Source organism: Acidimangrovimonas sediminis (genome assembly GCF_002871005.1).
Taxonomy (GTDB): Bacteria; Pseudomonadota; Alphaproteobacteria; order Rhodobacterales; family Rhodobacteraceae; genus Acidimangrovimonas; species Acidimangrovimonas sediminis.
The window spans coordinates 1-55802 of record NZ_PHSN01000006.1 but is presented as its reverse complement, the minus strand read 5'-3'; the positions used below and the strand labels follow the sequence as shown (position 1 = coordinate 55802).

Here is a 55802-nt window from a genome sequence, read left to right as displayed (position 1 = left end):
TGTCCGAAGAACGAGTTCTACGAATACAAGGCCTCGGCCGAGATGCTGTCAGAGATGGGCTGCATGATGGAACACCTCGGCTGCGTCGGCACCCAAGCGGTGGGCGATTGCAACATCCGGCCGTGGAACGGCACCGGGTCCTGTACCTCGGGCGGCTATCCCTGCATCGCCTGTACCGCGCCCGAGTTCGAGGAACCGCGCCATCCCTTCACCGAAACGCCCAAGATCGCGGGCATCCCGGTGGGGCTGCCGTCGGACATGCCAAAGGCATGGTTCATGGCGCTCGCCTCCCTCTCAAAGGCCGCGACGCCGAAACGGATCGCGACAAACGCGATCGCCGACCGGGTCGAGGTGACACCGACCCTGCGCAAGCCGAAAGGCCGGACATGAGCGAAGCGCGGCTGGTGGTCGGTCCGTTCAACCGGGTCGAGGGCGATCTGGAGGTGCATCTCGACGTGACCGAGGGGCAGGTTGCCAGCGCCCGCGTCACCGCCCCGCTGTTTCGCGGGTTCGAACAGATGCTTGAAGGCAAGGACCCGCGCGACGCCCTGACGGTGACGCCGCGGATCTGCGGGATCTGCTCGATCAGCCAGTCGGCGGCCGCGGCCCGCGCTCTGGGTGCGGCGGCGGGAATGGAGCCCACCCCGCAGGGCGCCGCCATGGCCGCCTTGATCCACGCGGTGGAGAACGCGTCGGACCACCTGATCCACTTCAACCTGTTCTTCATGCCCGATTTCACCCGCCCCGCCTATGCCGGCCAGCCCTGGCACAGGCGGGTGGTCGACCGCTTCACTGCCGGTCAGGGCGGCGCCGTGCGGGCCGCGGTCGAGGCGCGGGCACAGCTGATGCACATCCTCGGGCTGATGGCTGGAAAGTGGCCCCATACGTTGGCGATCCAGCCGGGCGGGGTGACCCTTGCCCCCGGCCCGCGCGAGAAGGTGCGGATCGAGATCACCCTTCGCGCCTTCCGCCGCTATCTCGAGACAACCGTCTTCGGCGGAAAGCTTGAGGATTTTGCCGGGATCGAGACGGTTTCGTCGCTCATGCGCTGGGACCGCGGCGATGCGGGCCTGTTCATCGAGATCGCGCAGGCGCTGGATCTGGATCGGCTTGGCCGCGGGTCCGGTCGCTACCTCAGCTTCGGGGCGTATCCGTTGGCCGAAGGGCATGGCTTTGCCCCGGGGCTGTGGGAAGGCGGCCCGGTGCCGTTCGATCCGTCGGCGATCGTCGAGGATCTGAGCCATGCCTGGATGCTGGGCCCCGCCGCCCACCCCTCGACGGGAGAGACCCGCCCGGACGCGGCGATGCGGTCCGAGGCCTATTCCTGGTGCAAGGCGCCACGGCTTGCTGGGCGGCCGGTCGAGGTGGGCGCGCTGGCGCGGCAGGTGGTCGATGGCCACCCGCTTGCCCAGGCGCTCGCCGGTGGCGGAGTTCTTGCCCGGGTGGCGGGGCGGCTTCTGGAACTGGCACGGACGCAGGTGTTGATGGAGCATCTTTGCGCCGCAATAGAGACGAATGCGCGGTTCATGTCCGGCCCCGTCGGACGGATCGAAAACGGCCATGGCGCAGGCCTGGTCGAGGCCGCGCGCGGGGCGCTTGGTCATTGGCTGCGCGTCGAGAAGGGGCGGATCGCGGGATATCAGATCATCGCGCCGACCACCTGGAACTTTTCCCCGCGCGACGCGGCGGGTATTCCCGGCCCGCTGGAGGCCGCGCTGGTCGGCGCGCCGGTTGGCGAGGGCGAGGCCAGCCCGGTCGCGGTACAGCATATCGTGCGGTCCTTCGATCCCTGCATGGTCTGCACGGTGCATTGAGGAAGAGCCGGGGGTCAGCCCCCCGGACCCCCGGAGTATTTTCGCCAAGATGAAGCAGGACGGTGTTCAGATCAGGGTGCGCGGGCAGGTGCAGGGCGTGGGGTTCCGCCCCTTCGTCTGGCGTCTGGCGCAGGCGCGGGGCTTGCGGGGCGAGGTGCTGAACGACCCGGAAGGTGTTCTGATCCGGCTTTGCGGTGCTATCGGGGACCTTGCCGACGCCCTGCGCGCCGAGGCGCCGCCGTTGGCGCGGGTCGACGCGGTGGAGGTTTCGCGCTGGGTGTTCGACGTCGTGCCCGAGGAATTCACCATCGTGGCGTCGCGGGGCCATGGCGCCGAGACACGGGTGACGCCGGACGCGGCGACCTGCCCGGACTGCCTGGCCGAGATCCGGGGGCAGGGGCGGCGGCGGGGCTATGCCTTCACCAATTGCACGCATTGCGGACCGCGGTTCAGCATCCTGCGCGGGCTGCCTTACGACCGGGCGCAGACCACGATGGCGCCGTTCGACATGTGTCCCGCCTGCCGCGCGGAATACGACAATCCGGCGGATCGCCGGTTCCATGCCCAGCCGATCGCCTGCCCCGATTGCGGGCCGCGCCTCTGGCTGGAGGTCGGCGGGGAGGAGCGGTCGCCCGAGGATGCGGGGGAGATCCTGCGCGCGGGCGGGATCGTCGCGGTGAAGGGGCTGGGCGGGTTTCACCTTGCCTGCGATGCGACCGACGCGGGGGCGGTGGCGCGGCTGCGCGCAAGAAAGCGGCGGCCGACGAAACCTTTCGCTCTCATGGCCGATCTTGAGCGGATCATGCTCTATTCCAGCGCGACTCCGGCGGAAGAGGCACTCTTGCGGGACCCTTCCGCACCCATCGTTCTGCTACCGCGGGCGGGTCGGGCACTGCCGGAGGGTGTGGCGCCGGGGCAGGAGATGCTGGGCTGGATGCTGCCCTACACGCCGTTGCACCATCTGCTGATCGACTGGGCCGGGGGGCCGCTGGTGATGACCTCGGGCAATCTGTCGGGGGAGCCGCAGGTGATCGGCAACGAAGAGGCGCGCGTCAAGCTTTTCGCTTTTGCCGACGGGTTCCTCATGCATGACCGGGAGATCGCCCGGCGGTTGGACGACAGCGTGATGCGGGCCGATCCGCCGATGGTGTTGCGGCATGCGCGCGGCCGGGTGCCGGGCACGCTGGCCCTGCCCGACGGGTTCGAACGCGCGCCGCAGGTTCTGGCGCTGGGCGGCCAGATGAAGGGCGCGATCTGCCTTGTGAAGAACGGGCAGGCGCTGCTGTCGCACCATCTTGGCGATCTGGACGATCTGCTTTGCCTCGAGGAGTTCCATAAGGCGGTTGCCGACTACCGGGCGTTGTTCGATCACCGTGCGGAGCGGATCGCCGTGGATGCGCATCCGGGGTACCGCGCGACGCAGGCGGGGCAGGCGATGGGGGGGCCGGTGGTCGAGGTGTTCCACCATCATGCGCATCTGGCGGCCTGCCTGGCCGAGAATGGCTGGCCCCGGGCGGGTGGCAAGGTGGCGGGGATCGTTCTGGATGGGACCGGCCTTGGGCCGGATGGCACGGTCTGGGGCGGTGAGCTTCTGCTGGGAGGCTACGTTTCAGCTGAAAGAGTGACGCATCTGCGCCCCGTACCGCTGCCCGGAGGCGACCGGGCGTCGCGCGAGCCCTGGCGCAATCTGCTGGCGCAACTGGATGTGGCGGGGCTGAGTGATCTGGCCGATCTAATCATGGCGGACAAGCCGCGCGCTGTCCTGCGGCGGGCGATCGCGGCGGGGGTGAATGCGCCGCTGTCCTCCTCGGCCGGGCGGCTGTTCGATGCCTTCGCGGCGGCGCTGGGGTTCGATGGCGCGCAAAGCTACGAGGGCGAGGCGGGGATGTGGCTTGAGTCGCTCGCCGGTCGCGCGGGGGAGGCGCCAGCCTATCCTTTTGCGAAGACGAAAGAGGGCCTCGACCCCGCGCCGATGTGGCGTGCCTGGGCCGAGGATCGGGGGCGGGGCACGCCCCGCGAGGTGATGGCGCGGCGTTTCCATGCCGGGCTGGCGCAGGCCTTCGCCGCGCCGGCACGGGCCCTGGTGGCGGACGGGGCGGCAGGGGCTGTGGCGCTTTCGGGCGGGTGTTTCCAGAACGCGCTGCTGCACCGGATGACCGTCGCCGCGCTGGACGGGATCCCGGTTCTGACGCATCGCGCGGTGCCCGCGAACGACGGCGGCCTCGCCCTCGGGCAGGCCGTTATCGCCGCGGCGCAGCGGGAAAGCGACTGACCGGAAGCTTGCCGGGGAAGGACAGCCGCTTACCACCGCCGGGGCGCGACAGGCGATTGCGCTTCCTGGTTAAGGCATTGTAAAAAAATGATTTAAGCAAGAGATTACGGCGCTGTCCCCCGACCGTGCTTTTCCTTCGATTTCGCCTCACGCCCCTGCGACATCTGGTCACCACCGCGCCGAGGGTGGCTGCATCGCGCAGGCGCCGGGACTTGAGGGGAGGGACCTTTGTCACAGATCGAAACCTTCTACGACGTGATGCGCCGGCAGGGGATCACCCGCCGCAGCTTCATGAAGTACTGCTCGCTCACCGCCTCGGCGCTGGGTCTCGGGCCCGCCTTCGTGCCGAAGATCGCCCATGCGATGGAAACCAAGCCGCGCACCCCGGTGATCTGGGTCCACGGCCTCGAATGCACCTGCTGTTCCGAAAGCTTTATCCGCTCGGCCCACCCGCTGGCCAAGGACGTCGTGCTGTCGATGATCTCGCTCGATTACGACGACACGCTGATGGCGGCGGCGGGAACACAGGCCGAGGCCGCCCTTCAGGACACGATCGACAAGTACAAGGGCAACTACATCCTCGCGGTCGAGGGCAACCCGCCGCTGAATGAGGACGGGATGTTCTGCATCGTCGGCGGCAAGCCCTTTGTCGACCAGCTGAAACACGCGGCCGAACATGCCAAGGCGATCATCAGTTGGGGCGCCTGTGCCTCTTACGGCTGCGTGCAGGCGGCGGCGCCGAACCCGACGCGGGCCACGCCGGTGCACAAGGTCATCACCGACAAGCCGATCATCAAGGTGCCCGGCTGCCCGCCGATCGCCGAGGTCATGACCGGCGTCATCACCTACATGCTCACCTTCGACCGTCTGCCGACGCTTGACCGTCAGGGCCGGCCCGAGATGTTCTATTCCCAGCGCATCCACGACAAATGCTACCGCCGACCGCATTTCGACGCCGGCCAGTTCGTCGAGCATTGGGACGACGAGAACGCGCGCAAGGGCTATTGCCTCTACAAGATGGGCTGCAAGGGGCCGACCACCTACAACGCCTGTTCGACCATCCGATGGAACGACGGCGTGAGCTTTCCAATCCAGTCGGGCCATGGCTGCATCGGCTGTTCCGAGGACGGGTTCTGGGATCAAGGCTCGTTTTACGACCGGCTCACCAACATCAAGCAATTCGGGATCGAGGCGAATGCCGACGTTATCGGCGGCACGGCGGCTCTGGCCGTCGGCGGCGCGGTGGCGGCGCATGCCGCGGTCTCTGCCCTGAAACGCGCCCAACAGAAGAACGACGCCCGCAAGGCCGCGGCCAAGACCCAGTCTTCCAAGACCCGGTCTTCGGTCGACAAGAACGAGGACGCCTGATCCATGACCCAGCAAACCCCGAACGGCTTTACCCTAGACACCTCGGGCAAGCGCATCGTCGTCGATCCGGTGACACGGATCGAGGGCCACATGCGCTGCGAGGTCAACGTCGACGACCAGGGCATCATCCGCAACGCGGTCTCGACCGGCACGATGTGGCGGGGCCTCGAGGTGATCCTGAAGGGCCGCGACCCGCGCGACGCCTGGGCCTTTACCGAGCGGATCTGCGGCGTCTGCACCGGCACCCATGCGCTGACCTCGTGCCGCGCGGTCGAGGATGCGCTGGGGATCGAGATCCCCGACAACGCCAACTCGATCCGCAACATGATGCAGTTGGCGTTGCAGATCCACGACCATGTGGTGCATTTCTACCACCTGCACGCGCTGGATTGGGTCAACCCGATCAACGCGCTCAAGGCCGATCCCAAGGCCACCAGCGAGCTGCAGCAGAAAGTCAGCCCCAGCCACCCGATGTCCAGCCCCGGATATTTCCGCGACGTGCAGAACCGGCTGAAGAAGTTCGTCGACTCGGGGCAGCTGGGCCTGTTCAAGAACGGCTACTGGGACAACCCGGCGTACCTGCTGCCGCCCGAGGCCGACCTGATGGCCACAACGCATTACCTCGAGGCGCTGGACCTGCAGAAGGAGATCGTGAAGATCCACACGATCTTTGGCGGCAAGAACCCGCATCCCAACTGGCTTGTCGGCGGGGTGCCCTGCGCGATCAACATCGACGGCGTGGGCGCGGTCGGCGCGATCAACATGGAGCGTCTGAACTACGTCAGCCGCATCATCGAACAGACCCATGAGTTCGTGAAGAACGTCTATGTGCCGGACGTGATCGCCATCGGCGGGATCTACAAGAACTGGCTCTATGGCGGCGGATTGTCGAGCCAGGCGGTGCTGGCCTACGGCTGCATCCCCGAGCGCGCCAACGACTGGACGCCGGCCAACCTGCATCTGCCGCAGGGCGCGATCATCAACGGCAACCTCAACGAGGTGCACCCGGTCAACCTGCGCGATCCCGAGGAGGTGCAGGAATTCGTCGACCATTCTTGGTACACCTACGGCCAGCCCGGCAAGGGCCTGCACCCATGGGACGGGGTGACCGAGGCCAAGTACGAACTGGGTCCCAACGCCAAGGGCACCCGCACCAATATCGTCGAGCTGGACGAGAGCGCCAAATATTCCTGGATCAAGGCCCCGCGCTGGAAGGGCCACGCGATGGAGGTGGGCCCGCTGGCCCGCTACATCGTGGGATATGCTGGCGGGCACGAGGATATCAAGTCCCAGGTCGATGGCCTTCTGGGCACGATGAACCTGCCGTTCGACGCGATCTTCTCGACGCTGGGGCGCACTGCGGCCCGGGCCCTCGAGGCGGAGTATTGTTCGCGCCTGCAGCGGCACTTCTTCGACAAGCTGATCGCCAACATCAAGAACGGCGACCTTTCCACCGCGAATGTCGCGAAATGGGATCCGTCAACCTGGCCGAAGGAGGCCAGGGGCGTCGGCCATTCCGAGGCGCCGCGCGGTGCGCTGGGTCACTGGATCAAGATCAAGGACGGCCGGATCGAGAACTACCAATGCGTCGTGCCGACCACCTGGAACGGCTCGCCCCGCGACACGCAGGGCAATATCGGCGCCTTCGAGGCCTCGCTGATGAACACCAAGATGGAACGCCCCGAAGAGCCGGTCGAGATCCTGCGGACGTTGCACAGCTTCGACCCCTGCCTTGCCTGCTCGACACACGTGATGTCGGCCGACGGCGAGGAACTGACGCGGGTCAAGGTTCGCTGAGGGAGGGAGGACCCGATGAAGACACCTGCATATTTCGCATTGTTCGTAACGATTGCGGCGCCCGCGAAGGCGCATTCGGGGCCTGGTCCGGCCCCGGGCTTCGGGGCCGGCGTGGGTCATCCGCTGACCGGCCCCGATCACCCGTCGGGGCGCTAGGGCCATGAGGGATGCGACCTATACCCCCGGCCCCACGGAAGATGAGCCCGACAAGGCCAAGCTGACCGGCGATATCACCGAGAGCGATTTCAAGCACGTCAGCCGCAACACCTCGGTCTATGTCTACGAGGCGCCGGTGCGTCTCTGGCACTGGACCAACGCGGCGATGATCCTGATCCTGATCGTGACGGGCTATTTCATCGGCTCGCCGCCGCCCACCATGCAGATCGGCGAAGCGTATCAGCAGTTCGTCTTCGGCTACATCCGCTTCGCCCATTTCGCCGCAGCGATGGTGCTGACGGTGGGCTTCTTCGGCCGGATCTACTGGGCTTTCGCCGGCAACCACCACGCCCGCCAGATGTTCTACATCCCCTTCCTCCAGAGCGCCTTCTGGGAGGAACTGTTATACGAATTCCGCTGGTACCTGTTCCTTGAGAAGAAGCCGCGCAAATACGTGGGACACAACCCGCTGGCACAGCTTGCGATGTTCTTCTTCATGACGGTGGGGCTGACCTTCATGCTGGTCACGGGCTGGGCGCTCTATGCTCAGGGTGCGGGCGAAGGCTCGATCCCCGACGATCTGTTCGGCTGGCTGCTCGCATGGGTTGGCAACAGCCAGATCCTGCACACGCTGCATCACCTCGGCATGTGGGCGATCATCATCTTCATGATCATTCATATCTACGCCGCGATCCGAGAGGACATCATGTCCCGGCAATCCATGGTCTCGACCATGATCTCGGGCCACAGGACCTTCCGCGACGACGATTGATCCATCCTCTGGGGGGCTGTCATCGGGCGGGCGCGATCAGGGTCGCGCCCGTCTTCTTTTTCGCGGGCACTGCCTGGTGGAGGGTGGTGGTGGTCGTCAGGTTTTCATTTGCGTTGACTTTCGGTCGGATTCTTTCCGCGTCGATCCCGTCGATATAACTCAGATCTCCTGGAAATATCATTGTTTTCATTATGTTGAGTAACATCTTTTGCGGAAGTCGATTTTCCTGAATGTCCCCCGCTGCAAACCCTATTGTCGCTTTCAAAACGCCGGTGAGAGCGTCGCGACCACTGGTTTCAAGGGAGGAGTCGAATGCCAGATCCGCGCCCCGAACGGGTTCTCGTGCTTGGAATCGGCAACGTGCTGTGGGCCGACGAAGGTTTTGGCGTGCGCTGTGTCGAAGCACTGGCCGAACGCTGGGCGCTGCCCGCGAATGTGCGGCTGCTCGACGGTGGCACGCAGGGGCTCTACCTGCTGCCGTTCCTTGAGGAGGCGGACGCACTGATCGTCTTCGACGCCGTCGATTTCGGATTGGCGCCCGGCGCGCTCCTGACGCTGCGCGACGGCGATGTGCCGCAGTTTCTGGGCGCCAAGAAGATGAGCCTGCACCAGACCGGATTCCAGGACGTTCTCGCCACCGCCGCGCTCATGGGCTACTGCCCCGAACGCCTTACCCTGATCGGCTGCCAGCCGGTGGAGCTGGAGGATTACGGCGGCGGACTGCGGCCCCTGGTGGCCGAGCGGATCGCCCCGGCGATCGACACTGCGCTTGCCGAACTTGCCCGTTGGGGCATCGAGGCCCTTCCCGGCGCGACCCATTGCGAAGGCAGTGCCGACCCGTCGCTTTCGCGCGCCGCATACGAGGAGGGGCGACCGTCGGATGCCGAGGCCTGCCGCTCGGGCGATCCGCGCTACTTTCCGGATGCGGAGCAGGTCTGATGTGCATGGGCATTCCCGCACAGCTGTCTTCCGTCGATGGCATCCGCGGCGAGGCGGCGGATGGCGCGCTCGTCGACCTCTCGCTCACGCCGGAGGCCCGCCCCGGCGACTGGGTGCTGGTCTTCCTCGGCGCCGCGCGCGAGGTGCTCGACCCCGGCGAGGCGGCGAAGATCCTGGCCGCGCTGCGGGGGCTGCAGGCGCTGTTGGCGGGGGGCGACCCCGGCGACGCCTTCGCCGATCTCGAGGCGCGCAGCCCCGGCCTTCCCCCCCATCTTCAGGCCGCACTCGATGCTGGCCGGACCCAGGCCTGAAAGGACACCATGCACGATCACGCGCCCCCCTCGCCCGACGCCGCGCCCGCCGCCTCGATCAGCACGGCCCCCGCGCAGACCCACCCCCTCGTTGCCCGGCTGGGCGCCGAACTGGGCTATGAAACACTCTCTGATTTTACCGAGATCGAGGCATTCACCGGGCGCGAGGGCTTTCACTGCCTCTTCATCCCGGGCGATGCGCGGCGCAACCTAGAAACCCCGGATGCGGCGGTGATCCTGCCCGAGCTGCGGATGACCTTCCAGAACGCCTTCGACTGCGCGGTGGTGGCCGATGCGATCGAGGCGGAGCTGCGCCAGAAGACCCGCGCGCTGAAGACCCCGGCCTTCCTGTTCTGGCGCCAGGGCACCTACCTCGGCGCGATCGAGAAGGTCCGCGACTGGCAGGATTACATCGCACGCACCAGCCACATTCTGGGCCAGGAGGGCTAGGCCATGGTTTCCAATTTCCATCTGCCGCCGGTTGGCTTCGGCCCGGGGTCGCAGCCCGAAGAGGGCGAGACGCTTGACTACATGAAGCTGCCCGAGGGCATGCGCACCTACAGTGCCCATATGCCTGATGTCGGCGATGCCGGCGCGGTCGCCCCGGCGCTGGCGCTGATCGCCGAGGTCTCGGCGGCGGCGGCGCAGGCGGCCTCCGGCAGTGGCGCGGTGTTCGACCTGAACGGCATGGACAAGGCCAGCCGCGACCTGATCGCCGAGACGATGGGACAGGGCGAGGTGTCGATCCGCATCCGCGGCATCCCGGCGCTGAGCGTGCAGGAATCGGTCTTTGCCGGCGTCTGGTCGGTCGCGGGTGCCGGGATCGACGGGATCGAGGTCGCCCCCATCCCCGAAGCCGCGATTTCCCGTGCATTCGAGCCGTATCGTGCCGCCAGGGGCCCGTCGCATCCGCGCCAGCCCGGGGTTGTGAACGCACAGGCGATCCTGGCCGAGCTGGCCGACAAGTCCGCCGCTTACGCCGGTGGCGCGCCGCATGTGATCAACCTGACGCTACTGCCCCATACGCCGGAAGACCTGATGTGGTTGGATGCGGCCCTTGGCGAGGGCTCGGTCACGATCCTGTCGCGCGGCTATGGCAATTGCCGGATCACGGCGACCGCGCTTCCCCATGTCTGGCGCGTGCAGTTCTTCAATTCGATGGACACGCTGATCCTGGACACGTTCGAGGTGACCCGGATCCCCGAGGTGGCGCTGGCCGCCCCCGAGGACCTGACCGATTCCGCCGAGCGGATGCTCGAGGTGCTGGAGGCGATCCGATGACTGGGCCGATGACTGTTCAGGCAACCGGGCCGACCTCTGGCCAGACGGGATTCGAAGGGTCCTACCTCGGGGCGAACGATCGGATCTCGGATCGGGCGGTGATGGAGTGCAAGATCTGCTGGACACCCTACGACCCGGCAGAGGGGGACGATTACCGCCAGGTCCTGCCCGGTACGCCGTTTTCCGCGTTGCCCGACGACTGGCATTGCCCCGGCTGCGACGCGCCCAAGAACCAGTTCATGGTGCTGTCCGACCCAGGCGCGGCCGAGATGCTTCGTTCGCGGCAGATCGAGGAGCGCGTCGACCTGCTGGTGGCCGACTTTCGCGAGATCTGGAATGCCCGGATGCGCGACGTGCCGCTGGTGAACAAGGCGCTGCGGGTGGAGGCGGTTGGCTTTGTCGCGCATGAGGGCCGGCCCCTGGGCGTGCTGATCAGCCCGTGGTTCATGAACCTCGTGATGCTGCCGGCAGAGGGCGAAGACTGGTCGGGCCTCGTTCCCGGCACGCATGAAGAGATCGCCTTTCCCTCGGGCCGCTACGAATTCATCCACAACCGGCGCGACATGGGCGGCGGCTACAAGGCCTGTTCGCTGTTCTCGCCGATGGGCGATTTCCAGACCCAGCTTCAGGCGGTGGATGTCGCGCGCGCGATCATGGTGGAACTGTTCCGCGCAGAGAACCGCGCCGAAACCGACCGCTCCGCCGAGATCCGGGCGGTGCGCGAGGCGGAATTGGCCGTTGCAGAGACGGAAGACGTGATGAGTGACCCCTCGACGACGGTGTCGCGGCGCAAGCTGATCTCGGGCGGGTTCGCCTCGGAGGGCCACCCGGACGAGAACCACCCGGACGAGGGCGCGCAGGCGCTCTGAGCGCGGCGCGGGGTCGACGTGGATCTCGACGCGGAATTTGATTGCGCTCAAGGTGCCGGGGGCGCCGATTGGGTAGACTCGAGTTTCGCCAGCTGGCGAAACCGACGAAACAGGACAGGGGAGGTGCAGCGATGTGCACGGTATGCGGATGCGGCGGCCATAGCGTCGAGGACCAGTTCAAGGCCCATCTGGAAAGCAACGGCAAGCCAATGGCGGCGCCGCTTGCGGTTCTGGCGGGGGGGCCGACGGCCAAGGCATCCGGCGATCACGCTCCCGCGCATCACGGCCCCGCCTGCACCCATGGCGATTTCCATCTGGGCCAGGGCCCCGCGGGGACCGAAGTGCCCGGGATGAGCCAGGCCCGGCTGATCGAGATCGAGACCGACATCCTGGCGAAGAACGACGGCTACGCCGCCCGCAACCGTGCCGCGCTGACGGCGGCGCAGGTGTTCACGACGAACCTCGTCTCCTCTCCCGGGTCGGGTAAGACCACGCTTCTGTGCCGCACGATCGAGATGCTGGGCGACGCGCCGCTCGCGGTGATCGAGGGCGACCAGCAGACCACGAACGATGCCGACCGCATCCGCGCCACCGGCGCGCAGGCGGTGCAGGTGAATACCGGCAAGGGTTGCCACCTCGACGGGGCGATGGTGGAAAAGGCTCTGACACGTCTGGATCTGGCCCGCGGCGCGTTGCTCTTCATCGAGAATGTCGGCAACCTCGTCTGCCCTGCCGGGTTCGACCTGGGGGAGGACGCCAAGGTCGCGATCCTGTCGGTCACCGAGGGCGAGGACAAGCCGCTGAAGTACCCCGACATGTTCACCGCCGCTCGCATCGCGCTCTTGAACAAGGTCGACCTTGCCCCCCATTGCGACGTCGACCTCGACCTCTACGAGGCCAACCTGCGCCGGGTGAACCCCGAGATCGAGGTGATCCGCGTCTCTGCCCGCACCGGCGAGGGGATGGAGGCCTGGGTCGCCTGGCTGAAACGCGGCCTCGCCGCCAAGGCAGTCTGATGGCCGCCTCGATCCCCGTCATCCTGCTGATCGATGACGAGCCGCATTCGCTTTCCGCGATGAAGATGGCGCTGGAGGATGAGTTCGAGATCCTGACCGCCGGCAGCGCCGAGGCCGCGCTCGAGGCGCTGGAGGAAAACTGGGTGCAGGCGATCTTCTGCGACCAGCGGATGCCCGGACGCTCGGGTGTCGACCTGCTTACCGAAGTGCGCGAGCGCTGGCCCGAGACGGTACGGCTGATCGTCACGGGTTATACCGACAGCCAGTCGATGATGGCGGCGATCAACGAGGCCGGCATCCACCAGTTCCTGACCAAGCCGTGGCACCCCGAGCAACTTCTGGCCGCCGCGCGCAATGCCACCCAGATGTTCGCGCTGGCCCGCGAAAACGAGCGTCTGTCGCTGGAGATGCGCTTTCTCAACGCGACAAGCCAGTCGCGGGTGGAAAAGCGGCGGCAGGCCCTGCGCGAGGGTATGGGGTTCGAGGCGATCCTGCGCAGCCCGACCTCGGCCATGAACGACGTCGTCCGCGCCGCGCGTCACTACGCCAGCTTCGACGTGCCCGTCCTGCTGACGGGCGATGCCGGCGTCGGAAAGCAACAGCTGGCCCGCGCGATGCATTACGGCTCGCTCCGCTCCGACAAGCCGTTCTATGAGGTGAACCTGGCCGGTCTCTCGGACGAGCTGGCGATGATCGAACTTTTCGGCGCGAAACGCGGGGTGCTGCCCGGGGGCGTTGCGCGGATCGGTCTGGCGCAGAAGGCCGATCGCGGCACGCTCTATCTTGCCGGGATCGAGGCGGCCAGCCCGGGCCTGCAATTGCAGATTCTGCGGCTGGTGCGCGAGGGAAGCTTTACCCCCGTCGGCGGGCAGGAGACGATGACGACAACGCTGCGGCTGATCGCCGGGGCGGCCTCGGATGTGAGGATCCTGGTGGGCGAGGGTCGATTCCGCGCGGATCTCTACTATGCGCTGGCGGTCGGCGAGATCGCGGTGCCGCCGCTCCGGGCCCGACGCGGCGACGTGGCGATGCTGGCGCAATCCCTGCTTGCCGAGGTTGCCGCGACCCATGGCAAACCGGTGCGCGGCTTCTCGGCCGCGGCGCTGGAATTCCTCGAGAATTACGACTGGCCGGGCAACCTGCGCGAGCTGTCGAACGAGGTGACGCGGATGCTGATCTTCGGCGAGGAGACGACGCTGGGGGCGGAGCTGATCTCGCGCCCGATCCTGCAGGCGCCGCCGGGCGACGAGGGGGCGGACCGCACCGCCGAAGACGCGATGGCCGGCACCGGCGCGCTGAAGGAGCGGGTGGAGCTGTTCGAGATGCGGATCCTGCGCGAGACGCTGACCCGCCACCGCTGGAACAAGAGCCGCGCGGCGGCCGAGCTGGGCCTGTCCCGCGTCGGCCTGCGCGCCAAGCTGGATCGCTACGGGGTCACCCACCCCGCCGCGCAGGAAGAGGAGAGCTGAGATGTGCCTGGGCATTCCCGGCCAGATCGTCGAGATCACCAATCCCGAGGCCATGATGGCGATGGCCGAGGTCTCGGGCGTGCGGCGCGAGGTCAACGTTGCCTGCATCGCCGACGGGCCATTGCAGGGCCTGATCGGGGAATGGGCGCTGATCCACGTCGGCTTTGCCATGAGCCGGATCGACGAGGCGGAGGCCGCCGCCACGCTGGAGGCCCTGCGCGATCTGGGCGAGGCGCAGGAGGCGCTGGAACAGATGGCGGAAGGGGACAGGGCGCTGGTGGGTTTGCGGAAGGAGACGCAGGTATGAAGTACGCCACCGAGTTCCGCGACCCGAAGGCCGCGAAATCCCTTCTGGCCGCGATCGCAACCACGGCCGACCGCATCGGCGCCACCCGCGAGAAGCCGGTCCACATCATGGAGATCTGCGGCGGCCATACCCATGCGATCTTTCGCTACGGCCTGGACAAGCTGGTGCACGAGGGGGTGGAATTCATCCACGGCCCCGGCTGCCCCGTCTGCGTGCTGCCCATGGCGCGGGTGGACGAATGCATCGAGATCGCCGAGCGGCCCGAGGTGATCTTCACCACTTTCGGCGACGCGATGCGGGTGCCGGGAAGCCGCGGCTCGCTGATGCAGGCCAAGGCGCGCGGCGCCGATATCCGCATGGTCTATTCGCCGCTCGACGCACTGGAACTGGCCCGTCGCAACCCCGACCGCCAGGTGGTGTTCTTCGGCCTGGGGTTCGAGACGACGACTCCCTCGACCGCGCTGTCGATCCAGCAGGCGGCGCGCGAGGGGATGACGAACTTCTCCGTTTTCTGCAACCACATCACGGTGCCCGAGCCGATCAGGGTGCTGCTCGACGATCCGCACATGATGCTGGACGGGTTCATCGGGCCGGGGCATGTGTCGATGGTTATCGGCACGCACCCCTACGATTTCATCGCGCAGGATTACGGAAAGCCGATCGTGGTGGCGGGATTCGAGCCTCTGGACCTGTTGCAATCGGTTCTGATGGTGTTGACCCAGATCGCCGAGGGGCGCGCCGAGGTGGAAAACCAGTATGCCCGCGTGGTGCCGGAGCATGGCAATCCGGTCAGCCTTGCCGCCATCGCGGATGTCTATGAACGCAGGCCGTCCTTCGAATGGCGCGGGCTGGGAGAGATCGACGCCTCGGGTTTGCGGATTCGAAACAAGTACAAGGCTTTCGATGCTGAGGAGAAGTTTGGCGTGGGCTATGCTGCCGCCCGCCCGCGCCATGTGCCGGAGCCTGAGGGCCTGGCCTGTGGGGCGGTGATGACGGGGCGGATGAAGCCCACGCAATGCCCGCAATTCGGCCGGGGCTGCACGCCCGAGACGCCGCTGGGGGCGCTGATGGTATCTTCCGAGGGGGCCTGCGCGGCGTATTGGCAATACGGCGGTGCCCGCGCGGCGGCCGAGTGACCGAGGCGGCGCCGGGGGCCAGCCCCCGGACCCCCGGAGTATTTCTGCAAGAAAGAAGACAAGATGGCGCTGAGGGATGACCGGGTGACGCTGGCGCATGGCGGCGGCGGCAAGGCGATGCGGGATCTGATCGAGGAGGTCTTCACCGGCGTCTTCGATCCGCCGGGGATGGAGGATCAGGCGCGTCTGACCTCGGCCGCGCTGGCCGAACCGGGGGCGCAGTTGGCGTTTACCACCGATTCCTTCGTGGTGACGCCGGTGGAGTTTCCGGGCGGCGATATCGGTAAGATCGCGATCTGTGGCACGGTCAACGACCTTGCCGTGGGGGGGGCGAAGCCGCTCTGGCTTTCGGCGGCGTTCATCATCGAGGAAGGCTGCGACGTGGCCTTGCTCCGGCGCATCGTCGCCTCGATGGCGCGGGAGGCCGAGGCGGCCGGGGTCAGCATCGTCACCGGCGATACCAAGGTCGTGGGCCGGGGTGCCTGCGACACGGTTTTCGTCACCACCTCGGGTGTGGGGGTGATCCCGCCCGGGCGCTCGTTGGCGGCGACGCAGGTGCGGCCCGGGGATGTGGCGATCGTCAACGGCGTGCTGGGCGATCACGGCGCGGCGATTCTGGCGGCGCGGGGGGATCTGGCGCTTTCGACCGCGCTGGAAAGCGATTGCCAAGGCCTTGGCCACCTGATGGAGGCCGTGATCGCCGCGGCGCCGGGGTGTCGGGCCGCGCGGGACGCGACGCGGGGGGGCCTCGCCTCGGCTCTGAACGAGATCGCCGAAGCCGCCGGCGTGGGTATCGAGATCGACGAAGAGACCCTGCCGCTGCGCGAGGAGGTGCGCGGGATGTGCGAGATCCTCGGCCTCGACCCACTCTACCTTGCGAATGAGGGGACGTTGGTCACCTTCGTTCCCGCCGATCAGGCCGAGGCCGCGCTGGCCGCGATGCGCACGACCGATGCCGGTCGCGGGGCGGTCGCGATCGGCCGCGCGGTCGAGGGTCACCCGGGCCGCGTCACCATGCGCACGCTTTTCGGTGGCAGCCGGATCGTCGACATGCTGGTCGGCGAACAGCTGCCCCGGATCTGCTGAAAAAGGCTCTAATCCAGCCGATACAGGCCCTTCGCGACCGCCTGAAGGAACGCCCGGTCGCCGGAATTGGCAAGCAGGTCGGCGGCGTCTTGCAGCGGGGCCCAGATCGCGGTGTGCCCCGGCTCCGTCGGGGCGGACAGGCGGCGGACGGGCCGGGCGAGGTAGATCGTGCAAAGCTTCTCTGCCCACATGTCGTATTCCGGCATGTAGGCAAAGCGCCGGAACGCCCCGATCCGGCGCGCCCCCGCGATGCGCCAGCCGGTCTCTTCCCGCACCTCGCGGTGCAGCGCATGCAGCGGATGCTCACCCGCGTCGATGCCTCCGCCGGGAAGCTGCACCTCGGGCACCGGGTCCGCCTGGTGGGTCAGCAGGACGGACCCGCCATCGAGCAGTACGGCATAGGCGCCCGGACGGGGGCGATAGCGCTTGCCGGGAACGACCGGCTCTCCGAATCGACGTATCATCCTTGGACCTGTGGTTGCGGGGCTTATGTAAGGGCGGTATGCCAAGCGCGGCACGCCAGGAAAAGCCCCAAGGAAGCCTTATGACCCTCGGATCACAGATCGCCTGGGACGATACCGTCCTGCCCTTTCAGCTCGACCGGTCGGACATCCGCGGACGGGTGGCCCGGCTTGATGGCACCCTCGACGCGGTGCTGAGCCAGCATGCCTATCCGCCGGCGGTCGAGGCGTTGGTGGCCGAGGCCGCCGTGCTGACCGCCCTGATCGGCCAGACCATCAAGCTGCGCTGGCGGCTGTCGCTGCAGATCCGCGGGGATGGCCCGGCCCGGCTGATCGCGACCGATTACTACGCGCCCACCGAAGACGGCGCCCCGGCCCGGATCCGGGCCTGGGCCAGCTTCGACGAGGAGCGTCTGGTGCCGGACGGGCCAGTCTTCGACCAGATCGGGGCGGGGTACTTCGCGATCGTTCTCGACCAGGGCACGGGCATGGCGCCCTACCAGGGTATCACGCCGCTGGCAGGCGGCAGCCTTTCGGCCTGCGCCGAGACGTATTTCGCGCAGTCGGAGCAGCTGCCCACCCGCTTTGCCCTGAACTTTGGCAAGCGCGGCGACAGCTGGCGCGCCGGCGGGGTGATGTTGCAGCACATGCCCAAGGCCTCGCCCTTCGCGCAGGGCGGCGGCACGGGCGAGGGCGGGCTGCTGGCTGCCGACGACATCGTGCACGGCGAGGAAGGCGACAACTGGAACCGGGCCAACAAGCTTCTCGATACGGTCGAGAAGGATGAGTTGATCGGCCCCGAGGTGCACCCGACCGATCTGCTGGTGCGACTGTTCCACGAAGAGGGGCCGCGGGTCTACGATGCCCAGCCGGTGGGCTTCGGCTGCACCTGCTCGCCCGAAAAGGTGCGTCAGAGCCTGTCGATCTATTCGGCGAAGGACATCGCCACCATGACGACAGAGCGTGGGATCGTCACGGCGGATTGCCAGTTCTGCGGTGCGCATTACGAATTCGACCCGAACACACTGGGATTCGAGGCGACCGACCCGCCCGGGGACGAGGGCGACGGTGACGCGTGACACGCTGAGCGATCCGTTCGGGGCGTTGCGCGCGGCGCTTGGGCGGCGCGACGGCGGCTCTTCCGACTTCGATCTGAACCCCGGCTATCGCCCACCCGAGAATCGGGTGCTGCGGCCGGCCGGGGTTCTGGTTCCCGTGCTCCTGCGCGACGGTGCGGCGCGGGTGATCCTGACCAAGCGGTCCTCACGGCTCAAGCATCACCCGGGGCAGATCGCCTTTCCCGGCGGCAAGGTCGATCCGGGCGATGCGGACGCCGAGGCCGCGGCGCTTCGCGAAGCGCGCGAGGAGATCGGCCTCGATCCCGCCAATGTCGAGGTGCTGGGACGCCTGCCCTCGCACGAGACGGTGACGAATTTCACCATGACGCCGGTCCTGGGCCGCGTCCGCGCGCCCTTCGACTACCTGGCCGAGCCGGGCGAGGTGGCCGAGGTGTTCGAAGTGCCGCTGATCCACCTGGCGGATCCGGCGAATTTCGTGATCGAACATCGCCGCTGGCGGGGCGAGGTGCGGCGCTACTACGCCGTGCCCTACGGCCCCTACTACATCTGGGGCGCCACCGCCCGTATCCTGCGCGGGCTGGCCGAGAGGATGCAGCCGTGAGGGTGGATGGCGCATGGCGCCGCCGGGCAGGAACGCAGGCCGTCTGCGCCGCGCTGACCGTGGCAGGATACCGCGCGCTTTTCGTCGGGGGCTGCGTGCGCAACGCCCTGCTCGGGGCTGAGGTCGCGGATGTCGACATCGCCACGGATGCCCTGCCCGAAACAGTCACGGAACTTGCGGAAAAAGCCGGTCTCAAGGTCGTACCGACAGGCATCGACCACGGCACAGTGACCGTCGTTTCGGGCGGAATCCCGCATGAGGTGACGACCTTCCGCCACGACATCGACACCGACGGGCGGCATGCCACCGTCAGCTACACCACCGACCCGGCGGAGGACGCGGCCCGGCGCGATTTCACGATGAACGCGCTTTATGCCACGCCCGAGGGCGAGGTGATCGACCCGCTCGGCGGTCTCGACGACCTGCGCGCCCGGCGCGTGCGTTTCGTGGGCTGCGCCGAGGAGCGGATCCGCGAGGATTACCTGCGGATTCTGCGCTTCTTTCGCTTCCACGCCTGGTACGGCGACCCGTCGGAGGGGCTGGACCCGGAGGGCCTTGCCGCCTGTGCCGAAAACCTCGACGGTCTTGCGCGCCTGTCGAAGGAGCGGATCGGCGCCGAGATGCGCAAGCTTCTTTCGGCGCCCGACCCGGCAACCGCCGTCGGGCCGATGCATGTGATCGGTGTCCTTTCCGCGATCCTGCCGGGCGCCGACCCCCTGGCGCTTGGGCCGCTTCTGCATCTGGAGGGGGACCGGCCGCCGCGCTTCCTGCGCCGTCTCGCCGTCCTCGGCGGTCGGGAAGAGGCGGACGCCCTGCGCCTTTCGCGGGTCGAAAGCCGCGATCTGGGCCGTGTCAGGGACGAAATCGGCGGTACCGCGGGGGCGGGGGAGCTTGGCTATAGGCTTGGGGCGACGCTGGCCGAGGATGTCATCCTCTGTCGCGCGGCCCTTCTTGAATCGCCGCTGCCCGGGGGCTGGCGCAGCGACATTGCGCGTGGCGCCGCCGCGGTTCTGCCGGTGCGTGCGGCCGACCTGCCTGACCTGCAGGGCCCGGAAATCGGCGCTGCCCTGAGGCGGATCGAGGCACGCTGGATCGCCTCTGGCTTCACCCTCGATCGCGACGCTCTGCTGGGCGACGGCTGAACCCGTTTACTTGCGCCCGGCGCAGCCTATATCCACGCTTCATGCAGACGCGGACCGACCAGACGCCGACCCGCTGGAGGATTGGCCACCTCATCGACGCCTTCCGCCCCGCGGACGGGCCGCCGCCGCGCACCCTGATCGCCTTTTTCCGTTGGTGCCTGTCGGGGGCCTGGCCAGTGCTGATGTGGGCCGCGCTCGCCTCGGCGGTGGCGGGGCTGATGCAGGTCTTCGCGGCCGTCCTTTTGGGCAGGATCGTCGACACCTCGCATGCCGCCACTGCCGGGCTGGGGCCCTGGGGCGTGTTCGAGGCCAACTGGCCGCTCTACCTCTTCTTCGCGATCTTCTACCTCGTCCTGATGCCGCTGGCCTTCGGGCTTTCGTCCGCCACCAACTCGCTTGCCGTTGGGCCGAACGTCATGCCGCTGGTGCTGTCGCGGCTGCACCGCTGGACCATGGGGCAGGCTGTCACCTTCTTCGACAACGATTTCGCGGGCCGGATCGCGCAGAAACAGATGCAGACCGCCCGGGCCGCCACCGACGTCGCGACCGAGATGATCAACACGGTCACCTTCGCGCTCTCGTCGCTCGTGGGATCGGCGGTGTTCCTGATCGCGATCGACGGATGGATCGCGGTCGCGCTGGTGGTCTGGCTTTGTCTCTATCTCGGCCTGATCCGGTGGTTCATGCCCCGAATCCGCGGCAAGTCGCAGGCCCGCGCCTCGGCCCGGGCGATGGTCACCGGGCAGGTCGTCGACACCATCACCAACATCAAGACGGTAAAGCTTTTCGCCAATTCGCAGCACGAGGACCGCGAGGCGTTGGGCGCCATGGCGGGGTTCCGCGAGAAGGCGCTGGATTTCGGGCTGATCTCGGTCTCGTTCCGGGCCTCGATGATGGCGCTCTCGGGCCTTCTTCCGATCATCCTGGTGGGCGGCGCCGTTCTCCTTTGGTCGCTCGGCCGCGCCACGGCGGGGGACATCGCCGCCGCGGGCGCCATCGCGATGCGCATCTCGCAGATGACCGGCTGGGTCAGCATGTCGCTGATGAGCCTTTACGGCAGCGTCGGCGAGGTCGAGGACGGGATGAACACTCTCACCCCGCCGCATACCCTTACCGATGCCGAGGGCGCGCACGACCTCGGCCGCGTCGCGGGAGAGATCACCTTCGACCACCTGAGCTTTGCCTACGGCCGCAAGAGCGGCGGCATCGACGACGTCACCCTGACCATCCACCCGGGCGAGAAACTGGGGATCGTCGGCGCCTCGGGGGCCGGGAAATCCACCCTCGTTGCCCTGCTTCTGCGGCTCTATGACGCCGAGAGAGGGCGGATCCTGCTGGATGGGCACGACATCCGCGAGGTGACGCAGGAAAGTCTTCGCCGGCAGGTCGCGATGGTCACGCAGGAGACGGCGATGTTCAACCGCTCGGCGCGCGAGAACATCCTCTACGGCCGCCCGGACGCCACCGAGGCCGAGATGGTCGCCGCCGCGGAGCAGGCCGAGGCGCATGAGTTCATCCTGGGTCTGCAGGACCATGCGGGCCGCACCGGCTATGACGCCTTCCTCGGCGAGCGGGGGGTGAAGCTTTCGGGTGGGCAGCGCCAGCGGATCGCGCTGGCCCGTGCCTTCATCAAGGATGCCCCGATCCTCGTGCTGGACGAGGCGACAAGCGCGCTGGACAGCGAGGTCGAGGCCCAGATACAGGAGGCCCTGGCCCGCGTGATGGAGGGCAAGACGGTGCTGGCGATCGCCCACCGCCTGTCGACCATCGCCGAGATGGACCGGATCGTGGTCATGGACCAGGGCCGGATCGTCGAGGAGGGCCATCACGAGGAATTGCTGGCCAGGCGCGGGCTTTACGCCCGGTACTGGAGCCGGCAATCGGGCGGCTTCCTCGGGACCGAGGAAGAAGCCGCGGAATAGGCGCAAAGCAAGGGTGGCGCATGCAGGTGACGATCGAGCGGCTGGGCCATCGCGGTGACGGCATTGCCCCCGGCCCGGTCTTCGTGCCCGGCGCGCTGCCGGGCGAAGTGGTCGAGGGCGTGCTGGAAGGCGATACCCTTCAGGCGCCGAAGATCGTCACCCCGGTCGCCGACCGGGTGCGCCCGCCCTGCCGCCACGCCAAGGCCTGCGGCGGATGCGCGCTGCAGCATGCCTCGGACGGGTTCTTGGCGGAATGGAAGGCCGAGGTGATCCGCCTTGCGCTTGCCGGGCAGGGGCTCGAGGCGCCGATCCGCCCGGTCCTGACCTCGCCGCCCCGGTCACGCCGCAGAGCGACCCTGGCGGGCAAGCGGACCAAGGGCGGCGTCATTCTGGGTTTTCACGGCCGTGCGTCGGACACGGTCGTCGCGGTGCCCGATTGTCAGCTGCTGCACCCCGACCTGATGGCAGCGTTTCCGGCGATGGAGGAGATCACCGCGCTTGGCGGGTCGCGCAAGGGCGCGCTGGCGCTGGGGGTGACCTCTACCCCGAACGGGCCCGACATCGCGGTCACCGGCGGCAAGCCACTGGACGCCACGCTGCGGATGGAGCTGGGCCAGCTGGCCGACCGGCACCACCTTGCCCGGCTGGCCTGGGATGGCGAGGTGGTCGCGCTCGCGCGGCCGCCGGTGCAACGCATGGGCCGGGCCGAGGTCGCCCCGCCGCCCGGCGCTTTCCTGCAGGCCACCCCCGACGGCGAAGCAGCGCTGGTTTCCGCAGTGACAGAGAGTGTTTCCGGCGCGCGCAAGCTGGTTGATCTGTTCTCGGGCTGCGGCACCTTCGCCCTGCCGCTGGCCGCGCGGGCCGAGGTACACGCCGTCGAATCCGGGCCGGGAATGCTTCAGGCGCTGGACGCCGGCTGGCGCGGGGCCGAGGGCCTTCACCGTGTCACGACTGAGACCAGGGATCTCTTCCGCAGGCCCCTGATGGTGGATGAGCTGAACCGTTTCGACGCCGTCGTCATCGACCCTCCGCGCGCCGGGGCCGAGGCCCAGACCGCCCAGCTTGCGGCCAGCCGCGTGCCGGTGATCGCCGCGGTTTCGTGTAACTCGGTCACCTTCGCCCGTGACGCCCGGGCGTTGATCCAGGGCGGTTACCGGCTGGAGTGGGTGCAGCCGGTCGACCAGTTCCGCTGGTCCCCGCATGTCGAGCTTGTGGCGCGATTTGGCCGGGCGCCGGCCTGATTGCCTGCCTTGCCCATGGCGAACCAGCGCGAATCCCTGTAAAACAGGGAGAAATCGCCCGAAGAGGCGATTGTCTTCCATGAGGTTTCAGGGGCAGCCATGCGCGCTTTCAGAACGATTCTTATGCTGGTGATGGTGGTGGGACTTGCCGCCTGCGCCAGCAAATTCAAAACCTACGACGGGCCTGCCGTGACGCAGATCCTGATCATCAAGCACACCCGCCAGATGTACCTTCTGCACGGGGATACCGCACTCAAGACCTACCAGATCCACTTGGGCAACGAGCCGGTGGGCCAGAAGCACATAAGCGGCGACGGCAAGACGCCCGAGGGTGTCTATTACATCAACCGCCGCAATCCGAATTCGGAATACTACCTGTCCTTGGGGATCTCGTACCCCGACGTACAACAGGTCGCGCTGGCCAAGGAAGCCGGCGAGAACCCGGGCGGCGACATCTTCATCCATGGCGAGGGTGACCGGAAGCGCAGCGGCGACTGGACGGCGGGCTGCATCGCCGTGACCAACAAGCAGATCGAAGAAGTCTACGCCATGGTGCAGGACGGCACACCTGTGGTCATCATGCCCTGACCCGGCCGGACGGGCCGCCGCGGCGGCCCGTTCCCCTGGGCGTCAGGGGGCGGATGGCCCGCCCACACCGGCAGTTTCCGGCCCCGCCCGATGGGCGGCGGGCAAGGACCCGCCGTGCCCCGACGCCTGCGCGCGGCTTGCGCCACACAAGTGTTGCCATTTTGACGACACAGCGGCACTCTTGGAACCAGACGCGCCGTTGGGCCGTTGCAATTACGGGAATCAACTGCTTAGTGATTTCCTACGAGGTACAGTCTTGGGGCTTCCGCATCATCCTCAATGAACCTGATGCGGGGCGAAACTGGAGGTTATGAAATGAAGAAACTCGCGCTTGCTGCCGCTTTCTCGCTGGCCGCTACGTCGTCGTTCGCCGGTGGCATGGCCGAGCCGGTGACCCCGCCGGTCGTGGTCAAGCAAGAAACCACCACGTCGTCGGGCGGGATCATCATCCCCCTGATCCTGCTCGTGGCCGTGGCTGCTGCCATCGCTTCGAACTGATACAGCCTTACGGCTGAAACGGAAGGCGGTGGGATTTCCCGCCGCCTTTTGTTTTGCGGCCCCGTGTCACGCGGTCGCAGGGGAAACGCGCAGATTCGCGGCGGGGTTCCTCGTCGCCCGCGGGCGGGCAGGATCTAACCGACCCAGCCGCCCAGGTTGTCGGCCGCCACCGCCGCCAGGGCGCGGATATGGGCGTCGTCATCGTTGAGGCAGGGGATGTAGGTGAAGCTTTCGCCGCCCGCATGTTCGAAGGCCTCGCGGATCTCTCCCTGGATCTCCTCCAGCGTCTCGATGCAATCGGCCGAGAACGCCGGCGCCACCACCGCGATCCGCTTCTTGCCGGCCTTCGCCAGCTCGGCCACGTGTTTCACCGTGTAGGGCTTCAGCCATTCCTCGGGGCCAAAGACCGACTGGAAGGTGGTGTCGATCATTTCCGGCCCCCAGCCAAGCGCCTCGCGCAGAAGGCGCGTCGTCTTCTGGCATTGGCAGTGGTAGGGGTCGCCGTTCCGGAGATAGCGCTGCGGCATACCGTGGTATGAGGTGATCAGCACGTCCGGCTTTACCTCCATCGCGTCCCAGACGCGCCGCACCGATCCCGCCAGCGCCTCGATGTACAGCGGATGCTCGAAATAATCCGTCACGGTGCGGGCGGCGGGCTGGCGCACCTCGGTCATCAGCGCCTTGAAGAACGCATCGTTGGCCGTGCCCGAAGTCGCACCCGCGTATTGCGGGTAAAGCGGGAAGAAGAGGATCTTCTCGCACCCGGCCTCGACCATGGCGCGGACCTTCGACGCGGTCGAGGGGTTGCCGTAGCGCATGCAGAAATCGACCATGACCGTGTCGCCGAACGTTGCCGTCAGCGACGCGCGAAGCTTTTCGGTCTGCGCCTTCGTGATGGTCATGAGGGGGCTCTCGTTCAGCTCCTCGTTCCAGATCAACTTGTAGTTCGCGCCCGAGGTGAAGGGGCGCTTGCCGAGAATCACGGTCTGAAGGAGCGGTTGCCACTTCCACGACGGATAGTCGATCACCCGCTTGTCCGAGAGGAACTCGCTCAGGTACCGGCGCATCGGCCAGTAGCTGTAATGGTCGGGCGTCCCGAGGTTGGCGATCAGCACGCCGACCTTCGCCACCTTGACGGTGGGGTGGTCGGTCGGGGCATGGGACAGGCGGCCTTCGCCCGGTCGGATCGTCGTTTCCGTCATCTGGTTCCCCTCGCTTGGCTCAGGCCCGATGTAACGGCTTTTGTCCTCCGGTCAATCTTCGCCGGGCTCAAGCGGACGTTCGGCCACACCCAGCGCGTCCGACAGGCGCTGCACCGCAGAGCCGGGGCGCAGGGGTTTCGGCTGGCTCTCGTCCGGTGCCCAGCCCGACAGGAAGATCATCTCGAACGTCGCCCGGATCCGGCTGTCGCCCTCGGGAAAAGCCTCGGCGTAAAGACGCGCCGCCTCGACGAACATCGCGCGCGATGGAACTTCGCGCCGCCGGTCGGTCAGGGCGTTGGTCTCGCCCATGGCGCGCAGGTCGGACATCAGGTGGAAAAGGTCGCGGTAGCTGACGACATGATCCTGCGCATCCGCCACCGGCAGCGCCAGCCCTGCCCGCTGCAAAAGCGCCCCCAGGTCGCGGATCTCGCCCATCGGCAGCACCCGCGGCGACAATCCTCCGCTGACCGCCGTCTCGGCCTGCGCGAGGCTCGCGCGCAGTTCCGTCAGCGTCCGGCCGCCGAACATCGCAGCCAGGAAAAGGCCGTCGGGACGCAGCGCCCGGCGCGCCTGCACCATCTGCCCCACCGGGTCGTTCGACCAGTGCAGCGCCAGCGCATGAAGCACCAGGTCGTGCGCCCCGGGCTCCAGCGCCAGCACCTCGTCATCCGCGACGATCCGCGCGCCGGGCAGAACGCTCTCCCAAAGCTGTGGATAAGGCGTCACCACCGCGGGGGCCGTAAAGCTTCTGTTAACCGTGTCGCGCCTATCCAGAAGCTCGTCGCGCGCCAGCTCGTGCAGGAACAGCGCGGGGGCCTGCAGTGCGCGGCGGCGGTGCAGCGAAAGGGCGTGGCGGTCGGTCAGATCCTGGCTCATGGCCCCGATGTAGAGGGCGGAAGGCGGAATGCAAACACCAATCGCCCGCGGTCCCGGACCGGCGCGGCAGGCGCTTTCCGGGCTTCTCCGGCTGGTCTATCCGCCGCGGTGCCTCGGCTGCGACGCGCTGGTCACGACCGACTTCGGCCTTTGCGGGCCCTGTTGGCGCGACACCCCCTTCGTCGCGGGCCTCGTCTGCGACAGCTGCGGCGTCCCCCTGCCGGGCGAGGCGGGCGAGGGGGCCGAACATTGCGACGATTGCCTCACCATCACGCGGCCATGGCACCGGGGGCGCGCGGCGATGCTGTACCGCGACACGGGGCGCAAGCTGATCCTCGCGCTGAAGCACGGCGATAGGCAGGACCTGGCCCGCCCGCTTGCCCGCTGGATGGCCAAGGCGGGCGCGCCGATCCTTGTGCCCGACATGCTGGTGGCGCCGGTACCGCTGCACTGGCGGAGGATGCTGAAGCGCCGGTTCAACCAGTCGGCGCTGGTCTCGGCGGCACTGGCGGGGCACGCGGGCCTCGACCATTGCCCCGACCTCCTGATCCGCCGGCGCCCTACCCCAAGCCAGGAAGGCCGCGACCGCGACGCCCGATTTGCCAACCTCTCCGGCGCGCTTGCCGCCCATCCCCGGCGCGGGGGTCGCGCGATGGGACGCCACGTCCTGCTTGTCGACGACGTCATGACCTCGGGCGCCACTCTCGCCGCCGCGGCGGAGGCATGCCGCGCGGCGGGCGCTGCCGAGGTGTCCATCCTCGTCGCCGCCCGTGTTGCGCGGGAATGACACCTTGCCCGCGTTGCGGATGCGGCCCATTTCCCTATAGTCACAGCCAAAAGGGGAACCGGGCCATGAAGACCATCGAGATCTACACCACGCCGTTCTGCGGCTTCTGCACTGCCGCCAAGCGCCTGCTGACGCAGAAGGGTGCCGCCTTCACCGAATTCGACGTTGCAGCCAAGCCCGACCTGCGCCGCGAAATGACCGACCGTGCGAATGGCGGCCGCACCGTGCCGCAGATCTTCATTGGCGGCACCCATGTCGGCGGCTGCGACGATCTTTACGCGCTCGAGCAGTCGGGCAAGCTTGACCCGATGCTGGCCGATTGACGGCACCCGGGGCATGAACGTGGCGGCCAAGTTGCATATCCCGGCCGGTGTCGCGCCCGCAGGCCTGTGCCGGGCGAAGGGGTTCTGATGGCCGACTCGCCGGAATCCCTCGCCTCGGCGCTGTTCTCGGAACTGTTCATGGCCGACCAGCTGGCGCGGACCCAAGTCTCCAAGGTGTTGCCCCGGGGGATGGAGCTGTCGCATTTCGGCGTGCTCAACCACCTTGCGCGGGTCAGCGAGGAGCGCACCCCCGCCCAGCTTGCCCAGACGTTCCGCGTCACCCGGGGCGCGATGACCAACACGCTGTCCAAGCTGGAATGGGCCGGGCACGTGCACATCCGCCCCGATTGGGACGACGCGCGGCGCAAGTTCGTCTCGATCTCCCCTGCCGGGCGGGCGGCTCGCGACGCGGCGCTGCAGGCCATCACGCCGGTGATCGGCGAGGTCGTGGCGGCGCTGGGAACCGAACGGGTGCGCGCCGTCCTTCCCGTGCTGCGCGAGATGCGGCGGCGGCTGGAGGGCGAGGGCTAGTCGGCGCGGCGGATTGGCAGCAGGGGGGCCAGCCCCCCTGACCCCCCGGAGTATTTCCGCAAGAAAGAAGGCTCAGAGGTTGGCCTCGACGTGAAAGCCCTCGGGGATCGTGTCGCGATCTGCGAGGATGAGGTCCGCCATCACCTCTCCGACCTTCGGCGCCATGCCGAAGCCGATCTTGAAACCGCCGTTGGCAATGAAATGCCCGGGGCGGCCGGGCCAGGGGCCCAGCATCGGCGCGCGGCTTTTCGCGCGCGGGCGCACCCCGGCCCAACGGTCGATCACCGGGGCACCGGCAAGGGCGGGGCAGATCGCAAGCGCCCGGGTGTGCAGTGCATCGCATTGCGCATCTACCGTGTCCGGCGCGTCAAAGTCGCGCTCCGATGTCGACCCGATTGCCACGGTGCCGTTGGCATGGGGGATGATGTGCAGGCTGTCGGCGAAAAGCTGTGGCAGGTCCGTCGCGCTGTGACCCAGCAGAAGCGATTGCCCCTTCACGCCGTTTCCGACGGTTTTCCCCAGTGTTCGGGACAATTCCACCAGCCCCTCCCACCCCGTGGCCCAGACCACGGCGCCGGAATCTTCGGCCTCACCGATCACGATCTCCACCCCCAGCGCCCGGCAGGCGGCGGCCAGCGCCTGGGCCGCAAGTCGGGGATGCATCCGCGCGCTCAGCGTGTCGTGGATCAGAAGGCCGGTCGCGCTGGGCGGGGCCCAACCCGCAAAGTGCGAGGCCTCGATCACCTTCCATTCGGCACGGCCCTGCCAAAGCTCCGCAGCATTCTTGGCCCTGGCGCGCGCCATCTCGACCGCGCGGTCATCGGCCAGCGGCTGCAACCGGCCAAGGCGGCCATAGCCGCTCGACTGGGCCGAAAGCGTCTCTATCCCCGCCCAATAGTCTTGGGCCATCAGCAGGCTTTCCAGCTGGAAAGCCTTCTTGTCGTTCCAGTTCTCGGGCACGTGCGGCGCCAGCGCGCCGACCAGCCCGCCCGAGGATCCGGCGCCGATCGCGCGGGCCTCGACCAGCCGTACCCGGGCACCCCGGGTGGCGCAGGCATGGGCGACCGCCAGACCGAAGATCCCGCCCCCGCGCACCGTCACGTCCACCATTGCCATTCCCCCGAGCCTTCACCATTGTCGCGGCGGCATCGGTGTAGGACAAATGCAGCTTTCGGACCAGAGCGCGGATCTCGACTGGCGCGACGGGGCAATTCCCGTCTCGACCCGCTTCGACGATCCCTATTTCTCGCTTGCCGGCGGGTTGGCCGAAACGCGCCATGTCTTCCTTGACGGCAACCACCTGCCGGGCCGGTTCCGGGCCGGTTTTCACATCGCGGAGCTTGGGTTCGGCACCGGTCTCAACCTGATCGCCGCGCTGATCGCCTGGCGGGCCGCGGGGCAGGAAACCCGTCTCTCCTACACCTCGTTCGAGGCCTATCCCATGTCAGGCGACGAGATGGACCGGGCGCTGAGCGCCTTCCCCGAGGCCCGCGCCGTGGCGGGACCGATCCTCGATCAGTGGGGCGCGGGGCGGCGCAGGATCGACCTGCCCGACCTGTCGGCCGAGATCATTCTAGGCAAAGCGCGCGAGACGCTGCCGCGCTGGCAGGGGCGCGCCGATGCCTGGTTCCTCGATGGCTTCTCGCCCGCCAAGAACCCCGAGCTCTGGTCGCCCGGGCTGATGGCCGAGGTCGGGGCTCATACTGCACCGGGGGGCACCTTCGCCACCTATACCGCCGCGGGGTTCGTGCGCCGCGCCCTTGCCGGGGCGGGCTTCGACGTCGCGCGTTGCCCCGGATTCGGGTCGAAACGCCACATGAGCCGCGGCGTGCTGGAGGCCCGGGAATGACCGAGCAGAACACCCGTCTCGGCATCACGCTGATGATCGCCACCACCTTCGTCTTCGCCGTGCAGGACGGGATCTCGCGTCACATGGCGTCGATCTACCCGGTGACCGAGGTGGTGATGATCCGCTACTGGTTCTTCGCGCTCTTCGTGATGGCGGTGATCGCGCGCCAGCCCGGGGGGCTGCGCAAGGTGCTGCGGCCGCGCTATCCGCTGGTCCAGGCCTTCCGCGGCGTCCTTCTGGTCACCGAGGTCTGCGTCATGATCCTCGGCTTCGTGCATCTCGGGCTGGTCGAGGCGCATGCCGTTTTCACCTGCTACCCGCTGCTGATCACCGCGCTGTCCGGCCCGGTTCTGGGCGAAAGCGTCGGCTGGCGGCGCTGGGTGGCGATCGGGGTGGGGTTCATCGGCGTGCTGATCATCCTGGAGCCCGGGGTGTCTATGTTCTCGCCCTGGGCCCTGGCGCCGCTGTCGGCGGCGCTGATGTTCGCGCTCTACGGCCTGCTGACCCGCTTCGTCGCCCGTCACGACGGCTCGCAGATCAGCTTTTTCTGGACCGGCACGACCGGCGCGCTGGCGATGACCGTGGTCGGCGTCTGGAACATGGAGCCGTTCCACGGCTGGGACTGGGGCTGGATGGGGATCCTGTGCTGCACGGCCGCACTGGGCCATTACCTGCTGATCCGCACCTACGAGGTGGCCGAGGCGAGCGCGGTCCAGCCCTTCGCCTATTTCCAGCTGATGTTCGCAAGCGTCATCGGCATCTGGGTGTTCGGCGACGTGCTCAAGGCCAACGTCGCGCTGGGTGTGGCGATCGTGATCTCGGCCGGGCTGTTCACCCTGTGGCGGGCGCAGGTCCGCGCCCGGCAGGAACGCCGCGCAAGGGCACTTTCGCAGGAGTAGAGCCGACGCAGGGCATCGCCGGGCGCCTCCCCTTCATCTTGGCGAAAATACTCCGCAGGGGTCCAGGGGCGTGAGGCCCCCGGCTGCGGCGGGCACATGAGGCGCGCGGTCGGGTCAGCCCCGTGGACCCCGTCAGCCCCACGTCGGGTGGAACTTGCCCGCGGGCGAGAGGGTGAAGATCTCGCAGCCGTCCGCCGTCACGCCCACCGAATGCTCGAACTGGGCCGAGAGCGACTTGTCGCGCGTCACGGCGGTCCAGTCGTCGGCCAGGATCTTGGTCTCGGGGCGGCCGAGGTTCACCATCGGCTCGATCGTGAAGAACATCCCTTCCTCGAGCACCGGGCCCTTGCCGGGCCGGCCGTAGTGCAGGACGTTCGGCGGGGCGTGGAACACCCGGCCAAGGCCATGGCCGCAGAAGTCGCGCACCACGCTCATCCGGTTGCCCTCGACAAAGGACTGGATGGCATAGCCGATATCGCCGAAGGTGTTGCCGGGCTTCACCGCCTCGATCCCGATCATCAGCGAATCGTGCGTCACCTGGATCAGCCGCTCGGCCTTGCGCGACAGGTTGCCCGCCACGTACATCCGGCTGGAATCGCCGTACCAGCCATCCAGGATCACCGTCACGTCGATGTTCAGGATGTCGCCGTCCTTGAGGACCTTGGCCCCCGGAATGCCGTGACAGACCACATGGTTCACGCTGATGCACGATGCATGCTGATAGCCGCGATAGCCGATCGTGGCCGAAACGGTGCCCAGTTCCGTCACCCGACGGGTAATGAAATCGTCGATCGCCTCCGTGGTGGCGCCGGGCACGACATGCGCGGCCACCTCGTCGAGGATCTGCGCCGCGACGCGGCCGGCCGCATGCATCCCGGCGAAATCGCCCGGTTCGTAGATCGTGATGCCGTCCCTGGTGACGCGCAAGCTGTTGTCGTCCACTGGGCCCTCCGTATCCTGCTGGCGCGAAACCGCACCTTTCGGGGCTTAGATAGTCTTCGCGATCCCATTTGGCCAGAGTTTCCCCTTTGTGTGAAGGGGGCGGTGGCCTCAGGCTGCGGACTGCGGGCCGTCGTCGACGGGCAGAGGGGCCCCGGGGCGGATGCCTTGCGGCGTGATCTCGGTTCCCAGCGCCAGCATCTCCACCCCGGCGGCGCGGGCGGCGTCGAAGGCGCGGGCATAAGCAGGGTCGATATCGGCGGCGATCCGGACCCGCGCGCCGTCGCTCCGCCCCACGAGATACAGCATCACCGCGCGCCTGCCTGCCGCTGCCTCGCGCGCAAGCTCCTGAAGGTGTTTCGTGCCGCGTTTCGTCACTGAATCGGGGAATTCAGCCCATCCGCCCCGTGCCAGCGTCACGCTCTTCACCTCGACCAGCGCCTCGCCCCGTGCGGGATCGGACAGCAGGAAATCCACACGGCTGCCCTCGCCATAAGGAACCTCGGGCCGGACCGAGGCGTAGCCCTCCAGTCCCGGCACCCGGTTCGCCGCCAGCGCCTCGGCCACCACGCGGTTGGCAGCCCCCGTGTCGACCGTGACCAGAACGCCCGGCGCGGGCTCCACCAACTTCCATGAGAACTTCAGTTTCTTCCTGGGGTCGTCATTGGGCTCCAGCCAGCAGGGGGCCCCCTCGGGCGCCATCCCCATCATCGACCCGGGGTTGGGGCAATGCGCCACGACCTCGCGCCCGTCCTCAAGCCGCATGTCGGCGAGGAAGCGCTTGTATCGGCGGATCAATCTGGCTCTGAGCAGGGGTGGAAAGCGCATGACCCCCGGCCTATACCCGAGACAGAGCCCCCGCAAGGAGAGTGCCGCCATGGCCGCCAATCCCACCGCCGCGATGCTCGTGATCGGAGACGAGATCCTGTCCGGCCGCACGCGCGATTCCAACATGCATCACCTTGCCGGGCGGTTGACCGAACACGGCATCGACCTGGTCGAGGCCCGGGTGATCGGCGACCGGCGCCAGACCATCATCGACACGGTGAACGCGCTGCGAACGCAATACGATCACGTCTTCACCTCGGGCGGGATCGGCCCCACCCATGACGACATCACCGCCGAGGCCGTGGCCGCCGCCTTCGGCCTGCCGATCGACGTGCGGGCCGACGCCCGCGCCCTGCTCGAGGCGCATTACAAGCGCACGGGGACCGAGCTGAACGCCGCACGCCTGCGCATGGCGCGGATCCCAGAGGGGGCCAGGCTGATCGACAACCCGGTCTCGACCGCGCCGGGCTTCTCGCTCGGCAACGTCCATGTCATGGCCGGTGTCCCCTCGGTGTTCGAGGCGATGGTCGAGGGGCTTCTGCCCGGGCTGGTCGGTGGTGCTCCGGTCCTCTCGCGCACCCTGCGGGTGATGCGGGGCGAGGGCGAGGTGGCCGATATCCTGGGCGCGCTGGCTGGCGAATACGCTGATCTCAGCTTCGGCTCCTATCCGTTCCAGCGCGACGGCCGTTACGGCACCAACCTGGTGATCCGCGGCAGCGACGCGGCGCGGCTGGATGAGGCCCTGTCCCGGCTGGAATCGGCCGTGGCGGAGGATGCCGCATGACCCCGCCCGATACCGCACAGCTTTATGCCGTGAACGATGCCACCTGGCCACCCGCCGCCTTTCACCACGCCGGCCCCTGGACCCTGCGCGAAGGGCAGGGCGGCGGGCAGCGCGTCTCGGCTGCCACGGCGACCGACCCGGTGACCGAGGCGGACATCGAGACCGCCGAGACCGCCGCACAGGCGCTGGGGCAGACCCCGATCTTCATGATCCGCCCGGGCGACGAAGATCTCGACAGCTGGCTCGACGCCCGGGGTTACCGCGTGAAGGATCCGGTCGCGCTTTACCTCGCGCCGGTGGCCACGGTGGCGGGAGAGGTGCCCCCGGTCACGGCCTTCGCCCTCTGGCCGCCCCTGCAGGTACAGCTCGACATCTGGGAAGAGGGCGGGATCGGCCCGGCCCGGCTGGCGGTGATGGAGCGCGCGGCAGGCCCGAAGACCGCTATCCTTGGCCGACGTGCCGACAAGCCCGCGGGCACCGCCTATGTCGCGATCCACGCAGGGGTGGCGATGGTTCATGCGCTGGAGGTGCCGGCGCGGATGCGCCGCCAGAAGGCCGCGCTCTACATGATGCGCCGCGCGGCGCTCTGGGCCGGGGCGGAGGGGGCGGAGTGGCTCTCGCTCGCCGTGACCGAGGCCAACGCCGGTGCGCGCGCGTTGTACGAGGGGCTGGGGATGCAGATCGCCGGTCGCTACCACTACCGCGTCCGCTGACACGGCGACACCATGGGAGGAGAGTACATGGACTGGAAGAGCCTCAGGGAACCCACCGCGCTGGATCTGCCGATGACCGATCCGCTGCCGGAGAAGACGGCGAAATACTTCGGCATCTGCGAGGAAAAGCTGGGCATGGTGCCCAATGTCCTCAAGGCCTACGCCTTCGACATCGAGAAGCTGAACGCCTTCACGGCCATGTACAACGATCTCATGCTGGCCGAGTCCGGCCTGACCAAGCTGGAGCGTGAGATGATCGCGGTGGTCGTGTCGTCGGTGAACCGCTGCTGGTATTGCCAGGTGGCGCATGGGCAGGCGGTCCGCGAACTTTCCGGCGATCCGATGCTGGGCGAGGCGATGGTGATGAACTTTCGCGCCGCGCCGCTGGACGCGCGCCAGATGGCGATGCTGGAATTCGCCGAGAAGCTGACCGAGAGCCCGGCCAAGATGGTCGCGGCGGATCGCGAAAGGCTGAGCGCGGTCGGGTTCTCGGACCGCGACATCTGGGATATCGCCTCGGTCGCGGGGTTCTTCAACATGACCAACCGCGTTGCCGCGGCAACCGAGATGCAGCCCAACGACGCCTATCACGGACGTTCGCGGTGAGGGCGGCGCCCGGTCTGGCCGCGCTGTTTCTGCTGGCCGCGCCGGGCGCGCAGGCGCTGACCTTCGACTTTCCCGCCAGCGCGGTGCTGACCGACGAACAGGACAGCCCGATGGGATCCTACAGCTTTCCCACCGCGCCGTTCGCCGATGGAAACCTGCAAACCCAGCGGGCGGAGGGCCCGGTGTCGCAAAGGTCGTGGCGGATCGACCAGCGCGACCTGACAACCCTCCAGGTGATGGCCAAGCTGCGCGACCAGATCCTGAAGGCCGGCTTTTCGCCGCTGTTCGAATGCGCGACCGAGGCCTGTGGCGGCTTCGACTTCCGCTACGCGCTGAAGATCCTGCCCGAGCCGCAGATGCATGTCGATCTTGCCGATTTCCGCTATCTCGTGGCCCGGCGCGGCGACAAGGGCACACCCAAGTACCTGGCCCTTCTGGTCAGCCGCAGCACGGATTCGGCTTTTGTCGAGGTGGTGCAGGTCGGCCTGCCGCTGCCCAGCGGCGCCGCGGCCGCGGCGGCACCCTCGACCGCTTCGGTCGCCGATGACGCGGCGGCCCCGGCGACCGGTCAGCCGGCCGCCCCCGGCAGCCTTGCCGCTGCGCTGGCCGCGGGGGATTCGGTGGCGTTGGACGATCTGAATTTCGCCAGCGGGGCGTCCGACCTGTCGGCGGGGAATTATGCCTCGCTCGCCCGGCTGGCCGCCTACATGCAATCCCACCCCGATCAGCACATCACGCTTGTGGGCAACACGGATACCACCGGGGGCCTTGCGCCCAACATGGCCCTGTCCAAGGCACGGGCGGAATCGGTGCGCCAGCGGCTGATCAGCCAATATTCGGTCGAGCCGGACCAGATCTCGGCCGAGGGGATCGCCTACCTCGCCCCGCGCGCCTCGAACAACACGTCCGAGGGCCGCGCGCAAAACAGAAGGGTCGAGGCCATGGTGGACTCGACCCAGTAGTTGTTCGCACCTTCTTGACCCGTTTGCCCGAAGGACGGAACGGAGCGGACCTTACCAGTTCTCGGGGCCCTTGTCCGCGAATTGCCTGGCAAGGAAGTCGATGAACGCGCGCACCTTGGGCTGGGTGAACCGGCCCGGCGGATAGACGGCGTAGATGCCCTGCGTCTCGGTCGGCAGACCGGGGATCGCCTCTTCCAGCTGGCCGGTGCGCAGCGCATCAGCATAAAGGAAGCTGGGCAGATAGGCGATGCCCAGACCGGCGATCGAGGCATGAAGCAGCGATTGCCCGTCGTTCACCGTCAGCCAGCCGGCGGTGCGCACCTGGCGTTTCTCGCCCGAGGGCGCGGTGATCTTCCAGACGTTGCCGTTGGCCTGGTTCGAATAATGCAGCAGCTTGTGCTCGTTCAGGTCGTCGATCTTCTGCGGCCGGCCGTAGCGCTGGAAATAGCTGGGTGAGGCGATCATCTTCTTCGTCGTCTCGGTCAGCTTGCGCGCCATCAGCGTGCTGTCTTCCAGATCCCCGATGCGGATCGCCATGTCGAAGCCCTCGGAAATGAGCTCCACGTAGCGGTTGTTCAGCACCATGTTCACGGTGATGTCGGGATATTCCTGCAGGAATGTGCCCAGCACCGGCGACAGCAGGTTCACCCCGAAGTCGGTCGCGACCGAGATGCGCAACAGGCCCGAGGGCGCCGATTGCATCGAGGTGACCAGCGCATCGGCCTCGCCCGCATCATTCAGGACACGTCGCGCGCGGTCGTAATAGGCAAGCCCGATCTCGGTGGGTGACACCCGCCGGGTCGTGCGGTTCAGAAGGCGCGCGCCCAACCGGGCCTCGAGCGCCGAGACATGCTTTGAGACGGCGGATTTCGAGATCCCCATCTTCTTGGCGGCGTCGGTAAAGCCGCCTTGGTCCACCACGGTGGCGAACGCTTCCATTTCGGTCAATCGGTCCATTGTGCACCCGTTGGCTACTGAGCACGTTGCAGGGACCTGATTGCCCCCCAAATCGGGCGAGATTGGGCCATGGGGCCGACAATATCGGGGTTTTGTCGTGTATCGTTAATGGCGGAGAAACAGACGAAAGATGGTTAAATTATTGAAAATAAAATATAATACTTGAAAACTGCTCTTGGCTGGGGCCCGGGTCCAGATCTCGACAGAAAGATTGCACCCCCCGGGAGAACGATCGGCCGCACGGCACACACCCGCCGGGGCCTAACACTCGAACCCGCTGCTGCGCGGTGCCTAGAGCCCCGCCGCCAGTCGCGCGCCCTGGTCGATCGCCCGCTTCGCGTCCAGCTCTGCCGCGACATCCGCGCCGCCGATGACATGGGCCGCGATCCCGGCCGTGGCCAGCCGGTCGGCCAGCCCCCGCGCGGGCTCCTGCCCGGCGCAGAGAACCACCGTGTCACAGGCGACAAGCTCCGCCACCCCGTCGCGGGCGATCCACAGGCCCTCGGGCGTGATGCGTTCATAGCTTACGCCGCCCAGCATCTTCACCCCCTTGGCCTGCAGCGTGGCGCGGTGGATCCAGCCGGTGGTCTTGCCCAGTCGCTTGCCCGGCTTCTCGGCCTTGCGCTGCAACAGCGTCACCTCCCGCGCGGGGGCCTCGGGCCGGGGGCCTTCGGGCGCCAGCCCGCCGCGTGCCTGTTCCGGGTCGGTCACCCCCCATTCGCGCCGCCACAGCGCGGCGTCCTCGGTCGGGCTGGTCCCCTCGTGGACAAGATATTCCGCGACGTCGAAGCCGATCCCGCCAGCACCGACCACCGCCACGCGCTTGCCGACCGCGGCCTTGCCGCGCAGCACGTCGATATAGCCGAGCACGTTGGGCGCGTCCTCGCCCGCGATCCCCGGATCGCGCGGGGCGACGCCGGTCGCCACGATCACCTCGTCGAAGCCACCCAGCATGTCGACCGTGGCCTCCCGGCCCAGCCGCAGGTCGATCCCTCCGCGCGCGACCATCGTCTCGTACCAGGAGATGAGGCCGTGAAACTCTTCCTTGCCGGGGATCTCGCGCGCCATGTTCAGCTGTCCGCCGATCCTCTCGTCGCGGTCGAAAAGCGTGACCTTGTGCCCGCGCCCTGCGGCCACCAGCGCGGCCGATAGGCCCGCCGGGCCGGCACCGACCACCGCCAGCGATTTCACCACCTTGGCGGGGGGATAGGTCAGTTCCGTCTCGTTGCAGGCGCGCGGGTTGACGAGGCACGAGGTCAGCTTGCCGCTGAAGGTGTGATCGAGACAGGCCTGGTTGCAGGCGATGCAGGGTGCGATCTCTCCGGCCTTGCCGGCAGCCGCTTTCGCCACGAAATCCGGATCCGCAAGGAAGGGCCGCGCCATCGACACCATGTCGGCGCATCCCTCGGCCAGCACCTGTTCCGCCACCCCGGGCGTGTTGATGCGGTTCGAAGTGATCACGGGGATCGACACATGCCCCATCAGCTTTTTCGTGACCCAGGCAAAGCCCGCCCGGGGGACCGAGGTGGCGATGGTCGGGATCCGCGCCTCGTGCCAGCCGATCCCGGTATTCAGGATCGAGGCGCCCGCCGACTCGATCTTTCCGGCCAACTGCACCACCTCGTCGAAGCTCTGCCCGTCGGGGACAAGATCCATCAGTGAAATCCGGTAGATCAGGATGAAATCGCGGCCCGCCGCTTCCCGGACCCGCTTCACCACCTCGACTGGAAGCCGCTGGCGGTTCTCGACCGAGCCGCCCCAGCGGTCCTCGCGCCGGTTGACGTGGGACACGAGGAACTGGTTCAGGAAATAACCCTCCGATCCCATCACCTCGACCCCGTCATATCCCGCCTCGCGCGCCCGCGCGGCGGCTGTGGCGATGTCGGCGATTTGCTTCTCGATCCCGGCCTCGTCCAGCTCCCGCGGCACGAAGGGCGAGATCGGCGACTTCACCGCGCTGGCCGAGACGCATTCCTTGCCATAGGCATAGCGCCCCGCGTGCAGGATCTGCATCGCGATCCGCCCGCCGGCAGCATGCACCCTGTCCGTCACCACGCGATGGTTGCGGATGTCCTCGGGCGTGAACAGCCCCGCTGCGCCGGGAAACACGCCCCCCTCGGCATTCGGCGCCATCCCCCCGGTGACCATGAGGCCCACGCCGCCGCGCGCCCGGGTCGCGTAGAACTCGGCCACGCGGTTCCAGTCGCCCCGCTCTTCCAGCCCGGTATGCATGGAGCCCATCAGCACCCGGTTCGGGAGCGTCGTGAAGCCGAGGTCGAGCGGCGCAAGCAGGTGCGGATAATGCGTCATGTGGGGTCCTCCTTGACCGCGCAAGATGGGGGGGGCGCCCGGCCTTGTCACGTGGAACGCGGCGTCAGGGCGGACACCCGCGGCCCCGCCTTCGCCACATGCGCCCGCACCTCCTGTCGCCCCCGGCCTCTCGCCGCCCCGTTCCTCTTGCCGCCCCGTTCCTCTTGCCGCCCCTTGCCTCCCGTCACGCCGCCTGACTAACTCGCCACCATGGATTGGCGCGACGAAGGCGTGCTCCTGTCGATGCGCAAGCATGGGGAGAGCGCCGCGATCATAGAGGTGTTCACCCCCGCCCATGGCCGCCACGCCGGCGTCGTGCGCGGTGGCGGAGGGCGACGCATGGCGCCGATCCTGCAGCCCGGCAACCAGCTTTCCCTCGACTGGCGCGCCCGGCTTGAGGATCACATCGGCGCCTTCACGGTGGAACCGCTGCGGGCGCGCGCCCCGGCGCTGATGGCTGACCGCGCGGCGCTGGCCGGGCTCAGCGCGACCTGCGCCCTGCTGTCCTTCTCGCTCCCCGAGAGGGAGCCGCACGCCGCGTTCTACAGTGCCTCGATCGCGCTTTTCGACCGGCTGGGAGAGCCGGGCTGGGAGGTCGACTACCTGCGCTGGGAGATGCAGCTGCTGGACGAGATGGGTTATGGCCTCGACCTAGCGACCTGCGCGGTGACCGGAAGCCGCGACGATCTTGCCTATGTCAGCCCGAAAACCGGGCGCGCGGTCAGCCGCAAGGGGGCGGGGGAGTATGCGCCGCGGCTTCTCAAGCTGCCCGAGGTCCTGATGGGCCAGGGACCGGCCAGCGCGGTCGAGATCGCCCAGGGGCTGACGCTGACCGGCCACTTCCTGGCCAACCGGCTGGTGCCCGAACTTGGCCGCCGCACCTTGCCCGAGGCGCGGCAGCGGCTGGTCGACACCCTCGCGCGTCAGTCGGCGAGACCCTCCGACACCAGGTAGCGGGCGGTCTCCAGAAGGCTCTGTTTCGCCGGAATGAAGGTCATCCCCATCACCTCGCGGGCGCGGGCGTTCGACACCTCCTCCAGCTTGCCAAGCTGCGGCAGGATCGACCGGATCTGCGGATCGAAGAGGCCGAGCGTCCGCATCAGCAGGTCGGGCGCCACCCGGCGGGCGATCCTGCGGTCGGGGAAGGCCGTGCCAAGCACCGCGGTCATCTCGGCGAACCACAGCGACCCGTCCGCCGCGATGAACCTCTGTCCCGCGGTCGCCGGGGTCTCGACCGCACGCAGGTGCATTTCTGCCACGTCGCGGACGTCGACGATGGGAAAGCCGATCCGGGGCACCATCGGGTCGCGCCCCGACAGCATCCGCCGCACCACCCCCACGGAGGATCCGAAGCGCCGCCCCAGCGGCGGCCCCAGCACGAAGACCGGGTTGATCGTGGTCAGCGCCATCGACGGCGCCTGATCGCGAACGAAATCCCAAGCGGCGCGCTCGGCCAGGGTCTTCGACCGCGTGTAGGCGGTGGCGGCGCGGCTGTTGACGTCGGTCCAGTCGTCCTCGGTATAGGGGCGGCCGGGCGGGGTTCCCGTCATGATCGCCGCCGACGAGGAGGTCAGCACGACACGGCACACCCCAGCCGCCCGCGCCGCCGCCAGCGCGCGCAGGCTGCCGTCGACCGCAGGGCGGATCAGCGCCTCGGGGTCGCGCGGCTGCGAGATCGGGAAGGGGGAGGCGGTGTGCACCAACACCTCGGCGCCGCGCAGCGCCCGGCTCCAGCCGTCGTCCGAGGTGAGATCGAGCGTCGCGAACTCCAGCCGGCCCAGGGCCTCGGGCGTGTCGAGATGCGGGACGAGGGCCGACCGCACCTCGTCCTCGCGGGTGCGGTCGCGTAGCGATCCCGTGACGCGATGGCCCGCGTTCAGCAGCTTCAGGGCCACATGTTTCGCGATGTAGCCGGAGATACCGGTCAGCAAGACCCGTTTGCCGCTGCTCATGATGCCGTCGTGTCCCGTGTTGCGCGCGCAGGTTGTACGTGCGCCGCGCCGGTTTCCGTCGCGATCGCAACCTGCTTACGCGCGCCCCGCCGGCCGCGCCCCGAATCCGGTGCCGATGCCAATTCCTCCGTCGGCGCCACACAATCACGGGACCGGCGCGCGCGAAAGGGCATTTCCGGGCGCCGCCAGTGTGATCTGCGGGCACATTCAACACGTTCTTGTGTCAAAGGTCGGCGGAAAACCGGCAGTGCGGCACAGGGGTCGGATTGCCCCTGAAGGGACCGCGTGCAAGAAATGGGGCATTGGGTTGGGAGACGAATTTGAGCGCGACACGTGGCACACCACCGTTCGGAGACAGACCGAGGGGCCGGACCGTGCGCCGGCAGGATCGTGGCCGGGGGCTGGCGCGCGCCGCCGGTCTGACGCTGACGCTGGCCCTTGCCGTGGGGGCGGGGCATCGCGCGGGCGCCGAAGACAAGATCGCCTTCAACACGCCGGGCGCGCCGAAGGACCTGACGAACGCGCTCAAGAACGCGTCGGTCCTGCTGTCGACGCAATCCGACAAGGATACCAACGCGCAGGACGTCTTTGCCGCCGCGCGCGCCGATTACGCCAAGCTTCTGGGCGCGCTCTATTCCCAGGGCTACTACTCGGGCGTCATCCACATTACCGTGAACGGCAAGGAAGCGGCAAGCATCGCGCCGCTCGACGCGCCTTCGACGATCCGGCAGGTGGTGGTGACGGTGCAGCCGGGGCCGCGCTTCACCTTCGGAACGGCGCAGGTGGGGCCCATGGCCCCGGGCGCCAAGCCGTCGAAGGAATTCGCCCCGGGCCAGCCCGCCATGAGCGGTGCCCTGCAGGGTGCCGTCGACAACGCCGTGACCGGATGGCGCGATGCGGGCCACGCCAAGGCCGAGGCCGGCGATAGCCGCGTCATCGCGGATCACACCACCCGCAAGCTCAACGCGACGGTGGCGATCGTGCCGGGCCCCAAGGTGACCTTCGGCAAGTTCAGCCTGAGCGGGAAGACCTCGGTCAGCGAAGCCCGCATTCGCCAGATCGCGGGCTTTCCCACCGGCCAGACCTTCGATCCGAAGAAGGAACAGAAATCGGCCGACCGGCTGCGCCAGGCGGGCGCGTTCTCGTCGGTCGCCATGACGGAATCGCAGGCGCTCGGCCCCGGCGACACGATGGCCGTGAACACCGCCCTGGTCGAGGCCAAGCGCCACCGTATCGGCTTCGGCGCGGAGCTGGCCAGCATCGAGGGCCTTACGGTCACGGGCTTCTGGCTCAACCGCAACTTCCTCAACGATGCGCAGCAACTGCGCTTCGACGGCAAGATCAGCGGGCTGGGCGGCCAGGACGGCTCTCCCGACTATTCGCTCAAGCTGCGGTTCGACCGGCCCGGGGTGATCAATCCGGATTCATCCCTCTATGCCCAGATCCAGACCGAATACCTCGACCAGACCGACTATGAAGAGGCGCTGGCAAATACCGAGGTTGGCCTCAAGCGCGAGCTGAACGATCGCCTGACCGCCACCGCCGGCATCGGCTACGGCGTCAGCCGCGTGACCGATACCACCGGGGTGCGCTGGTTCCACGACATCAACTTCCCGATCGGCGCGATCTACGACACCCGCGACAACAAGCTGAACCCGCACAACGGGTTCTACGTCGACGGGCTGGTGAAGCCCTTCGTGGGTTTCGGCACCACCGGGACGGGCGGGCAGATCAAGGTCGACGCGCGGGCCTATCACCGGATCGGGTCCAAGGTGACGCTGGCCGGGCGACTTCAGGTCGGCTCGGTCGTGGGGTCGTCGGTCGCCGACACGCCGCGCGACTTCCTGTTCTATTCCGGCGGTGGCGGCACCGTCCGCGGCCAGCCCTACCAGTCGCTGGGCGTATATGCCGTCAGCCCGACCCAGCGCACCGGCGGGCGCAGCTTCATCGGCCTGTCGGGCGAGGTGCGGACCCAGGTAAGCGCCTCATTCGGGGTCGTGGCCTTCTACGACGCCGGCTACGTCAGCGCCGACAGCCTGCCCGGCAGCGGCGGCCTCTGGCAGGGCGGGGCCGGCATCGGCATCCGCTATTACACCGGCATCGGGCCGCTGCGCCTCGACCTCGCCGTCCCGGCCGGGGGCGACGCAGACACCGGCAAGGGGCTGCAGGTCTACATCGGCATCGGGCAGGCCTTCTGATGAGACGTCTTCTTACCCTTCTCCTGATCGTCCTCCTTCCCGCGCTGGCCTGGGGGGCCTCGTCCGACGACGACGGCCAGGGCTACCTGACCCAGCTTCTGGAAAAGAACCTCTCGGGCGCCGGGCGGCAGGTGCATATCACCGGCTTCCAGGGCGCCTTGTCGTCCAAGGCCAGCCTCAAGACCCTGACCATCGCCGACGACAAGGGCGTCTGGCTGACGCTGAAGGACGTCACGCTCGACTGGTCGCGCCTCGCGCTGCTGACCGGAAAGGTCGAGGTGAACGAGCTGACCGCGGCCGAGATCGACCTGCCGCGCCTGCCCGAAAGCCAGCCCGCGCCCGCCACTCCGCCGACGGCCGAGGCACAGGGGTTCTCGCTGCCCTCGCTGCCGGTCTCGATCAACATCGGCAAGATCCAGGCGCAGAAGGTGGTGCTGGGCAAGCCGGTGCTGGGGCAGGAGGCGACGGTCAAGATCGACGGCAGCGCCCAGCTGTCCGGCGGCAGCGGCAAGGCCACGATCAACCTTCAGCGGATCGACGGCAAGGAGGGGGTGATCCACCTCGAGTCGAGCTACGACAAGGACAGCAAGCAGATCGGCCTCGATCTGCGTGTGAAGGAAGCGGCGGGCGGCATCGTGACCACCGGCATCGGCCTGCCCGACGCCCCGGCGCTGGAGATGAGCGTTGCCGGCAAGGGGCCGGTCGACGATTTCACCGCGAACATCAAGCTTGCGACCGACAACCAGCCGCGGCTGACCGGCACGGTGAAGCTGAAGGGCGACACCGGACAGGACGGCAAGGTCACGAACCGCTTCACCGCCGACATCCAGGGCGATATCGCGCCGCTCTTTGCGCCGGAATACAAGACGTTCTTCGGCAATGACATCAAGCTTCAGGTCGCGGGCGCCAAGCTGCCCTCGGGCCAGCTGGAGCTGACCACGCTGCACCTGAATGCCAAGCAGATCGCGCTGAACGGGCAGGTGGACGTGGGCGCCGACGGCATGCCCAGCCGGATCAACCTGACCGGCAAGGTGGCGTCGCAGGACGGCGGGCCTGTGCTGCTTCCGCTTCCGGGGCAGAAGACGACGCTGGACCGGGCCGACATCTCGGTCAGCTACGACCAGTCGAAAGGCGACGGCTGGCAGGCCAGTGCGGTGCTTGCCGGGCTGAAGCAACCCGACCTCAGCCTTGATGACGTGACGCTGACGGGCAAGGGCCGGATTGCAAAGCTCAAGCCCGGGGACAAGGGCCGCGGGGTCGCGGGCACGCTGACGCTGAAGGGCACCGGGATCGCGCCCAAGGATGCGGCCCTCGCCCGCGCATTGGGCAGCGCGCTGGGTCTGACCACCGATTTCAGCTACAGCCCCGGCGGGCCGCTGGACCTGACCGCCCTCGATGTGCGCGGGGCCGGGGCTTCGCTGAGCGGCAAGGCCACGCTTTCGGGGCTCGACAAGGCGATGATGGTCAACACCACGCTGACCCTCGACGCGCAGGATATCTCGCGCTTCTCGGGTCTTGCGGGGCGGCAGCTTGCGGGCGCGGCCAAGGCCACGATCAGCGGTACGATCGCAGCGCTGGCCGGCACGTTCGACCTGAACGGCGACGTCAACGGACAGGGGCTGTCGGTCGGCATTCCGCAGGCGGATGCCCTGCTGTCGAAGCACAGCCACGTCAGCTTTTCCGTCAAGCGCGACAACACCGGGCTGACCCTCAACAGCCTTCAGGTCAACGCGCAAAGCCTTCAGGCCAACGCCGAGGGCACGCTGAAGACCGGCGCCGCCGACATCCGCGCCAACCTCAGCTTCGGCGATCTCGGCCAGCTCGGGGCAAATTACGGTGGCTCGATGCAGGGGCGCCTCGACTTCACCCAGCAGGGCGACGCGATGACGGTGGGCGGAAGCGGAACCGTCAAGGACCTGCACATCGCGGACGGCCTGTTCGCGCAGGCCCCGCAGGTGAACGCGCTGATGAAGGGCACCAGCACTTTCGACGTGTCGGTCACCCGCGACAAGACCGGCATCCTGGTGAACCGGCTCAAGCTCAACGCCCGCAGCCTGATCGCGGATATCGACGGCACCACGAAGGACGGCACCCGCACCATGCAGGGCACGCTGCGCTTTGCCGATCTCGGCAACCTCGGGCCCGGCTATTCCGGGTCGGTCACGGCGCAGGGCCAGGTCACCCAGACCGCAAGCGCGCTGGATATCAAGGTCGACGGCAGCACCCATGACGTCCGCCTCGGCACCGGTCTGGTGCCCGAGGCGCAGGCGAAGATGGTGAATTCGATGCTGCAGGGCACTGGCACCTTCGACGCCGCGGTGACCCGGGATTCGAAGGGCATCCTGATCCGCAATCTCAAGGTCAACGCCCGCTCGCTGAGCGTGAACGCCAAAGGCTCGGCCCAGGGCGACTCGCGGCAGATGACCGGCACGATCCGCTTCGGCAGTCTCGCCGATCTGGGCGCGGGCTTCCGCGGGTCGATCGACGCCCAGGCCGGGCTGAGCCAGACCGGCGACACGGTGAAGGTCAGCGCCAAGGGAAGCGCGAAGGATCTCGAGCTTGGCCAGTCGATGGCCGACAAGCTACTGCGCGGGACCACCAGCTTCGACCTTGCCGCCTACCGCAAGGGCAAGGTGCTGGGGCTCGACAAGGTCGACGTGCGGAACCCGCAGCTGTCGGTACAAGCGACGCCGAAGGAAGGCGACCCCAGGCTGATGGAGGTGAAGGCGCGGCTGGCGAACATCGCTCTGGTCGCCGCCGGCTTCTCGGGCCCGGTGGAGACGCAGGGCACGATCCGCGACGGCGGCACCTCCTACGCGGTCGACCTTGGCATCACGGGCCCAGGCGCGATCGACGCCAAGGTGAAGGGCTCGCTCGCCTCGGATTTCTCGAAGGCCGATATCGCGGCGAACGGCAGCCTTCGCGCCGAGCTCATCAACCCGCTGATCGAGCCGCGCTCGATCGCCGGGCCGGTGCGCTTCGATCTCGCGCTCAAGGGGCCGCTGGCGCTGGGTTCGCTCTCGGGCAAGGTCAACGTCTCGAACACCCGGATCTCGGCCCCGACGCTGGGGATCGCCGCCACGAACACGCGGATCGATACCACCTTCGCCAACGGCCGCGCCCGGGTGGACGGGCAGCTGACCGTCGGTGGCGGCACGATCCGCCTCTCCGGCCCGATCTCCATGCTGCCGCCCTTCACCAGCGACGTGAAGGTCACCCTCAACAACGTGGGCCTCAAGAACCCGGAACTCTATTCCACCACAGCCAACGGCGCGCTGAGCCTCAAGGGCCCGTTGACCGGCGGTGCCTCGGTCGACGGCCGCATCCGGCTGGGCAAGACGGAGCTGCGCGTGCCCTCGACAGGGCTTGGCGGGTCGGGCTCCATTCCCGACGGGCTGGTGCAGAAGGGGGCATCGGCCCCGGTCCGCGCCACACTGAAACGCGCGGGGCTGGAACAGGCCCCGCAGACGCAGGACACGGGTTCCTCGCCCGCGCATCCGTTCAAGCTCAACATCACCGTCTCGGCGCCCAGCCAGGTCTTCGTGCGCGGCCGGGGTCTGGATGCAGAGCTGGGTGGCCAGATCTCGATCACCGGCACCTCGGCCAATGTCGTGCCGATGGGCGGGTTCGACCTGCGCCGCGGGCGGCTGGAGATCCTGGGCAAGCGCCTGGACCTGAGCGAGGGCAGCCTAAAGCTTCAGGGCAAGTTCATTCCGTGGATCCACCTCGTCGCCACCTCGACCAATGACGGCGTGACGGCGATGGTGATCGTGGACGGCGACGCGACCGACCCGCAGATCACCTTTTCCTCGACCCCCTCGCTGCCGCAGGAAGAGGTGCTTTCGCAGCTGCTGTTCGGGCAGGGGCTGAGCAAGATCTCCCCGCTTCAGGCGGCGCAGCTTGCCTCGGCCGTGGCGACGCTGGCGGGCAAGGGCGGCGAAGGCATCGTGTCGAAGCTGCGCCAGAACTTCGGGCTCGACGATCTCGACGTGCAGACCGATTCCGAGGGGCAAACCTCGGTCAAGCTGGGCAAGTACTTGTCGAAGAAGCTGTATTCCGACGTTTCGGTGGGCGACAACGGCGGGTCCCAGGTCGAGCTGAACTACGAGCTGAACAAGAAGATCACGGTCAAGGGCAAGGCGGCATCGGACGGCAACACCGGCATCGGGGTCTATTTCCAGAAGGATTACTGACCCGACGCGCGCTGCAGGCCGTGCGGCCGCTTGCCCGGCCTCCGTGCCGTATGATCGGCGGGGTCGGGCATGTCAGTGATGCCGGAGCGGCCGCAGCTTCTTGATCGCCCTGGGCGTGCCGGTCAGCGTCAGCGTGACGTTGAGCGCGGCCCCCAGCAGGATGACGTAGGCCGAGAGATAGAACCACATCAGCAGTGCGACGACCGCACCGATCGACCCGTAGATCCGGTTGTAGCTGTGGAAATGCGAGATGTAGAAGCTGAACCCCACCGACACCACGATCCATAGCACCACCGCCAGCGACAGGCCGGGCCAGACCCGGGCCTGTCGCGTCTCGAGGTTCGGCCCGAAATGGTAAAGTAGCCAGATCCCGATCAGCACCACGGCAAGCGCGGTCCCCCATTGGACCAGCGGCAGGATCAGCTGGGTCAGCGGACCGAAGGGGATCACCGTAAGCACGATCGGCAGCACGATCACCGCCGCCAGCGCGACAAGGCCCATGCCGATCAGCACCACGGTAAGCAGCAGCGCGGCCAGGATATGGCGCACGCCCCCGCGATCCTTGGTGCGGTGGATCGTGTTGAGTCCCTGCAACAGCGACGCCACGCCCGAGCGCGCCGACCATAGCGCAACCAGCGTGGAGAAGACCGAGGTCCAGCCAAGCGCCGAGTTGTTGGCCTTCACCAGCGCCTGCACCTGCCCGTAGAACAGCTGGAAGGCATCCACCGGCAGGAACTCGGCCATCAGCATCGCCTGTTTCTCGATTACCGAGGGGTCCGCGAAATACCCCCAGAGCGAGATCACCGCCGCCACGGCGGGAAAGATGGCAAGCATCGCGAAAAAGGCGACGCCGGCGGCGATCAGGCCCATCTTCGCCTCGGTCACGAGAGACCCCAGAACGGTGAAGAGGTTGATCATCCGCGTCCCTCGGCCCCTGTTGCGGCGCTACGGCCCCATCCGCCCGGTCGGCGCCCGTTCAGGCAATGGCCATGCCAGGGCGACGCGCGGCTCATGACCGGGCTCCGCGGGTGTCTTGATGGCCGGGGTTCGTCGGCTGGTCCATGACCCTTGCGCTTCCTTTCTCGGCAGGCCCCGAAAAGCATGAGGCACACCAAGTCTTTATCGGACGGTCCCGGCAGGTAAAGCCGCCCGGGGCGCTTCGGGTTCCAAGTGTTGCATCTCCCCCCCGGGGGTGAAACGGGGCGGGGCCCGGTGCACCCGAGGCCACCGGTGGCTTGCCGGACCCCCGGTCGATGCCCCATGGTGGCCACGGGTGGGGCAGGACAGACCGAATGGATATTCTCTTCGTTCACCAGAACTTCCCCGGCCAGTACCGCCAGCTTGCCGAATGGCTGGCCGCCACGGGCGACCACCGGCTTGTCTTTCTGACCCAGCGCCGCGATGTCGCCGGCTTTCCCGGCATCCATCTGCGCCCCTACAGCCCGCACCATCGCCCCGCATCCGACGCCTACGGCCTGTCGCGGCATTTCGAGGAATGCATGGGCGCGGGCTATGGCGCCGCCCGCGAGGCCGCGAAGCTCAAGGACGAGGGTTTCACCCCCGACGTCATCCTCGGCCATGTCGGCTGGGGCGAGCTGACCTTTCTCAAGGAGGTCTGGCCGGGCACGCCGATCCTGGGCTACTTCGAGTATTTCTATCTCGCGCAGGGCGGTTCGGTCGGCTTCGACCCGGAGTTCCCGCCCGGTGCCGACAGCCCCTACATCCTTCATGCGCGCAACGCGGTGAACCACCTCAACCTTGCAACGGTGGACCTTGGGCAGTGCCCGACCGGCTGGCAGATGCAGACGTTTCCCCAGGCCTTTCGCGACCGCAGCTATGTCTGCCATGACGGGATCCGCACCGATCGGCTGGGCCCCGACCCGGGGGCGGGTATCGCGCTGGGGCGACTCGGCCGCAGCCTGAGCCGAGAGGACGAGGTCTTCACCTACATGGCGCGCAACATGGAACCGACGCGGGGCTTTCACGTCTTCATGCGTGCGCTACCCCATATCCTCGATGCCCGCCCGTCCGCACGTGCGGTGATCGTCGGCGGGAACGAGGTTTCCTACGGCAAGGGCAGCGCGGCACAGGGCGGCTACCGCGCCGAGATGGAGGCGGAGCTGGGCGACCGGGTGGATTGGTCGCGGGTGCATTTCCTCGGCCGGATCCCGTTCGAGGCCTATTGCCGGGTGATCCAGCTGAGCCGCTGCCATGTCTACTTGACGGTGCCTTTCGTCCTGTCGTGGTCGCTGCTCGAGGCGATGGCGATGCAGGCGACCATCGTCGCCTCCGACACCGCCCCGGTGCGCGAGGTGATCCGCCATGGCGAGAACGGCCTGCTGGCCGATTTCTTCGACCCCGAGGCCCTGGCCCGGCAGGTGGTCGAGGTTCTCTCGCGGCCCGCCGATTTCGTGGCACTGGGGCCGCGGGCGCGGCGTGACGTGGTGGCGACCTATGATTTCCTGTCTGCCACGCTGCCCGAGCATCTGGCGCGCATCAATTCCCTCGTCCCCGCGGCGAAGCGGATCGCCCTGCCGTCCGAACGGGGGGGCTAGCGGTCGTGCATCCCCTTGCCGGCCAGGATCCTGGGCGCCGCGGCGGCGATCCGGCTTTCGCGGGTCTTCGCCTGCTTCGCCCCGGCGACATGCAGCACCCAGCCCCGCTGGCGCCCCGGGGTCAGGGCCGCGAACGCCTCGGCCAGCGCCGGATCGGCATCGAGCGCGGCGGTCAGTTCCCCGGGATAGGCGAGGTCGTCCTTTGGCATCGCGACGCGGCGCCCCTCGGCCTCCACGCGGATCGCGGCGTCGAGCAGGGCGCGCAGCGCGCCGGTCGCCGCGTCGATCGCCGCGACCGACGTGAAATTCGCGACCCTGACGGATCGGGAATTATCGCCCGGCGGCACCAGAAGCCCCCCGGGATCCTCCAGCAGCACGCCCTTGAAGAACCCGAGGCCGCAGCGATCCTTCATCCGCCAGAGGGTCGCCACGTTGCCGCCGTGCGCCACATAGCACGGCCCGCGCCACTTGAACGTCTCGTGCAGCGGGCAATCGCACAGGATCCGGCGCAGCGCTGCCAGCTCGGCCTTCCACGGTGCCTCCTTGGCAAAGAAGGCCTCGACCCGCGGGTCATGATCGCCCATCCGCTCCTCCCGGTGATGCCGGGCGAAGTGTGCCAAGACGCAGCGCGCCGGTAAAGCCGGAGTGTGAGGAAGAGGTCTGCCTACCGCTTGGCGGTCGGCAGCTCGATGTTGATCTCGAGGCTCGACAGTTCGTCGCCGCGCTCCATCCGGATGTCGATCGCCTCGCGGTCCACCTTCACGTGGCGGGCGATCACCTCGAGGATTTCGCGCTGCAGCTGCGGCAAGTAGTCGGGCGCGCTGCCCGACCTTTCATGCGCCAGCAGGATCTGCAGCCGGTCCTTGGCGGTCTGGGCCGAACCCGCCCGCCGTGGCCAGAGGGGAAAGCCGAACCGACTCATGCCGTCCGCCCGAACAGCCGGCGCAGAAGGCCCGGCCTGCGCTCTCCATCCACCTTGATCTCGATCTCTTCGCCCAGAAGGCGGCCGACCGCATCCTCGTAGGCCTGCCCCGCTGCGGAGGGATCGTCCAGCACGACCGGCACGCCGACGTTGGAGGCCTTCAGGACCGCGGGGCTTTCCGGCACGATGCCCAGAAGCGGCACGGCGAGGATTTCCAGAACGTCGTCGACGTTCATCATCTCGCCCTTGTCGATCCGCGCCTTGTCGTAGCGGGTGATCAGCACCTGCGCCTTGATCGGCTCCGCCCCGTCCTGCGTCGCGCGGTGGGTCTTCGAGCTGAGCAGCCCCAGCACCCGGTCGCTGTCGCGCACCGAGGACACCTCGGGGTTGGTCACGACGATCGCCTCGTCGGCGAAATACATCGCCATGTGCGCGCCGCGCTCGATCCCCGCGGGGCTGTCGCAGATGATGTAGTCGAATTCCTCGCGCAGCTCGTTCAGAACGGCCTCGACGCCTTCCTGCGTCAGCGCGTCCTTGTCGCGGGTCTGGCTGGTCGGCAGCACGTGCAGCGTGTCGACCCGCTTGTCGCGGATCAGCGCCTGCTTCAGCTTGGCGTCGCCCTGGATCACGTTGATGAAGTCATAGACCACGCGGCGCTCGCATCCCATGATCATGTCAAGGTTGCGCAGGCCCACGTCGAAGTCGATGACCACCGTCTTGTGGCCGCGTTTGGCCAGCGCCGCGCCGATCGCGGCCGACGACGTGGTCTTGCCCACGCCCCCCTTGCCCGAGGTGATGACGATGACCTTGCTCACGTGGGTATCCTTTTTCAGTTGTTGCTTCATGCCAGCGCCTCGATTGCCAGCCTGTCGTCCTTGAGAAACGCCTGCACGGCCTTGCCCAGAAGCGCATCCTCAAGGCTGTCGGAGGTGCGGTAGAGACCGGCGACGGCCAGAAGCTCGGCCTCGAGCGACTGGCAGAAGATCCGCGCGTTCTCGTCGCCATAGGCGCCGGCCATCGCGCGGCCGCGCATCCGGCCGTAGATGTGGATGTTGCCCGCGGCAACCAGTTCCGCGCCCGAGCTGACGGGGGCCACGACGACAAGGTCGCCCTTGTCGGCGATGATGGTCTGGCCCGACCTGACCGGTGAGGTGATTATCTTGCCGGGCTTCGGCGGCGCCTCGACGGTGCGCGTGCCATCCTTGCGTTCGGCCTTCTTCTCGGCCCGGGGCTGGCGCAGCGGCGCGTCGTTGCCGGTGGTGACGTGGATCAGCCCGGCCTCGCGCGCGGCGGCAACCTGCGCCGGCCGGCCGTTCTGCACGCCGAAGGCCGAAAGCTGGCGGTCCTTCAGCATCGTCACGATCCGGCGCAGATCATCGACCCGGCCAAGCGTCGGCGCGGCCCCGAGGTCGAGGATCACCGGGGCGTTATTGAAGAAGGCCGGTGTCTTCTGAAGCTGTTCGTCCAGCGCGGCATAGAATGCCTCGTTCGGCACGCCGCCCTCGGGCATGAGCGTGACCGCGGTGAAAAGCTTGCCGCGCATCTGGAATGAAGGTGTGCCCGCGGCGGGGGTGTCGTTGCCCCGCGCATCGGCGTCCGGTGACGACATGCCCTATATGCTCTCCTCTTGACGCGCGAGACCCCGGGGAATCGCGCGCGCTTTTTTGCGATCCCTATCCGGTTGGGCGGTCGGGGTAAATCGCGGATCGCGGAAAAGTGGGGCACTCGGCAAGGTTGTGCCGGTGGCCGCCCGGGCGCGCGGAAACTGGCCGATGCGGCCGCGTCAGCGAATGAAATAAACCTTCTTGACCGTCTCGTGAACCGTGCACACCCCGGTCCAGCCCTGGTGGAAGAACGCGGCCGTGCCCGGCGTGACCTCGATCACCTCGCCACTTTCGTGAACGTAGGTCGCGCGCCCCTCGAGGAAATGGCAGAACTCGTCGGTCACGACGTTGCAGGCCCACTTTCCCGGGGTGCAGCACCACAGCCCGCATTCCGATTCCCCGTTCTCGCCCTTGCGGATCAGCTTGCCGTAAACCTTCGAGACACCCTCGATCATCGTCGGCACCTCGCCCCAGTCGGTGGTGTCGGTGATAGACAGCGGATCGCGGATCAGCGGTACGGTGGTGTTCTCGATCGTGTCGGTGGTCATCGGCCCTTGCCTCCTTTCGCGGCGACATCCACGAGGATCCGCGCCGCCTTTTCCTGCCCGTTCTCGGCCTGCATATGCGCCGAGGTCGCCGCCAGCCGCGCCTTCATCTCGGTGTCGGTCAGGCAGCTCTCGATCATCGCGATCATCTGCTCGTCCGTCCAGTCGTAGCGATCCGAACGAAAGCCGTGCCCGGTTTCCTCCACGCGCATCGCGTTGTCGTGACCGTCCCAGACATAGGGCAGGATGATCGCCGGTTTGCCGAAATAGAGACATTCGGTGAACGAGTTGTTCCCGCCGTGATGAATCACCGCATCCACCTGCGGGATCACCGAGGGCTGGGGAAACCAGCTTCCCAGGATGACGTTCGGTGGCGGGGCCTCGTAGGCCTCTAGGTAATCGCCCACATTCACCAGCGCCCGGTAGCGCGAGCGCCCGATCAGGTCGATCAGCCGTTTCAGCAGGTCGGTATCCCCGGCCCCCAGCGACCCGAAGGAGACATACAGAAGCGGCCCCTCCGCGTTCGCCCCGAAGGTAGGCACCGTGTAGGGTTCGTCCTGCCGCACGCAGCCCTCGAGATACTGGAACCGCGCGGGATCGAGGGGTTTCGACCGGCGGTAGGTCACCGGTTGGGGATAGAGCATGAGGTTCATCCAGGGCGAGGCCTCGAAGAACTGGCCCAGCGGGTAGGGCGATTCTCCGGTCGTCTGAAGGAAGGCGTTGAAATCCTCGTGGATCGGCTTGATCACCTCGTGGAACTTCGCCCGGAAGGCGGCATGTCCCGCGTAATCCGTCTCTGACAAACCGGAAAGATGCGGCGGGATGGCCTCATCCTCGATCTCGTTTTCGGAACACGAGATGATCCGGACCCACGGTACGCCGGACTGCTTGATCGCCGGGAACAGGATCACGTTGTCGACCGAGATCACGTCGGGCTGTACCTTGGCCAGCACGGAAGGCAGATCCTTCTCGGCCCACTTGGCGCTGTCGACGATCGCCTCCCAGCACTCGCGCACGTAATTGTCCAGCTGGTCGATCGGCGCCTTGCGGAAGTTCGGGATATGGCCGTTGATGAAATCTTCCCAGAATTTCGCCATCTGCTCGGGCGGCATGGGTTCCGACAGGTTCACCGGATGCGCCTCGAACCCATAGCCCTCGTAGACCGGGACAAAGCCGGGATCGGACAGGAAGACCGCGCGGTGGCCCAGCCGCTCCACCGCCTGGGCGATGCCGACGGAATTCAGCGCGGGGCCGAAGGCGGCCTCGGGGAAGAAGGCGAAGGTCTTGGGGGTCATGTCCGGCCTCGGTCCTTGGGGCGTCGCCCCGACGCTAGCCGGGGTGCGGCCACGGCTCAACCCGCGGGTGCCCCGGGGCGGGGGCGCGATGCCGGACTGCCCGTTTTCCGGGCCAGGCGCCGCAAGGTCCGCCTCCCTGCGCGGGCATTGCGCCGCATGCGGCCTGCACGCGTACCTACGCGCCGATGCCTTCCGATCCGTGCCGGACCGTGATCCCGTGCTTGGCCGGGGCCCCGAGATCCTGTACGTGACAGGCCTCTAGCGGAGCTCCAAGGCCGGGTCTTCCGCGCCGCGAGGGAGGCGAGCGGAGACTGCATGGGCGGAGGGAATGCCGGGGTGCGATGGGATGCGATCGTTCTTGGCGGCGGCGTTTCCGGGCTTGTGGCCGCCTCGGTCCTGTCGCAGCGTCGGGAGGGGCGCGGGGATAGGGGGTCGGTGCCCTCCGTGCTTGTCCTCGACGATTACCCACGGCTCGGGGGCAATCACACCAGCGTCGACATCGGCCCTTACACCTTCGACATCGGAAGCTTCGTCTTCTCCGAACACACGCGGTTCCTGACACATTTCCCACGCATGCTACCGCTGATGGCGAACCAGCAGCCGGGCACGGTCAGCACCGCCCGAATCTCGCCTGCGCTCAGGCTTGCACGCTACCCGTTCGACCTGTCCGAAGATCTGCTGCGCCCCGGCTTGGTGTCTGCCGCCGCTATGATCGGGTCGGCGCTCCACGGCCGTCTCGCCCATGACCAGAACCTGAACGCGGAAAGCTTTTGCCGCCATTGGGTCGGCGACCGGGTCTACCGCCAGACCGGGCTGAAGCACTACATGACCCGCCTTCTTGGCGAGGATCCCGCACAGATCGAGAGCGATTTCGCGCACAAGCGGCTTGGCTGGATCAAGCGCAACGCGGGGGCAGGCGCGGTCGCCGGTCGCCTGATCGCCCGGCTGCGCCCACGGCGCGCGCGCCAACCGGGGGCAGGGCGCCTTCTCGTCCGGCCCCGCGCCGGGTTCGAGGCGATGTACCGCGTGGCCGAGGAAGATCTCGGCGCCCGGGGCGTCACGATCCGCACCGACGCGGGGCTGACGCGGATCGAACCCGCGCCGGGGGGCGGAAACGTGGTGCACCTCGCGGACGGTGCGCGGCACGAAACGGGCTGCCTGATCTCGACGATTCCGCTGCATCAGAGCCTTCCGCTCTGCGGTCTCGACCTGCCCGGGTGCCTGCCGACCGCCAGTCTGCTGTCGCTGTTCGTCAGCTTCGAGGGAGAGCGCGGGTTCGATGCGAACACGCTCTACAACTTTACCCACGAAGGGCGCTGGAAGCGTCTCACCATGCATTCCGACTTCTACGGCCACGCCGGCGGCCGCGCCTACTTCTCGGTTGAGATCGCCCTGCGCGCGCCCGAGGCGGACCCGGCCCAGATGCTGGCCGAGTTCAGGGACTTGGCCGATCGCGTCGGGATCTTCCGCGGCGATCTTCGGCTGGAAGGCGCGCGCCTGACATCGCACGCCTATCCGGTGCATCTTCAGGGGGCGTCGGCGGCAACCAGCTCCGCGATCGCGCAATTGCGGTCGGCGGGGGTGCTCAGCTTTGGGCGCCAGGGTGGGTTCGACTACCAGCCGACGGCGACGGTCAGTGCCTATGTCGCGGAGCGGGCTCTCTCGGGGCGCTGAACTCGCCCGGCTTCTCGCACCTCCGCCCCCCCCCAGGCCTTCACCGTCGGCTCGACCGAAGGGCCCGCTGGGCGGTGTGTCCGCCCCGGGGTTCCCTCGTCTCGTGGTGTCACTTCAGTCAGTTCTTGGTGATGTTCCTGGTCGTGGTGATGGAGGGGATGATCTGCTGGAGG

54 protein-coding genes (1 of these 54 running past the window's edge) are annotated in these 55802 nt (G+C 67.8%); 38 read left to right on the top strand and 16 right to left on the bottom strand.

Features of this window, described 5'->3' with window-relative positions:
• The 17 genes from CVV76_RS06680 to hypE all read left to right on the top strand — a co-directional run.
• Positions 1–390: the 3' portion of an NADH-quinone oxidoreductase subunit B family protein gene (locus CVV76_RS06680; RefSeq protein ID WP_102223862.1), read on the top strand. Its footprint begins 609 nt before the window's first position; only the last 390 of its 999 coding nucleotides appear in the window; the start codon falls outside the window, past its left edge; its stop codon occupies positions 388–390.
• Entirely contained in the window at positions 387–1814 is a 1428-nt protein-coding gene (locus CVV76_RS06675) for a nickel-dependent hydrogenase large subunit (RefSeq protein WP_102223861.1), read from the top strand. The genes CVV76_RS06680 and CVV76_RS06675 overlap by 4 nt, the downstream gene beginning before the upstream one ends.
• Before the next feature lie 49 nt (positions 1815–1863).
• A complete protein-coding gene (gene hypF, locus CVV76_RS06670; protein WP_102223860.1) occupies positions 1864–4086 on the top strand; it encodes a carbamoyltransferase HypF in 2223 nt (740 codons plus the stop codon).
• Positions 4087–4314: 228 nt separating this feature from the next.
• Positions 4315–5454: a hydrogenase small subunit gene (locus CVV76_RS06665; RefSeq protein WP_233192752.1), complete on the top strand. Its 1140-nt coding sequence runs from the start codon at positions 4315–4317 to the stop codon at positions 5452–5454.
• Positions 5455–5457: 3 nt separating this feature from the next.
• The gene (locus tag CVV76_RS06660) at positions 5458–7251 is read left to right on the top strand and encodes a nickel-dependent hydrogenase large subunit (RefSeq protein ID WP_102223859.1); all 1794 of its coding nucleotides are present in this window, start codon (positions 5458–5460) and stop codon (positions 7249–7251) included.
• Positions 7252–7266: 15 nt separating this feature from the next.
• Positions 7267–7407 (top strand): HupE/UreJ family protein, encoded by a 141-nt coding sequence (locus tag CVV76_RS06655; protein ID WP_102223858.1) that lies wholly within the window; start codon positions 7267–7269, stop codon positions 7405–7407.
• Between the two features lie 4 nt (positions 7408–7411).
• On the top strand, positions 7412–8179 hold the full coding sequence (gene cybH, locus CVV76_RS06650; protein ID WP_102223857.1) for a Ni/Fe-hydrogenase, b-type cytochrome subunit: 768 nt from the start codon (positions 7412–7414) through the stop codon (positions 8177–8179).
• Positions 8180–8491: 312 nt separating this feature from the next.
• Positions 8492–9118 (top strand): HyaD/HybD family hydrogenase maturation endopeptidase, encoded by a 627-nt coding sequence (locus CVV76_RS06645; protein ID WP_102223856.1) that lies wholly within the window; start codon positions 8492–8494, stop codon positions 9116–9118.
• A complete protein-coding gene (locus CVV76_RS06640) occupies positions 9118–9429 on the top strand; it encodes a HypC/HybG/HupF family hydrogenase formation chaperone (RefSeq protein WP_102223855.1) in 312 nt (103 codons plus the stop codon). Before CVV76_RS06645 ends, CVV76_RS06640 begins: the two co-directional genes overlap by 1 nt.
• Before the next feature lie 9 nt (positions 9430–9438).
• Entirely contained in the window at positions 9439–9879 is a 441-nt protein-coding gene (locus CVV76_RS06635; protein WP_102223854.1) for a thioredoxin domain-containing protein, read from the top strand.
• A gap of 3 nt (positions 9880–9882) precedes the next feature.
• On the top strand, positions 9883–10710 hold the full coding sequence (locus CVV76_RS06630; protein WP_102223853.1) for a hydrogenase expression/formation protein: 828 nt from the start codon (positions 9883–9885) through the stop codon (positions 10708–10710).
• An 8-nt stretch (positions 10711–10718) separates the two neighbouring features.
• Positions 10719–11579 carry a [NiFe]-hydrogenase assembly chaperone HybE gene (locus CVV76_RS06625; RefSeq protein ID WP_102223852.1) on the top strand — a complete coding sequence of 287 codons (861 nt, stop codon included), beginning with the start codon at positions 10719–10721 and terminating at the stop codon, positions 11577–11579.
• A 131-nt stretch (positions 11580–11710) separates the two neighbouring features.
• On the top strand, positions 11711–12595 hold the full coding sequence (gene hypB, locus CVV76_RS06620) for a hydrogenase nickel incorporation protein HypB (RefSeq protein ID WP_199178517.1): 885 nt from the start codon (positions 11711–11713) through the stop codon (positions 12593–12595).
• Positions 12595–14064, top strand: a complete 1470-nt coding sequence (locus CVV76_RS06615) for a sigma-54-dependent transcriptional regulator (RefSeq protein WP_102223851.1) — start codon at positions 12595–12597, stop codon at positions 14062–14064. The genes hypB and CVV76_RS06615 overlap by 1 nt, the downstream gene beginning before the upstream one ends.
• A gap of 1 nt (position 14065) precedes the next feature.
• Complete coding sequence (gene hypC, locus CVV76_RS06610) at positions 14066–14371, top strand: HypC/HybG/HupF family hydrogenase formation chaperone (protein ID WP_102223850.1); 306 nt, start codon at positions 14066–14068, stop codon at positions 14369–14371.
• A complete protein-coding gene (hypD, locus tag CVV76_RS06605) occupies positions 14368–15507 on the top strand; it encodes a hydrogenase formation protein HypD (RefSeq protein ID WP_102223849.1) in 1140 nt (379 codons plus the stop codon). The genes hypC and hypD overlap by 4 nt, the downstream gene beginning before the upstream one ends.
• 63 nt (positions 15508–15570) lie before the next feature.
• Complete coding sequence (hypE, locus tag CVV76_RS06600) at positions 15571–16593, top strand: hydrogenase expression/formation protein HypE (protein ID WP_102223848.1); 1023 nt, start codon at positions 15571–15573, stop codon at positions 16591–16593.
• A gap of 8 nt (positions 16594–16601) precedes the next feature.
• Here the strand turns inward: hypE and CVV76_RS06595 are convergent, their stop codons facing one another.
• A complete protein-coding gene (locus CVV76_RS06595) occupies positions 16602–17057 on the bottom strand; it encodes an NUDIX hydrolase (protein ID WP_102223847.1) in 456 nt (151 codons plus the stop codon).
• 80 nt (positions 17058–17137) lie between these two features.
• On the opposite strand from CVV76_RS06595, the gene hslO reads away from it, so the two are divergent.
• The 7 genes from hslO (at position 17138) to CVV76_RS06560 (ending at position 24125) form a co-directional block, all read left to right on the top strand.
• Positions 17138–18133: an Hsp33 family molecular chaperone HslO gene (gene hslO, locus CVV76_RS06590; RefSeq protein WP_102223846.1), complete on the top strand. Its 996-nt coding sequence runs from the start codon at positions 17138–17140 to the stop codon at positions 18131–18133.
• Positions 18123–18734, top strand: a complete 612-nt coding sequence (locus CVV76_RS06585) for a CoA pyrophosphatase (protein ID WP_408607877.1) — start codon at positions 18123–18125, stop codon at positions 18732–18734. Before hslO ends, CVV76_RS06585 begins: the two co-directional genes overlap by 11 nt.
• Positions 18731–19876 carry a CCA tRNA nucleotidyltransferase gene (locus CVV76_RS06580; RefSeq protein WP_102223845.1) on the top strand — a complete coding sequence of 382 codons (1146 nt, stop codon included), beginning with the start codon at positions 18731–18733 and terminating at the stop codon, positions 19874–19876. The genes CVV76_RS06585 and CVV76_RS06580 overlap by 4 nt, the downstream gene beginning before the upstream one ends.
• A gap of 41 nt (positions 19877–19917) precedes the next feature.
• Positions 19918–21798, top strand: a complete 1881-nt coding sequence (locus tag CVV76_RS06575) for an ABC transporter ATP-binding protein (RefSeq protein ID WP_102223844.1) — start codon at positions 19918–19920, stop codon at positions 21796–21798.
• A 20-nt stretch (positions 21799–21818) separates the two neighbouring features.
• Positions 21819–23039, top strand: coding sequence for a class I SAM-dependent RNA methyltransferase (locus CVV76_RS06570; protein WP_102223843.1), 1221 nt, complete (start codon positions 21819–21821; stop codon positions 23037–23039).
• Positions 23040–23138: 99 nt separating this feature from the next.
• Positions 23139–23627, top strand: a complete 489-nt coding sequence (locus CVV76_RS06565; protein WP_102223842.1) for a L,D-transpeptidase family protein — start codon at positions 23139–23141, stop codon at positions 23625–23627.
• Positions 23628–23942: 315 nt separating this feature from the next.
• Positions 23943–24125 carry a hypothetical protein gene (locus CVV76_RS06560; RefSeq protein WP_102223841.1) on the top strand — a complete coding sequence of 61 codons (183 nt, stop codon included), beginning with the start codon at positions 23943–23945 and terminating at the stop codon, positions 24123–24125.
• Between the two features lie 134 nt (positions 24126–24259).
• Here CVV76_RS06560 and hemH read toward each other — a convergent pair whose 3' ends face one another.
• Together hemH and CVV76_RS06550 are read right to left on the bottom strand one after the other, a co-directional pair.
• Complete coding sequence (gene hemH, locus CVV76_RS06555) at positions 24260–25327, bottom strand: ferrochelatase (RefSeq protein ID WP_102223840.1); 1068 nt, start codon at positions 25325–25327, stop codon at positions 24260–24262.
• 51 nt (positions 25328–25378) lie between these two features.
• Positions 25379–26203, bottom strand: coding sequence for a methyltransferase domain-containing protein (locus CVV76_RS06550; RefSeq protein ID WP_102223839.1), 825 nt, complete (start codon positions 26201–26203; stop codon positions 25379–25381).
• A 28-nt stretch (positions 26204–26231) separates the two neighbouring features.
• Here CVV76_RS06550 and CVV76_RS06545 point away from each other — a divergent pair, with 28 nt between their 5' ends.
• The 3 genes from CVV76_RS06545 to CVV76_RS06535 all read left to right on the top strand — a co-directional run bounded on the left by CVV76_RS06545 (position 26232) and on the right by CVV76_RS06535 (position 27844).
• Positions 26232–26990 carry a double zinc ribbon domain-containing protein gene (locus tag CVV76_RS06545; RefSeq protein ID WP_102223838.1) on the top strand — a complete coding sequence of 253 codons (759 nt, stop codon included), beginning with the start codon at positions 26232–26234 and terminating at the stop codon, positions 26988–26990.
• A 65-nt stretch (positions 26991–27055) separates the two neighbouring features.
• Complete coding sequence (gene grxC / locus CVV76_RS06540) at positions 27056–27313, top strand: glutaredoxin 3 (RefSeq protein WP_102223837.1); 258 nt, start codon at positions 27056–27058, stop codon at positions 27311–27313.
• A gap of 87 nt (positions 27314–27400) precedes the next feature.
• Positions 27401–27844 (top strand): MarR family winged helix-turn-helix transcriptional regulator, encoded by a 444-nt coding sequence (locus CVV76_RS06535; RefSeq protein WP_102223836.1) that lies wholly within the window; start codon positions 27401–27403, stop codon positions 27842–27844.
• A gap of 72 nt (positions 27845–27916) precedes the next feature.
• Here CVV76_RS06535 and CVV76_RS06530 read toward each other — a convergent pair whose 3' ends face one another.
• Positions 27917–28960, bottom strand: coding sequence for an NAD(P)/FAD-dependent oxidoreductase (locus CVV76_RS06530; protein WP_102223835.1), 1044 nt, complete (start codon positions 28958–28960; stop codon positions 27917–27919).
• Between the two features lie 46 nt (positions 28961–29006).
• Here CVV76_RS06530 and mnmD point away from each other — a divergent pair, with 46 nt between their 5' ends.
• Together mnmD and CVV76_RS06520 are read left to right on the top strand one after the other, a co-directional pair.
• On the top strand, positions 29007–29693 hold the full coding sequence (mnmD, locus tag CVV76_RS06525) for a tRNA (5-methylaminomethyl-2-thiouridine)(34)-methyltransferase MnmD (protein WP_102223834.1): 687 nt from the start codon (positions 29007–29009) through the stop codon (positions 29691–29693).
• Positions 29690–30592 (top strand): DMT family transporter, encoded by a 903-nt coding sequence (locus CVV76_RS06520; RefSeq protein ID WP_102223833.1) that lies wholly within the window; start codon positions 29690–29692, stop codon positions 30590–30592. Before mnmD ends, CVV76_RS06520 begins: the two co-directional genes overlap by 4 nt.
• A gap of 132 nt (positions 30593–30724) precedes the next feature.
• Here CVV76_RS06520 and map read toward each other — a convergent pair whose 3' ends face one another.
• Together map and sfsA are read right to left on the bottom strand one after the other, a co-directional pair.
• Complete coding sequence (map, locus tag CVV76_RS06515) at positions 30725–31534, bottom strand: type I methionyl aminopeptidase (RefSeq protein WP_102223832.1); 810 nt, start codon at positions 31532–31534, stop codon at positions 30725–30727.
• 108 nt (positions 31535–31642) lie between these two features.
• Positions 31643–32359, bottom strand: a complete 717-nt coding sequence (sfsA, locus tag CVV76_RS06510) for a DNA/RNA nuclease SfsA (protein ID WP_102223831.1) — start codon at positions 32357–32359, stop codon at positions 31643–31645.
• A gap of 49 nt (positions 32360–32408) precedes the next feature.
• Between sfsA and CVV76_RS06505 the strand changes: the two genes are divergently transcribed.
• The 4 genes from CVV76_RS06505 to CVV76_RS06490 are packed head-to-tail and all read left to right on the top strand — an operon-like array spanning position 32409 to position 35424.
• A complete protein-coding gene (locus CVV76_RS06505) occupies positions 32409–33143 on the top strand; it encodes a competence/damage-inducible protein A (RefSeq protein WP_102223830.1) in 735 nt (244 codons plus the stop codon).
• On the top strand, positions 33140–33856 hold the full coding sequence (locus tag CVV76_RS06500) for a GNAT family N-acetyltransferase (protein ID WP_102223829.1): 717 nt from the start codon (positions 33140–33142) through the stop codon (positions 33854–33856). Before CVV76_RS06505 ends, CVV76_RS06500 begins: the two co-directional genes overlap by 4 nt.
• A 27-nt stretch (positions 33857–33883) precedes the next feature.
• Positions 33884–34462, top strand: coding sequence for a peroxidase-related enzyme (locus CVV76_RS06495; protein ID WP_102223828.1), 579 nt, complete (start codon positions 33884–33886; stop codon positions 34460–34462).
• On the top strand, positions 34459–35424 hold the full coding sequence (locus CVV76_RS06490) for an OmpA family protein (protein WP_102223827.1): 966 nt from the start codon (positions 34459–34461) through the stop codon (positions 35422–35424). The genes CVV76_RS06495 and CVV76_RS06490 overlap by 4 nt, the downstream gene beginning before the upstream one ends.
• A 51-nt stretch (positions 35425–35475) precedes the next feature.
• Here the strand turns inward: CVV76_RS06490 and CVV76_RS06485 are convergent, their stop codons facing one another.
• Both CVV76_RS06485 and CVV76_RS06480 read right to left on the bottom strand, forming a co-directional pair.
• Positions 35476–36381 (bottom strand): LysR family transcriptional regulator, encoded by a 906-nt coding sequence (locus CVV76_RS06485; RefSeq protein WP_102223826.1) that lies wholly within the window; start codon positions 36379–36381, stop codon positions 35476–35478.
• 291 nt (positions 36382–36672) lie between these two features.
• Positions 36673–38691: an NADPH-dependent 2,4-dienoyl-CoA reductase gene (locus tag CVV76_RS06480; RefSeq protein ID WP_102223825.1), complete on the bottom strand. Its 2019-nt coding sequence runs from the start codon at positions 38689–38691 to the stop codon at positions 36673–36675.
• Positions 38692–38901: 210 nt separating this feature from the next.
• Here CVV76_RS06480 and recO point away from each other — a divergent pair, with 210 nt between their 5' ends.
• Positions 38902–39645 carry a DNA repair protein RecO gene (recO, locus tag CVV76_RS06475; RefSeq protein WP_102223824.1) on the top strand — a complete coding sequence of 248 codons (744 nt, stop codon included), beginning with the start codon at positions 38902–38904 and terminating at the stop codon, positions 39643–39645.
• Here recO and CVV76_RS06470 read toward each other — a convergent pair.
• Positions 39615–40643 (bottom strand): NAD-dependent epimerase/dehydratase family protein, encoded by a 1029-nt coding sequence (locus tag CVV76_RS06470; protein ID WP_102223823.1) that lies wholly within the window; start codon positions 40641–40643, stop codon positions 39615–39617. The genes recO and CVV76_RS06470 overlap by 31 nt on opposite strands.
• Before the next feature lie 374 nt (positions 40644–41017).
• Here CVV76_RS06470 and CVV76_RS06465 point away from each other — a divergent pair, with 374 nt between their 5' ends.
• Together CVV76_RS06465 and CVV76_RS06460 are read left to right on the top strand one after the other, a co-directional pair.
• On the top strand, positions 41018–42841 hold the full coding sequence (locus CVV76_RS06465) for an autotransporter assembly complex protein TamA (protein WP_102223822.1): 1824 nt from the start codon (positions 41018–41020) through the stop codon (positions 42839–42841).
• Positions 42841–47034, top strand: a complete 4194-nt coding sequence (locus CVV76_RS06460; RefSeq protein ID WP_102223821.1) for a translocation/assembly module TamB domain-containing protein — start codon at positions 42841–42843, stop codon at positions 47032–47034. The genes CVV76_RS06465 and CVV76_RS06460 overlap by 1 nt, the downstream gene beginning before the upstream one ends.
• A 72-nt stretch (positions 47035–47106) precedes the next feature.
• Here the strand turns inward: CVV76_RS06460 and CVV76_RS06455 are convergent, their stop codons facing one another.
• Positions 47107–47952: a YihY/virulence factor BrkB family protein gene (locus CVV76_RS06455; RefSeq protein WP_102223820.1), complete on the bottom strand. Its 846-nt coding sequence runs from the start codon at positions 47950–47952 to the stop codon at positions 47107–47109.
• 374 nt (positions 47953–48326) lie between these two features.
• On the opposite strand from CVV76_RS06455, the gene CVV76_RS06450 reads away from it, so the two are divergent.
• The gene (locus CVV76_RS06450) at positions 48327–49589 is read left to right on the top strand and encodes a glycosyltransferase family 4 protein (RefSeq protein ID WP_102223819.1); all 1263 of its coding nucleotides are present in this window, start codon (positions 48327–48329) and stop codon (positions 49587–49589) included.
• On the opposite strand, the gene CVV76_RS06445 is transcribed toward CVV76_RS06450, so the two are convergent.
• From CVV76_RS06445 to CVV76_RS06420, 6 genes are all read right to left on the bottom strand, one after another.
• On the bottom strand, positions 49586–50173 hold the full coding sequence (locus tag CVV76_RS06445) for a YdeI/OmpD-associated family protein (RefSeq protein WP_102223818.1): 588 nt from the start codon (positions 50171–50173) through the stop codon (positions 49586–49588). The genes CVV76_RS06450 and CVV76_RS06445 overlap by 4 nt on opposite strands.
• 80 nt (positions 50174–50253) lie before the next feature.
• Entirely contained in the window at positions 50254–50511 is a 258-nt protein-coding gene (gene minE / locus CVV76_RS06440) for a cell division topological specificity factor MinE (RefSeq protein WP_102223817.1), read from the bottom strand.
• A complete protein-coding gene (gene minD, locus CVV76_RS06435) occupies positions 50508–51356 on the bottom strand; it encodes a septum site-determining protein MinD (protein ID WP_102223816.1) in 849 nt (282 codons plus the stop codon). Before minD ends, minE begins: the two co-directional genes overlap by 4 nt.
• Positions 51353–52120: a septum site-determining protein MinC gene (minC, locus tag CVV76_RS06430; RefSeq protein WP_102223815.1), complete on the bottom strand. Its 768-nt coding sequence runs from the start codon at positions 52118–52120 to the stop codon at positions 51353–51355. Before minC ends, minD begins: the two co-directional genes overlap by 4 nt.
• Before the next feature lie 174 nt (positions 52121–52294).
• Positions 52295–52663: a cupin domain-containing protein gene (locus tag CVV76_RS06425; protein ID WP_102223814.1), complete on the bottom strand. Its 369-nt coding sequence runs from the start codon at positions 52661–52663 to the stop codon at positions 52295–52297.
• Positions 52660–53955: a nucleotide disphospho-sugar-binding domain-containing protein gene (locus CVV76_RS06420; protein WP_102223813.1), complete on the bottom strand. Its 1296-nt coding sequence runs from the start codon at positions 53953–53955 to the stop codon at positions 52660–52662. Before CVV76_RS06420 ends, CVV76_RS06425 begins: the two co-directional genes overlap by 4 nt.
• 315 nt (positions 53956–54270) lie before the next feature.
• Here CVV76_RS06420 and CVV76_RS06415 point away from each other — a divergent pair, with 315 nt between their 5' ends.
• Positions 54271–55629, top strand: a complete 1359-nt coding sequence (locus CVV76_RS06415) for an NAD(P)-binding protein (protein ID WP_102223812.1) — start codon at positions 54271–54273, stop codon at positions 55627–55629.
• Positions 55630–55802: the final 173 nt, after the last annotated feature.

Bases quoted from the DNA above. Each gene is read 5' to 3' on its own strand.
- CVV76_RS06625 (WP_102223852.1), top strand. From the start codon at position 10,719: ATGACTGTTCAGGCAACCGGGCCGACCTCTGGCCAGACGGGATTCGAA.
- hypD (WP_102223849.1), top strand. From the start codon at position 14,368: ATGAAGTACGCCACCGAGTTCCGCGACCCGAAGGCCGCGAAATCCCTT.
- CVV76_RS06660 (WP_102223859.1), top strand. From the start codon at position 5,458: ATGACCCAGCAAACCCCGAACGGCTTTACCCTAGACACCTCGGGCAAG.
- CVV76_RS06415 (WP_102223812.1), top strand. From the start codon at position 54,271: ATGGGCGGAGGGAATGCCGGGGTGCGATGGGATGCGATCGTTCTTGGC.
- CVV76_RS06675 (WP_102223861.1), top strand. From the start codon at position 387: ATGAGCGAAGCGCGGCTGGTGGTCGGTCCGTTCAACCGGGTCGAGGGC.
- CVV76_RS06635 (WP_102223854.1), top strand. From the start codon at position 9,439: ATGCACGATCACGCGCCCCCCTCGCCCGACGCCGCGCCCGCCGCCTCG.
- cybH (WP_102223857.1), top strand. From the start codon at position 7,412: ATGAGGGATGCGACCTATACCCCCGGCCCCACGGAAGATGAGCCCGAC.
- CVV76_RS06480 (WP_102223825.1), bottom strand. From the start codon at position 38,691: ATGACGCATTATCCGCACCTGCTTGCGCCGCTCGACCTCGGCTTCACG.
- CVV76_RS06450 (WP_102223819.1), top strand. From the start codon at position 48,327: ATGGATATTCTCTTCGTTCACCAGAACTTCCCCGGCCAGTACCGCCAG.
- CVV76_RS06560 (WP_102223841.1), top strand. From the start codon at position 23,943: ATGAAGAAACTCGCGCTTGCTGCCGCTTTCTCGCTGGCCGCTACGTCG.
- hslO (WP_102223846.1), top strand. From the start codon at position 17,138: ATGACCCTCGGATCACAGATCGCCTGGGACGATACCGTCCTGCCCTTT.
- CVV76_RS06545 (WP_102223838.1), top strand. From the start codon at position 26,232: ATGCAAACACCAATCGCCCGCGGTCCCGGACCGGCGCGGCAGGCGCTT.
- CVV76_RS06630 (WP_102223853.1), top strand. From the start codon at position 9,883: ATGGTTTCCAATTTCCATCTGCCGCCGGTTGGCTTCGGCCCGGGGTCG.
- sfsA (WP_102223831.1), bottom strand. From the start codon at position 32,359: ATGCGCTTTCCACCCCTGCTCAGAGCCAGATTGATCCGCCGATACAAG.
- CVV76_RS06530 (WP_102223835.1), bottom strand. From the start codon at position 28,960: ATGGCAATGGTGGACGTGACGGTGCGCGGGGGCGGGATCTTCGGTCTG.
- CVV76_RS06595 (WP_102223847.1), bottom strand. From the start codon at position 17,057: ATGATACGTCGATTCGGAGAGCCGGTCGTTCCCGGCAAGCGCTATCGC.
- grxC (WP_102223837.1), top strand. From the start codon at position 27,056: ATGAAGACCATCGAGATCTACACCACGCCGTTCTGCGGCTTCTGCACT.
- recO (WP_102223824.1), top strand. From the start codon at position 38,902: ATGGATTGGCGCGACGAAGGCGTGCTCCTGTCGATGCGCAAGCATGGG.
- CVV76_RS06495 (WP_102223828.1), top strand. From the start codon at position 33,884: ATGGACTGGAAGAGCCTCAGGGAACCCACCGCGCTGGATCTGCCGATG.
- hypF (WP_102223860.1), top strand. From the start codon at position 1,864: ATGAAGCAGGACGGTGTTCAGATCAGGGTGCGCGGGCAGGTGCAGGGC.
- CVV76_RS06535 (WP_102223836.1), top strand. From the start codon at position 27,401: ATGGCCGACTCGCCGGAATCCCTCGCCTCGGCGCTGTTCTCGGAACTG.
- minE (WP_102223817.1), bottom strand. From the start codon at position 50,511: ATGAGTCGGTTCGGCTTTCCCCTCTGGCCACGGCGGGCGGGTTCGGCC.
- CVV76_RS06565 (WP_102223842.1), top strand. From the start codon at position 23,139: ATGCGCGCTTTCAGAACGATTCTTATGCTGGTGATGGTGGTGGGACTT.
- CVV76_RS06485 (WP_102223826.1), bottom strand. From the start codon at position 36,381: ATGGACCGATTGACCGAAATGGAAGCGTTCGCCACCGTGGTGGACCAA.
- CVV76_RS06500 (WP_102223829.1), top strand. From the start codon at position 33,140: ATGACCCCGCCCGATACCGCACAGCTTTATGCCGTGAACGATGCCACC.
- CVV76_RS06615 (WP_102223851.1), top strand. From the start codon at position 12,595: ATGGCCGCCTCGATCCCCGTCATCCTGCTGATCGATGACGAGCCGCAT.
- minD (WP_102223816.1), bottom strand. From the start codon at position 51,356: ATGAAGCAACAACTGAAAAAGGATACCCACGTGAGCAAGGTCATCGTC.
- hypE (WP_102223848.1), top strand. From the start codon at position 15,571: ATGGCGCTGAGGGATGACCGGGTGACGCTGGCGCATGGCGGCGGCGGC.
- CVV76_RS06445 (WP_102223818.1), bottom strand. From the start codon at position 50,173: ATGGGCGATCATGACCCGCGGGTCGAGGCCTTCTTTGCCAAGGAGGCA.
- hypB (WP_199178517.1), top strand. From the start codon at position 11,711: ATGTGCACGGTATGCGGATGCGGCGGCCATAGCGTCGAGGACCAGTTC.
- CVV76_RS06575 (WP_102223844.1), top strand. From the start codon at position 19,918: ATGCAGACGCGGACCGACCAGACGCCGACCCGCTGGAGGATTGGCCAC.
- CVV76_RS06505 (WP_102223830.1), top strand. From the start codon at position 32,409: ATGGCCGCCAATCCCACCGCCGCGATGCTCGTGATCGGAGACGAGATC.
- CVV76_RS06420 (WP_102223813.1), bottom strand. From the start codon at position 53,955: ATGACCCCCAAGACCTTCGCCTTCTTCCCCGAGGCCGCCTTCGGCCCC.
- CVV76_RS06655 (WP_102223858.1), top strand. From the start codon at position 7,267: ATGAAGACACCTGCATATTTCGCATTGTTCGTAACGATTGCGGCGCCC.
- CVV76_RS06425 (WP_102223814.1), bottom strand. From the start codon at position 52,663: ATGACCACCGACACGATCGAGAACACCACCGTACCGCTGATCCGCGAT.
- CVV76_RS06460 (WP_102223821.1), top strand. From the start codon at position 42,841: ATGAGACGTCTTCTTACCCTTCTCCTGATCGTCCTCCTTCCCGCGCTG.
- CVV76_RS06640 (WP_102223855.1), top strand. From the start codon at position 9,118: ATGTGCATGGGCATTCCCGCACAGCTGTCTTCCGTCGATGGCATCCGC.
- CVV76_RS06470 (WP_102223823.1), bottom strand. From the start codon at position 40,643: ATGAGCAGCGGCAAACGGGTCTTGCTGACCGGTATCTCCGGCTACATC.
- CVV76_RS06455 (WP_102223820.1), bottom strand. From the start codon at position 47,952: ATGATCAACCTCTTCACCGTTCTGGGGTCTCTCGTGACCGAGGCGAAG.
- mnmD (WP_102223834.1), top strand. From the start codon at position 29,007: ATGCAGCTTTCGGACCAGAGCGCGGATCTCGACTGGCGCGACGGGGCA.
- hypC (WP_102223850.1), top strand. From the start codon at position 14,066: ATGTGCCTGGGCATTCCCGGCCAGATCGTCGAGATCACCAATCCCGAG.
- CVV76_RS06570 (WP_102223843.1), top strand. From the start codon at position 21,819: ATGCAGGTGACGATCGAGCGGCTGGGCCATCGCGGTGACGGCATTGCC.
- CVV76_RS06520 (WP_102223833.1), top strand. From the start codon at position 29,690: ATGACCGAGCAGAACACCCGTCTCGGCATCACGCTGATGATCGCCACC.
- hemH (WP_102223840.1), bottom strand. From the start codon at position 25,327: ATGACGGAAACGACGATCCGACCGGGCGAAGGCCGCCTGTCCCATGCC.
- CVV76_RS06550 (WP_102223839.1), bottom strand. From the start codon at position 26,203: ATGAGCCAGGATCTGACCGACCGCCACGCCCTTTCGCTGCACCGCCGC.
- CVV76_RS06645 (WP_102223856.1), top strand. From the start codon at position 8,492: ATGCCAGATCCGCGCCCCGAACGGGTTCTCGTGCTTGGAATCGGCAAC.
- minC (WP_102223815.1), bottom strand. From the start codon at position 52,120: ATGTCGTCACCGGACGCCGATGCGCGGGGCAACGACACCCCCGCCGCG.